Source organism: Lachnospira rogosae (ex Hitch et al. 2025) (assembly GCF_040096455.1).
Taxonomy (GTDB): domain Bacteria; phylum Bacillota; class Clostridia; order Lachnospirales; family Lachnospiraceae; genus Lachnospira; species Lachnospira rogosae.
In genome coordinates this window covers 461372-519042 of the sequence record NZ_JBBMER010000001.1, presented here as the reverse complement: position 1 = coordinate 519042, position 57671 = coordinate 461372, and the positions used below count along the sequence as shown (strand labels likewise).

At 34.8% G+C, this 57671-nt stretch carries 49 protein-coding genes and 1 pseudogene (2 of these 50 running past the window's edge); 45 read left to right on the top strand and 5 right to left on the bottom strand.

Annotation, left to right across the window (positions count from 1 at the left end; translation table 11 throughout):
- From pyk to WMO14_RS02370, 4 genes are all read left to right on the top strand, one after another.
- Positions 1-832 carry the 3' portion of a pyruvate kinase gene (pyk, locus tag WMO14_RS02385; RefSeq protein ID WP_022501169.1) on the top strand. 599 nt of this gene lie to the left of the window's left edge, so 832 of the gene's 1431 nt are visible here — the last part of the coding sequence; its start codon lies beyond the left edge, outside the window; the stop codon is at positions 830-832.
- A 294-nt stretch (positions 833-1126) separates the two neighbouring features.
- Positions 1127-1621, top strand: a complete 495-nt coding sequence (locus WMO14_RS02380) for a VanZ family protein (RefSeq protein WP_022501170.1) — start codon at positions 1127-1129, stop codon at positions 1619-1621.
- A 681-nt stretch (positions 1622-2302) separates the two neighbouring features.
- Positions 2303-3523 (top strand): tyrosine--tRNA ligase, encoded by a 1221-nt coding sequence (gene tyrS / locus WMO14_RS02375; protein WP_055175095.1) that lies wholly within the window; start codon positions 2303-2305, stop codon positions 3521-3523.
- A 68-nt stretch (positions 3524-3591) separates the two neighbouring features.
- Entirely contained in the window at positions 3592-4764 is a 1173-nt protein-coding gene (locus WMO14_RS02370; RefSeq protein ID WP_349153201.1) for a hypothetical protein, read from the top strand.
- Positions 4765-4840: 76 nt separating this feature from the next.
- Here the strand turns inward: WMO14_RS02370 and WMO14_RS02365 are convergent, their stop codons facing one another.
- Positions 4841-6577 (bottom strand): Rqc2 family fibronectin-binding protein, encoded by a 1737-nt coding sequence (locus WMO14_RS02365; RefSeq protein ID WP_090140564.1) that lies wholly within the window; start codon positions 6575-6577, stop codon positions 4841-4843.
- Positions 6578-6805: 228 nt separating this feature from the next.
- On the opposite strand from WMO14_RS02365, the gene WMO14_RS02360 reads away from it, so the two are divergent.
- The 12 genes and pseudogenes from WMO14_RS02360 to hcp all read left to right on the top strand — a co-directional run bounded on the left by WMO14_RS02360 (position 6806) and on the right by hcp (position 18505).
- Positions 6806-7684, top strand: coding sequence for a YicC/YloC family endoribonuclease (locus tag WMO14_RS02360; RefSeq protein ID WP_055174975.1), 879 nt, complete (start codon positions 6806-6808; stop codon positions 7682-7684).
- A gap of 93 nt (positions 7685-7777) precedes the next feature.
- Entirely contained in the window at positions 7778-8410 is a 633-nt protein-coding gene (gene gmk, locus WMO14_RS02355) for a guanylate kinase (protein ID WP_022501419.1), read from the top strand.
- A 2-nt stretch (positions 8411-8412) separates the two neighbouring features.
- Positions 8413-8547, top strand: a pseudogene (locus WMO14_RS02350) (DNA-directed RNA polymerase subunit omega); the annotation flags it as partial.
- A gap of 401 nt (positions 8548-8948) precedes the next feature.
- Complete coding sequence (gene rlmD, locus WMO14_RS02345) at positions 8949-10157, top strand: 23S rRNA (uracil(1939)-C(5))-methyltransferase RlmD (RefSeq protein WP_349153200.1); 1209 nt, start codon at positions 8949-8951, stop codon at positions 10155-10157.
- 5 nt (positions 10158-10162) lie between these two features.
- Positions 10163-10333, top strand: a complete 171-nt coding sequence (locus tag WMO14_RS02340; RefSeq protein ID WP_438940715.1) for a ClbS/DfsB family four-helix bundle protein — start codon at positions 10163-10165, stop codon at positions 10331-10333.
- Positions 10334-10662: 329 nt separating this feature from the next.
- On the top strand, positions 10663-11940 hold the full coding sequence (locus WMO14_RS02335; protein ID WP_055174969.1) for an ABC transporter permease: 1278 nt from the start codon (positions 10663-10665) through the stop codon (positions 11938-11940).
- A gap of 9 nt (positions 11941-11949) precedes the next feature.
- Positions 11950-12606, top strand: coding sequence for an ABC transporter ATP-binding protein (locus WMO14_RS02330; protein WP_055174967.1), 657 nt, complete (start codon positions 11950-11952; stop codon positions 12604-12606).
- Positions 12606-13982 carry an ABC transporter permease gene (locus tag WMO14_RS02325; RefSeq protein WP_055306645.1) on the top strand — a complete coding sequence of 459 codons (1377 nt, stop codon included), beginning with the start codon at positions 12606-12608 and terminating at the stop codon, positions 13980-13982. Before WMO14_RS02330 ends, WMO14_RS02325 begins: the two co-directional genes overlap by 1 nt.
- A gap of 96 nt (positions 13983-14078) precedes the next feature.
- Positions 14079-14732, top strand: coding sequence for a response regulator transcription factor (locus WMO14_RS02320; protein WP_055174961.1), 654 nt, complete (start codon positions 14079-14081; stop codon positions 14730-14732).
- Complete coding sequence (locus WMO14_RS02315; RefSeq protein WP_055174958.1) at positions 14729-16048, top strand: sensor histidine kinase; 1320 nt, start codon at positions 14729-14731, stop codon at positions 16046-16048. The genes WMO14_RS02320 and WMO14_RS02315 overlap by 4 nt, the downstream gene beginning before the upstream one ends.
- Positions 16049-16132: 84 nt before the next feature.
- Positions 16133-16759: an HNH endonuclease gene (locus tag WMO14_RS02310; RefSeq protein ID WP_349153199.1), complete on the top strand. Its 627-nt coding sequence runs from the start codon at positions 16133-16135 to the stop codon at positions 16757-16759.
- Between the two features lie 150 nt (positions 16760-16909).
- The gene (gene hcp / locus WMO14_RS02305) at positions 16910-18505 is read left to right on the top strand and encodes a hydroxylamine reductase (RefSeq protein ID WP_022503135.1); all 1596 of its coding nucleotides are present in this window, start codon (positions 16910-16912) and stop codon (positions 18503-18505) included.
- Here hcp and WMO14_RS02300 read toward each other — a convergent pair.
- Positions 18502-19908 (bottom strand): MATE family efflux transporter, encoded by a 1407-nt coding sequence (locus WMO14_RS02300; protein WP_349153198.1) that lies wholly within the window; start codon positions 19906-19908, stop codon positions 18502-18504. The two genes, hcp and WMO14_RS02300, sit on opposite strands and share 4 nt — an antisense overlap.
- 260 nt (positions 19909-20168) lie before the next feature.
- On the opposite strand from WMO14_RS02300, the gene WMO14_RS02295 reads away from it, so the two are divergent.
- The 22 genes from WMO14_RS02295 to WMO14_RS02190 all read left to right on the top strand — a co-directional run bounded on the left by WMO14_RS02295 (position 20169) and on the right by WMO14_RS02190 (position 44612).
- Entirely contained in the window at positions 20169-21524 is a 1356-nt protein-coding gene (locus WMO14_RS02295; RefSeq protein ID WP_022503137.1) for an MATE family efflux transporter, read from the top strand.
- A 62-nt stretch (positions 21525-21586) separates the two neighbouring features.
- Positions 21587-22030, top strand: a complete 444-nt coding sequence (locus WMO14_RS02290) for an RrF2 family transcriptional regulator (protein WP_090140579.1) — start codon at positions 21587-21589, stop codon at positions 22028-22030.
- Positions 22031-22110: 80 nt separating this feature from the next.
- Complete coding sequence (gene sufC / locus WMO14_RS02285; protein WP_090140583.1) at positions 22111-22860, top strand: Fe-S cluster assembly ATPase SufC; 750 nt, start codon at positions 22111-22113, stop codon at positions 22858-22860.
- A 47-nt stretch (positions 22861-22907) separates the two neighbouring features.
- Positions 22908-24314, top strand: coding sequence for a Fe-S cluster assembly protein SufB (sufB, locus tag WMO14_RS02280; protein ID WP_022503140.1), 1407 nt, complete (start codon positions 22908-22910; stop codon positions 24312-24314).
- A gap of 35 nt (positions 24315-24349) precedes the next feature.
- The gene (locus tag WMO14_RS02275) at positions 24350-25417 is read left to right on the top strand and encodes a SufB/SufD family protein (protein WP_055306641.1); all 1068 of its coding nucleotides are present in this window, start codon (positions 24350-24352) and stop codon (positions 25415-25417) included.
- 11 nt (positions 25418-25428) lie between these two features.
- Positions 25429-26655, top strand: a complete 1227-nt coding sequence (locus WMO14_RS02270; protein WP_055306675.1) for an aminotransferase class V-fold PLP-dependent enzyme — start codon at positions 25429-25431, stop codon at positions 26653-26655.
- Positions 26645-27070, top strand: coding sequence for a Fe-S cluster assembly sulfur transfer protein SufU (gene sufU, locus WMO14_RS02265; RefSeq protein ID WP_022503143.1), 426 nt, complete (start codon positions 26645-26647; stop codon positions 27068-27070). The genes WMO14_RS02270 and sufU overlap by 11 nt, the downstream gene beginning before the upstream one ends.
- Position 27071: 1 nt before the next feature.
- The gene (gene glpK, locus WMO14_RS02260; RefSeq protein ID WP_349153197.1) at positions 27072-28565 is read left to right on the top strand and encodes a glycerol kinase GlpK; all 1494 of its coding nucleotides are present in this window, start codon (positions 27072-27074) and stop codon (positions 28563-28565) included.
- Positions 28566-28649: 84 nt separating this feature from the next.
- Positions 28650-29600 (top strand): AAA family ATPase, encoded by a 951-nt coding sequence (locus WMO14_RS02255; protein ID WP_022503145.1) that lies wholly within the window; start codon positions 28650-28652, stop codon positions 29598-29600.
- Positions 29600-30670, top strand: coding sequence for a DUF58 domain-containing protein (locus WMO14_RS02250; protein ID WP_055306639.1), 1071 nt, complete (start codon positions 29600-29602; stop codon positions 30668-30670). Before WMO14_RS02255 ends, WMO14_RS02250 begins: the two co-directional genes overlap by 1 nt.
- Complete coding sequence (locus tag WMO14_RS02245) at positions 30651-32978, top strand: transglutaminase-like domain-containing protein (protein WP_022503147.1); 2328 nt, start codon at positions 30651-30653, stop codon at positions 32976-32978. Before WMO14_RS02250 ends, WMO14_RS02245 begins: the two co-directional genes overlap by 20 nt.
- Positions 32979-33045: 67 nt before the next feature.
- On the top strand, positions 33046-33972 hold the full coding sequence (locus WMO14_RS02240; RefSeq protein ID WP_055174934.1) for an AEC family transporter: 927 nt from the start codon (positions 33046-33048) through the stop codon (positions 33970-33972).
- Positions 33973-34170: 198 nt separating this feature from the next.
- Complete coding sequence (rimO, locus tag WMO14_RS02235) at positions 34171-35499, top strand: 30S ribosomal protein S12 methylthiotransferase RimO (protein ID WP_349153196.1); 1329 nt, start codon at positions 34171-34173, stop codon at positions 35497-35499.
- Between the two features lie 70 nt (positions 35500-35569).
- The gene (gene pgsA / locus WMO14_RS02230) at positions 35570-36118 is read left to right on the top strand and encodes a CDP-diacylglycerol--glycerol-3-phosphate 3-phosphatidyltransferase (protein WP_349153195.1); all 549 of its coding nucleotides are present in this window, start codon (positions 35570-35572) and stop codon (positions 36116-36118) included.
- Between the two features lie 216 nt (positions 36119-36334).
- Positions 36335-36805, top strand: coding sequence for a CinA family protein (locus tag WMO14_RS02225; RefSeq protein ID WP_022503151.1), 471 nt, complete (start codon positions 36335-36337; stop codon positions 36803-36805).
- Positions 36806-37373: 568 nt separating this feature from the next.
- Entirely contained in the window at positions 37374-38438 is a 1065-nt protein-coding gene (gene recA / locus WMO14_RS02220; protein WP_055175080.1) for a recombinase RecA, read from the top strand.
- Entirely contained in the window at positions 38431-39093 is a 663-nt protein-coding gene (locus WMO14_RS02215; protein ID WP_055306638.1) for a regulatory protein RecX, read from the top strand. Before recA ends, WMO14_RS02215 begins: the two co-directional genes overlap by 8 nt.
- 170 nt (positions 39094-39263) lie before the next feature.
- Positions 39264-40775 (top strand): ribonuclease Y, encoded by a 1512-nt coding sequence (gene rny / locus WMO14_RS02210; RefSeq protein ID WP_438940714.1) that lies wholly within the window; start codon positions 39264-39266, stop codon positions 40773-40775.
- A 436-nt stretch (positions 40776-41211) separates the two neighbouring features.
- Complete coding sequence (locus tag WMO14_RS02205; RefSeq protein WP_055174895.1) at positions 41212-42495, top strand: aspartate aminotransferase type Ic; 1284 nt, start codon at positions 41212-41214, stop codon at positions 42493-42495.
- Positions 42496-42562: 67 nt separating this feature from the next.
- Entirely contained in the window at positions 42563-43360 is a 798-nt protein-coding gene (proC, locus tag WMO14_RS02200; RefSeq protein WP_022503155.1) for a pyrroline-5-carboxylate reductase, read from the top strand.
- Positions 43361-43378: 18 nt separating this feature from the next.
- Positions 43379-43912, top strand: coding sequence for an NUDIX hydrolase (locus WMO14_RS02195; protein WP_349153194.1), 534 nt, complete (start codon positions 43379-43381; stop codon positions 43910-43912).
- 127 nt (positions 43913-44039) lie between these two features.
- Positions 44040-44612 (top strand): stage II sporulation protein M, encoded by a 573-nt coding sequence (locus WMO14_RS02190; protein ID WP_022503157.1) that lies wholly within the window; start codon positions 44040-44042, stop codon positions 44610-44612.
- On the opposite strand, the gene WMO14_RS02185 is transcribed toward WMO14_RS02190, so the two are convergent.
- Complete coding sequence (locus WMO14_RS02185) at positions 44583-45614, bottom strand: 3-deoxy-7-phosphoheptulonate synthase (RefSeq protein ID WP_055174886.1); 1032 nt, start codon at positions 45612-45614, stop codon at positions 44583-44585. The genes WMO14_RS02190 and WMO14_RS02185 overlap by 30 nt on opposite strands.
- Positions 45615-45823: 209 nt before the next feature.
- Between WMO14_RS02185 and WMO14_RS02180 the strand changes: the two genes are divergently transcribed.
- The 5 genes from WMO14_RS02180 (at position 45824) to WMO14_RS02160 (ending at position 51692) form a co-directional block, all read left to right on the top strand.
- Complete coding sequence (locus WMO14_RS02180) at positions 45824-47140, top strand: pyrimidine-nucleoside phosphorylase (RefSeq protein WP_055306637.1); 1317 nt, start codon at positions 45824-45826, stop codon at positions 47138-47140.
- An 89-nt stretch (positions 47141-47229) separates the two neighbouring features.
- On the top strand, positions 47230-48072 hold the full coding sequence (gene kduI, locus WMO14_RS02175; protein WP_022205276.1) for a 5-dehydro-4-deoxy-D-glucuronate isomerase: 843 nt from the start codon (positions 47230-47232) through the stop codon (positions 48070-48072).
- A gap of 225 nt (positions 48073-48297) precedes the next feature.
- On the top strand, positions 48298-49095 hold the full coding sequence (locus tag WMO14_RS02170) for a gluconate 5-dehydrogenase (RefSeq protein ID WP_055174880.1): 798 nt from the start codon (positions 48298-48300) through the stop codon (positions 49093-49095).
- Positions 49096-49335: 240 nt separating this feature from the next.
- The gene (locus WMO14_RS02165) at positions 49336-50382 is read left to right on the top strand and encodes an ABC transporter ATP-binding protein (RefSeq protein ID WP_349153193.1); all 1047 of its coding nucleotides are present in this window, start codon (positions 49336-49338) and stop codon (positions 50380-50382) included.
- Positions 50382-51692: an ABC transporter permease gene (locus tag WMO14_RS02160; protein WP_022503162.1), complete on the top strand. Its 1311-nt coding sequence runs from the start codon at positions 50382-50384 to the stop codon at positions 51690-51692. The genes WMO14_RS02165 and WMO14_RS02160 overlap by 1 nt, the downstream gene beginning before the upstream one ends.
- A 144-nt stretch (positions 51693-51836) precedes the next feature.
- On the opposite strand, the gene WMO14_RS02155 is transcribed toward WMO14_RS02160, so the two are convergent.
- Together WMO14_RS02155 and WMO14_RS02150 are read right to left on the bottom strand one after the other, a co-directional pair.
- On the bottom strand, positions 51837-52706 hold the full coding sequence (locus WMO14_RS02155) for a polysaccharide deacetylase family protein (RefSeq protein WP_055174874.1): 870 nt from the start codon (positions 52704-52706) through the stop codon (positions 51837-51839).
- 124 nt (positions 52707-52830) lie between these two features.
- Entirely contained in the window at positions 52831-54150 is a 1320-nt protein-coding gene (locus WMO14_RS02150; RefSeq protein WP_349153192.1) for a D-alanyl-D-alanine carboxypeptidase family protein, read from the bottom strand.
- Positions 54151-54269: 119 nt separating this feature from the next.
- On the opposite strand from WMO14_RS02150, the gene WMO14_RS02145 reads away from it, so the two are divergent.
- Positions 54270-54971, top strand: coding sequence for an ABC transporter ATP-binding protein (locus WMO14_RS02145; protein WP_349153191.1), 702 nt, complete (start codon positions 54270-54272; stop codon positions 54969-54971).
- A gap of 27 nt (positions 54972-54998) precedes the next feature.
- A protein-coding gene (locus WMO14_RS02140; RefSeq protein WP_349153190.1) for an ABC transporter permease crosses the window boundary here: on the top strand, positions 54999-57671 show its 5' portion. Its footprint extends 36 nt past the window's final position; only the first 2673 of its 2709 coding nucleotides appear in the window; its start codon is at positions 54999-55001; the stop codon falls past the right edge of the window.

Below are 57671 nucleotides of genomic sequence, written 5' to 3'. Positions count from 1 at the left end.
TCAGGAAATCAAGCAGCTCTTATGGGAGCATGGTGCTGATATTCCGGTTATCGCTAAGATTGAGAATGCAGAGGGTATTGAAAATCTTGATGAAATTATCAAAGTTGCTGATGGAATTATGGTTGCCAGAGGTGATATGGGTGTAGAGATTCCAGCAGAAGATGTTCCTCATTACCAGAAGGAAATTATCAAGAAGTGTAACGCAACATATAAGCCGGTTATTACAGCTACACAGATGTTAGATTCTATGATTAGAAATCCACGTCCTACAAGAGCCGAGGTTACTGACGTTGCTAACGCTATCTATGATGGTACAGACGTGGTTATGCTCTCAGGTGAAACAGCTAATGGTAAGTATCCACTTGAAGCATTAAAGATGATGGTTAAGATTGCTGAAAGAACAGAGCAGGATATCAAGGGAAGATCTGCAGATATCGCTAAGGTTCACAGCAAGAGAAGCATTTCAAGTGCTGTATGTAACGCAACAGTTCAGACTGCTGATAACCTTAATGCAAAGGCTATTGTATGCCCAACAATTTCAGGATTCACAGCAAGACTTACATCTAAATTAAAGCCAAATGCAGAAATTATCGGCTGCTCACCATATGATAATGTTCTTAGAAAGATGCAGATTTATTGGGGAGTAAGACCATTAAAGACAGCTACAGAGACTTCAACAGATAAGATTATTGAGCACGCTTTAGTTGTATCTGAGCAGGCTGGATATGTAGAAGAAGGAGATACAGTTATCGTATCTGCCGGTATCGCTACAACATCTGATCCATCAGCTAAGAGAGGTCTTACTAATACAATGAGAGTTGTTACACTCTAATATTATAGCTGGTATAAGATATTTCAGATAGTTATATAAGCCCACAAAACCTTGTGAAATTGGTTTTGTGGGCTTGTTTTAAGTTGGTTAGAACACTACATAATTGAAAATATAAAAATTGAATGATATAATAATCGAAAAATAAATATACGTAATTATATATATGCAATGGGAGTGATGTAGATGAGTTTTTGAAACCAATTAAGGAGGTTAGAATAGAATATGCAGCTTGATATTAAAAAAAATAGCAGAATAGTTTGATAATAACATAGGTGTATATTAAAGGATTTGAATATGAGCATAAAAAAGATATTGATATGGCTCCCAGCCATTGTTATGGCAATGATTATATTTGGCTTTTCAAAGCAGGATGGGGAAGAGTCATCAGGGCTAAGCTATAAGGCGGCGGATATTATACTTACAGTGTGTGATAAGGCTGGAATTATAGATTGTAATGAGAATAACAGGGAAAGTATGATAGAGGCGGTGCAGTTTCCAATAAGAAAAGCTGCACATATGACAGAATATGCAATTTTTTCAATATTTGTAATGATTGCACTTATAGTTGATGGGATTAAGGGTGTAAGGATTCCTGTCATATCAGCAGTTATAGCAATAGCATTTGCAGCAACAGATGAGTTTCATCAGACATTCGTGCCAGGTCGGTATGGTTGTGTGTTAGATGTGTTGATAGATGCGGCAGGGAGCATAATAGGACTTATTATAGTATATATTATATATAAAAATATGTGTAAACATAAAGGTGAAAAATGCAATAATATTAATTGATAAAGATATAATGAGTGCAAAAGCACTCATCTTAAAAGTTCCTAATGGAACTTTGTATGTGCTGAAAAGCAGCACAAGAATAAAGATATAATGAGTGCGAAAGCACTCATCTTAAAAGTTCCTAACGGAACTTTGTATGTGCTGAAAAGCAGCACAGGAATAAAGATATAATGAGTGCAAAAATATGATATAACGCTTGCAAAATTAGCAACTATATGGTATAAGCTTTAGTAGACATATGATAATCAGGTGTCGAATATCAGAATATAATATTTTATTATGCAATTTTCATAATAAGTTGTATGAGGTTGACAGTAAGATTATCATCTATATTAATATAATGCGATGATGGAAACAAGTAGGCATAACAGTAAGCAACAGAAAGTAGCCGGCTGATGAGAGGCACAGTGGATAGTTATTCTGAATACATTCCGTAGCAGCAAACTGAAAGGCATATAGTGCTTAGTAGGGGCGACGTGTGGTACACGTTACAGTATCAAGGATCATAAGACCCGTTAAGGTGAACAGTGTGAGCTGTTTATGAATAAAGGTGGTAACACGGAGCATATGCTTTCGTCCTTTAACAAGGATGAAAGATATGCTCTTTTTTGTTATTAACAGGGTTATGTATCATTTATCAAATAATAACGTAATAGGAACAGGAGAACAGAAATGGCAGAAATGACAGTTTATGACGAGTTAGTTGCAAGAGGATTAATTGCACAGGTAACAGATGAAGAATTAATTAAGAATTTAATTAATAATGGAAAGGCTACATTCTATATTGGTTTTGATCCAACAGCGGATAGTCTTCATGTAGGACATTTTATGGCACTCTGCTTTATGAAAAGACTTCAGATGGCAGGCAATAAGCCAATCGCATTAGTCGGTGGCGGAACAGGTATGATTGGTGACCCATCAGGCAAGACAGATATGAGAAAAATGCTTACACCAGAGCAGATTGAGCATAACTGTGAGTGCTTTAAGAAGCAGATGAGCAAGTTCATCGATTTTTCAGATGATAAGGCTTTATTTGTAAATAATGCAGACTGGCTTTTGAAGCTTAACTATGTTGACCTTTTAAGAGAAGTCGGTGCGTGCTTCTCAGTTAATAATATGTTAAGAGCTGAGTGCTACAAGCAGAGAATGGAGAGAGGTCTTACATTCCTTGAATTTAACTATATGATTATGCAGAGTTACGATTTCTATATGTTATACCAGAAATACGGTTGTAATCTTCAGTTTGGTGGAGATGACCAGTGGAGCAATATGCTTGGTGGTACAGAACTTATCAGAAGGAAGCTTGGTAAGGATGCTTCAGCTATGACGATCACACTTCTTCTTAATTCAGAGGGTAAGAAGATGGGTAAGACAGTAAGCGGTGCTGTATGGCTTGATCCAGAAAAGACTTCTCCATATGAGTTCTACCAGTATTGGAGAAATGTAGCTGATGCAGATGTATTAAAGTGCATCCGTATGCTTACATTTTTACCACTTGAGCAGATTGATGAAATGGATAAGTGGGAAGGTGCACAGCTTAATAGAGCTAAGGAAATACTTGCATTTGAACTTACTAAGATGGTTCATGGTGAGGAAGAAGCTAAGAAGGCAGAGGAAACAGCTAAGGCTATATTTACATCAGGTGATGCGGCTAATATGGCAGCAGTTAAGCTTGAAGATGATGTCTTTACAGATGGAAGCATTGATATTGTATCGTTAATTCACGCAGCAGGTCTTGCAGCTACTAAGTCAGAAGCAAGAAGAGTTGTCTCACAGGGCGGTGCTTCTGTTGCAGGTGAAAAGGTATCTGATATAGCAGCAAAGTTTGATAAAGAATTCTTTGCTGGTGATGGAGTAGTTGTTAAGAAGGGTAAGAAGTCATTTATAAAGGTACAGGCATAATATTGTAAAATGTTTCAGAGCCGGCAGTAATACTGCTGGTTCTGGAGAGTTAAAGAGTGAGGATAAGTATGAAAAAGAGTGAAATTACCTTTATAAGGCTTATGAGCCTTGCGTTAATTATGGTTATAAATGCGGCTGTATTATTATTTTTTGTAGGGGAGCATACATTTCAGAATATACTTAACAGAATGAATAGTAATGTATATGATGGCGATACGCTTGATACATCAATTTATAATTATTATTTTTATGCTGGTTTTGGGAGCATATATAAGATTATATTTCCAATAACGATATTACTACTTGTGACTGCGGCGGTATGTGTATACAAAAAGGTGAGTATGGCATCAAGGTTGTCAATAGCTGCTAATATAAGTGCATTTATAACAGGTGCGTTATTGTTATTTGCAAGAATAACAGAAAGTTCAAAAGGTGTTCATATACTTATAAATAGCTTTTATATGAATAAATCGGACATTGGTAATATACAGACAGTACAATTAATGTCCAGAATACCAATAGCTTATATTCTTGTTATGGTGTTATCAGTATTAGGACTTTTAATGGTTAAGAGCAGTACAATAACAAAGCTAAAAATATATAATGATAAGATGGCATATAATAATGCTGTTATATATATATTCCCTGCATTATCAGGTTTTCTTATACTTGAAGTTATTAGAAATCTTGTTATTTCAAGAGTGGTGATGTTATCATCAGATGAGTATATACAGACTGTAGCAGGATATATTCAGGACTATTATATTGGAAGTAAATTCTATTTTAACTGGTCGTGGCTTATTATATTTACTATTGTAACCTGCGTTGCAATAGTATTAAATAATAATAATAAACTTATGATTATTGAGATAGCTGTATTTAGTATTATTGTTATTATTCCATCCGTTATATATGCGTTTAATCCGCCATCATTATTTGGATACCTTACAACAGATAATACGCTGTGTGATTTAACAGAAGCTGCATTTGTATGGTATCTTGTAAGAATGAGCGTATCATTAATCACAGGCATAATATTTATTGTATTGGTCGTTAATGAAAGAATTAATATAAAGTGTATGTATATAATAGCAGGCACATTGCTTGTGTTAAGTCTTGTTATGCTTATTGTGGCAGGACTAAACAGGGCTTCGCTTTCAGTTATGTATATGCTGTGTGCTGTGGCTGATGTTATAGGAGTTATAGTGTTAGCTGTTACAGGGTTAAGAACTTTAAGTTAATTAAATAAAAAGCTGGCTGTCCAGAAAACATTTATATGATAAAGTCATATAAAGCTTTCGGACAACCAGTTTTTTATCAGCCAGTAACTTCTTTAATGCCTTTAATATCAGCTATGGCGATAAGAGAGTAGTTAGTGTAATATACAACAAAGCCTGGTTTGGCAGCGGCAGGCTTTTTGACTTCTTTCTTTAATACATAATCGACTTCAACTTTATCAAGGTTGCGGCCTTTAGAGTAGTAGGCTGCAAGTGCGGCAGCTTCCTCAAAGGTTCTGTCGGGCAGTTCCTTGCCGTTAGTCTTAACTATAACGTGAGAGCCAGGTATCTGCTTGGCATGAAACCACCAGTCACTATTAGAAGCAAATTTAAATGTGAGTTCATCATTCTGAAGATTATTCTTGCCGACATACATATCAAAACCGTCTGATGATATATAGTGCAGAGGTTTGTTGTTCTTGTTATCCTTGCTTTTGGATTTGCTGTTCTTCTTGATATAGCCGGTTATGATAAGTTCTTCTTTGATATTATTAAGGTCATTCTCAGTAGTTGCAATATCGAGGGCATTTATTATTGATTCAAGATACATAATCTCATCTTTAATCTCTTCGATAAGTCTTACACCAGCTTCGTAAGTACGTTTTAATTTGTTGTATCGTGCAAAATATTTATTCGCATTCTCAATTGGTGTCAATGTATCGTCCAAAGGAATAGAGATTTCTTCGTTAGTGTAATAATTAAGAGCTGTGAAGCTTTTTGCACCAGACTCGATATTGTAGCCGTATGTGTTGATTAGCTCTCCATACACTCTGTATTTGTCACGTTTTTCAGTATCCTTTAACTGTTTTTCCTGAATATCAAGCTTTTTATAAGAACGCTCAAGATGAGTTGTAATTATTCTTCTTATATCAGTCGATTTCTGGTGAATTCGTGTTCTTACTTCTTTTTCGTGATAATAACCGATAAGACATTCACTTATTGAGGTGTAGCTTTCGGATTTATCATACATAGTAAGAGAAATAGCGGCAAAATCTGCTGGTGCACCGTTATAATATACGATGTTAGGGCTGAAACTTCCATTTGCCACGCCATCAATAATAGCCTTGAATGCCTCAAATAGAGCTATGCTTTCAGCACTGGACAGACAGTTGGCTGGTTTGGCACTGTCAATATGTGCCCTGTGGCAGACTTCCTCTGATATGCAGGTGCTTATTCCGGTGTAAGCACTGCTTAAGGCTTTGGCAGTAGTCTTAGGCTGTGATAATATATTTTCATTAAAGGTATTAAAATCCATATTCATCGGATTGTGCTTGTTAGATGTATTAGGAATAAAATATTCCCTTCCTGGAAGAACTTCTCTGACAGAGCTTATCTGTGCTGACACATGCTTAATACTGTCTAATATTGTGTTATTGTCATCGCATAATATGATATTGCTGTGTTTGCCCATAAATTCTGTGATTAAATGCTTACGGCAGAGGTCACCTAATTCATCTAAATGTTCAATTTCAATATCAATTATTCGCTCAAAAGCGGGTTGTGTTATTGATATAATTCGTCCGTTATTGATGTGCTTCCTAAGAAACATAACAAAGTTAGGTGCAAGCTGGGGGCTTGGCTTATTATCTTTAGTCATATATGCAAGCGGAAGTGAAGCATTTGCAGATAATACAAGCCTGTATTGTCCAGAATTAGCTTTTATGGTAAGTAAAAGCTCATCATTTTCTGGCTCTGCAATCTTATATAATCTTCCACCAAGAATTGTGTTGTTTAAATCGTGTACAATATTCGCTATTGTAATTCCATCAAATGCCATAATACTCCATTCTGGCGTATTGGTACGCCATTAATACTTTAGAATAAATGATAGCACATTTTATAGATGTTGTCTTGTATGGTTAAAGTAAAATTGATATAATTAGCAGTTGTAATTAAAAGTTTGATATGTAAGTTGATGTTTAATAAGCGATGTATTAAACTACATTTAGTATTAAAATATTTTTTAATGTTATCAACAATGAATAAATGAAATGAGGACACTTTGATGATAAAAAGTATGACTGGCTTTGGAAGAAGCGAGATAGAGAGAGGCAACCGTAAAATAACAGTAGAGATTAAGTCGGTGAACCACAGATTTCTTGAGAACAGTATAAAGATGCCTAAAAAGCTTAATATATTTGAGGCAAGAATAAGGGATACAATTAAGAAATATGCATCAAGGGGAAAGATTGATGTATTTATTACATACGAGGATAATTCAGAGAGCAATGTAAGCCTTAAGTTTAATGAAAGCATAGCACGGGAATATATGAATATATTCAGACAGATGGAGGAGCGTTTTAATATAAGAAATGATATTACTGTTGGAGCTTTGTCAAGATACCCAGAGGTTATCACAATGGAAGAATCGCAGGAAGATGAAGAAGAATTGTGGAACTTTATTAATGAGGCAATAGAAGAAGCCTGCAAGGGGCTTGCTGATACAAGAATTATTGAGGGTGAGAACTTAAAGAATGATCTTTTGTTAAAGTTAGACCATATGGAGGAGCTTGTTTCTTATATTGAAACAAAAAATCCACAGATAATAGAAGATTATAAGAAGAAGTTAGAAGCCAAGATGGAAGAAATCCTTTCAGATGCTGATATAGATAAGAACAGGATAGCTTCTGAGGTGATTATATATGCTGATAAAGTATGCGTAGATGAGGAGACAGTAAGATTAAGAAGTCATATTGAACACGCAAGAAAATGCCTTAACGAAGACGGAGGGATTGGAAGAAAGATGGATTTCATAGCACAGGAGATGAACAGGGAAGCCAATACAACTTTATCTAAGGCGAATAATATAGAAATATCAAATGCAGCTATAGATTTAAAGACAGAAATAGAAAAAATAAGGGAACAGATACAGAATATAGAATAAAAAAGCTTGCACGAATCGGTGTATTTCTGTATAATAACTTGTACACTTATGTTGTGTGCGTGCCAACAGGTATTTACAGATTGGAGAATAGAGATGAAAGAGAAAGGTTTATTACTTGTAATTTCAGGTTTCTCAGGAGCTGGAAAGGGAACTGTAGTTAAGAGATTATTAGAGCTTCATAATGATTATGCTCTATCTATCTCAGCGACAACCCGCTCACCAAGAGAAGGTGAACAGAATGGAAGAGAGTATTTCTTTAAATCAACAGAAGAATTTGAGAGTATGATTGATAATTCTGAATTGATTGAGTATGCAAAGTATGTCAGCAACTATTATGGAACACCTAAGGCATATGTCGAGGAACAGCTTGAAGCAGGTAAGAATGTGATACTTGAAATCGAGATTCAGGGTGCACTTAATATTAAGAAGATGTATCCAGATGCAGTTCTTTTATTCATTATGCCACCAAGTGCAGAAGAATTAGAGAGAAGACTTGTAGGACGTGGAACAGAAGATGAAGCCACAATAAAGGCAAGACTGCAAAGAGCCAGTGATGAGGCTAAGGGCGTAGAGAATTATAACTATATAGTTATCAATGATAAAGTGGATGATTGTGTTGAGGCAATTCATTCTATAGTTAACAGTGAGAAGAGAAAAGCAGTTAACAATATGAGTTTAATTAATAATATTAAAGAAGAGCTTAAAGCTTATGAGAAAGGAGAATAATAATGTTACATCCATCATATTCAGAATTAATGGCAGTTGTTAATAGTGAGGTAGAGGACGGCGAACAGCCAATCGTACAGAGCCGTTATTCAATTGTTAAGGCTACTGCCGCAAGAGCTAAAGAGATTATTGATGCAAGAACAATAGAGGAGAAGGTTAGAAAGGCTCGTATTGAGGCTGAGAACGCTCCAAAGGAAAAGGAAAAGGATAATAAGGATAAGAAGAATGAGCCAAAGCCGCTTACAACACCAGATGAGGCGAGAAAGCTTCAGATAGGAACACCTCTTATCGATAATGCAGAGAATATGAAGCCACTTTCAATAGCTGTAGAAGAGTTATATGAAGGCAAGGTTAAGATTGTCAGCAATGGCGATGACAGTGAAATTATGTAATTTCAGATTTTGATTTTATGCATGGATATTTGCTGATATAATGATTACTGCATAATATTGTCATTTGTAATATTAATAATAGAATTTACAGGCTGTTGCATTTTATATGTGACAGCCTTTTGATGTTGGGAGGTAACATAAAAGTTATGGGAAGTAATATATATGATGAGAAGAAGCGTGTAATTAACTGTGAAAGTGCAGAAAAATGTGGGAGCTGTGCCTATGCAGGAATGAAATACGATAATGAATTAAAGATAAAGCAGGGATATGTAGACAAACTTTTTAAAGACATCTGTCCAGTAGATAAGATAACAGGAATGTACAGACCAGTGCATTACCGTAACAAGGTTCACGCTGTTGTTGGTGAAGATAAGAATGGCAATATTATAACGGGAACATATGAAGAGAACAGCCACAATATAGTACCTGTATCTGACTGCCTGCTTGAAGATTCACACTGCAGCAGCATTATAGCTACATTAAGAGATTTATTTAAGTCGTTTAAATACAAGCCATATAATGAAGATAAGGGAACTGGTTTTATAAGGCATATTCTTTTAAGAAAAGGCTTTTCAACTAAGGAGATTATGCTTGTTATTGTGACGGCTGATGTTGCATTTCCGTCTAAGACACATTTTCTTAAAGCATTAAAAGAGAAGCACCCAGAGATTAATACAATCGTACAGAATGTTAATAAATACAATACAAGTATGGTGTTAGGACCAAGAAATATAGTGCTTACAGGCAATGGATATATTGAAGATGTGTTATGTGGCTACAGATTTAGAATAAGCCCATCATCTTTCTATCAGATTAACCACCAGCAGACAGAAAAGTTATACAAGGCGGCGATAAATATGGCTGGAATAACTAAGAAGGATACAGTTATTGACGCTTATTGTGGAATAGGAACAATAGGAATAGCAGCTTCTGCAAAGGCAGGACAGGTTATAGGGGTTGAGTTAAATGCAGATGCGGTAAAAGATGCAGAGGTCAACGCTAAGATTAACAATATAAAGAATATTAGATTTGTGAATGATGATGCTGGAAAGTTTCTTGTTGAATATGCCACACATAAGAGGGCTGATGTTGTTATAATGGATCCTCCAAGAAGTGGCAGCAGTCAGGAATTTCTTGAGTCGGTACTTAAGATTAAGCCAGAAAGAGTTGTGTATGTATCGTGCAATCCAGATACTCAGAAAAGGGATGTTGATATGCTTATGAAAGGTGGATATAAGGTTTTGGAGTGCAGACCATTTGATATGTTCCCTTTTTGTGACCATGTAGAGACGGTAGTGTTATTGTCCAAACTTGATGTCGATAAGCATATAGATGTTGAAATTAAGCTGGATTAGCTTGGATTGATTCATTAAGTGATGAAGAATTATTTAAACCACATATAAGAAAATGGGCTGATGATGCGACTAAAACAGCAGTGTGGGAAGTTTATAAGTTTATTCATGTGAATACTGTAGCTCCTTTTAAAACTTTCAGGAACAAAATTAGAAAATGGAAGAAAATAGTATTATAAATTACAGACAGTAAAGTTAAAAATTTCATAAATAGGTTATCAAAGGCGATAGAAAAACTATCGTCTTTTTATTTGAAAAAAGAAGCATATCCCAGAGGACTGCTTCATCAATTTTTTCGTAAGTGTCCGTACACTTACTGTGCTTACTCATATACTAATAGATCATATACTAATCGTGTAAGAACAATTTTAAACATAATGCTTATATTATTATACAATAGTTTGGAAAAATAAAAAATTATATTTCATAAACGTTTCATAAAAGCTATGTAGAATGTTATTGAAAGCAGTTATGAAATACTAAAAAATAGAAAGGAGTAGTTAGTAAAGTGATAAAAAATGCTATAGCATATATTACAAGAAAGAGAAATCGAACTTTAATAATTTTTATCATATTGACTATAGTTCTATCTTGTTTGTATTCTTGTTTAACAATAATGAAATCAAGCAATGAAATAGAAAAGACTTTATATGAAAGTTCTAATTCTTCAATTTCAATAACAAAAAAAGATGGTAAATATTTTAACGTTAATCAATTTAAAGATATTGAAAAAATAAAAGAAGTTGAAAAAATAATAATTCAATATGATGGATTAGCAAAACTAAAAGATGCTAAAGTAGTTAGCGGAGAACAAAGAATAAATAGAGAAGATTTATCTGACGAATTTAAGAATGTTGTTTCATTCGAAGCTACAAATAATACTAAAAGAAATATTTTGTTTAGCAGTAGAGTGTTTACAATTAAAGAAGGAAAAAATATAGAAGAAAATGATAAGAATTCAATTATTGTTCATGAAGAATTTGCTAAACAAAATAATCTAAAATTAGGTGATGAAGTTAATCTTGAATTACTTGACATTGAAGAAAGTGAAAAAATAAAAAGTCATAAATTTAAAATTATAGGAATCTTTTCTGGTAAAAAACAAGAAACATATACAGGATTATCTTCTGATTTTAGTGAAAATATGGTGTTTGTAGATTATTCAACAAGCCAAGAGATATTAAATAAATCAGAAAATAACAAAATTGCAAATAAAATTTTAATGTATTCTAGTAGCGCAGAATCTACAGACTTAGCCTTAAACAAATTGAAAGAGCTTAAGATTGATGAGTCAAAGTATTTTGTTCAAAAAGATTCTAATGCATTTGAAGAGTCTTTAGAGTCAGTGAGTGGAATAAAACATATGATAAAAATAATGACTTATTCTATTATGTTAGGCGGGATTATTGTTCTTTCATTGATTTTGATTCTATGGTTAAGAGAAAGAATTTATGAAATAGGTATATTTTTATCTATTGGAACATCTAAGATACAAATTATAATGCAATTTATATTCGAGTTATTATTCATATCGATACCAAGTATAATATCTTCCTTATTTTTAGGAAATGTATTGATAAAAGTAATTGCAGGTGGATTAATTAACTCAGAGAACTCAATGATTTCTGGTGGAAATTTAATAAATGATAGTAGTTTTATGTTAAATATTACAACACTTGGACAAAGTTATTTAATATTAATAAGTATTATTGTTTTATCAGTTGTATTTGCTTCTTCATTAATATTAATCAAGAAGCCTAAAGAAATATTATCAAAAATAAGTTAGGAGAAAATTATGGAAATATTAGAAATAAAGAATGTATCATATAGTTATGCCAATTCTAAAGAAAAAGTTTTGTCAGGAGTAAATCAAAAATTTGAACTTGGGAAGTTTTATGCGATAGTAGGAAAGTCAGGAGCAGGAAAATCTACACTTCTTTCCTTACTTGCTGGACTTGATAAACCTCAAACAGGACAAATATTGTTTAAGAATGAAGATATACAAAAGAAAGGATATAGTAATCATAGAAAAAATAATATATCTTTAGTGTTTCAAAACTATAATTTAATAGATTATTTATCGCCGATTGAAAATATTAGATTGGTGAATAAATCAGCAGATGAAGGTATCTTGTTTGAACTGGGCTTAGATAAAAAACAAATAAAAAGAAATGTTATGAAATTATCTGGTGGACAGCAGCAAAGAGTAGCTATTGCCAGAGCATTGGTATCAGATGCTCCAATAATACTAGCTGATGAGCCTACTGGTAATCTGGATAGTGTTACTGCTAGAGAAATAATTAATATATTAAAGACATTAGCTAAAGATAGAGATAAATGTGTAATAGTTGTAACACATAGTAAGGAAGTAGCAGATTCTGCAGATATCATTTTAGAACTAAGTGGTAAAAAGTTGAAAAAAGTAAATAAAATGAATTTGGAGGTTGAATAATGATAAAAAATGCATTTGCTTATGTAACTAGAAAAAGCTTAAAATCAATAATTATTATGTTAGTCATTTTGGCTATGTCAACTTTAAGTCTTATAAGTTTATCTATTAAAGATGCTACGGACAGAGCTTCAAAGGAAACATTTGCTAATATAACAAATAGTTTTTCTATGGAGATAAATAGACAGGTAAATCCAGGAACACCTAGAGGTGGAGGAAATGTAAAGGGTGAAGATATTAAAAAGATATCTCAAACAGATAGTATAGACTCTTATGTAAAAAGAATAAACAGTGTTGCAGATTTAGTTGATTATGATATTATTGAAACTAAAGAGACTCTTGCGAATCAATCGCCTAAAAGAGCGAAGAATTTTAAAAGAACAGTGATGTTAACCGGAGTTAACGACTCATCAAAAGAAACAAAATTTGTATCAGGAGCATATAAATTAGTAGAAGGAAAGCATTTAGAAAATGAAGATAAAAATAAAATCTTAATGCATAAAGATTTGGCTGAAAAAAATAATCTTAAAGTTGGAGATAAGATAAAAATAAAATCTAATTTATTTGATGCTGATAATGAGAAAGGTGCAGACGAAACAGTAGAAGTAGAAATTAAAGGTCTATTCGATGGGCATAATAGCGGTGGAGTAAGTGCAGCACAAGAACTATACGAAAATACATTAATCACTGATGTTCATACAGCTGCTAAAGTTTATGGTAATACAGAAGATACAGCTGTATACCAAGATGCAACATTCTTTGTAAAAGGTGATAAGAATCTTGATAGTGTAATAAAAGATCTTGGGAAATTAGATATAAATTGGAGAGCATATAATTTGATTAAAAGTTCATCAAATTACCCTGCATTACAACAATCTATATCAGGTATCTACTCAATTTCAAATAAATTATTTGTTGGCTCATTAATATTTGCAGGAGTTGTAGTTTCATTATTATTATTCTTATGGATGAATGCCAGAAAGAAAGAAATAGCAGTATTACTATCATTAGGTATATCAAAATTAGAAATTTTTGGTCAATTCCTAATTGAGATGGTATTTATATCAATCCCCGCATTCGTTGGTTCTTATTTCTTAGCTGGGTATACAGCTGATAAGCTTGGGAATAATATATTGAATAAGGTTACTGGCGATATAGCAAAACAAATAGCTAGACAATCTGCATCTAGCCAATTAGGTGGTGGTGCAGAAGCTGAAGGATTTAACAAGACATTATCAAGTTTAGATATAAATGTATTACCTAAATTCATAATTTATGTAGTTATATTTATGAGTTTAGTACTGCTTGTATCTTTGATTATATCTTCTTTCAATATATTAAGAAAGAATCCAAAAGAATTATTAATTGACAATAAATAAAATTTTTGGTGCTGAAAAGCACCAAAAATTTTTTGCTTTTCAATACCCAATAATATGCTGTACAATATAAGCGAATATGCTTAAGTGGAGGTATACATGAAAATATTAACCGTTGAAGATGATAATATAATAAGAGAGGGGATAAGTGAATATCTTTCAGAATTTGGATATACAGTTATTCAAGCTAAAGATGGAAGAGAAGCATTGTCAAAATTTAATAGCGATATAAATCTGGTTATCTTAGACATTCAGATACCTTTTATTAATGGTTTAGAAGTGTTGAAAGAAATTAGAAAGAAAAGCAATTTGCCAATTCTAATCCTGACTGCATTTAGTGATGAAGAATATAAAATCGATGCATTTACTAATTTGGCAGATGGATATATAGAAAAGCCATTTTCATTGCCGGTCTTAAAGGCCAGAATAGATTCTTTAATTAAGAAGAATTATGGACATTTAGAGAAGTTTGAATATAAGAATCTATCAGTTAATTTTAATAGCTATACAGCTAAAATAAATGGAGAAGAGATAGATGTAAATGCAAAAGAACTAGAAGTATTAAAATGTTTATTGGATAATAATGGACAGGTGTTAACAAGAATGCAAATTATTGATTATGTATGGAAAGATAGCGAAGAAATTCCTTATGATCGGGTAATAGATGTATATATAAAAGAACTTAGAAAAAAATTACAATTAGACTGTATAACTACTATAAGAAATGTAGGATATAAATTGGAGAGAAAATGAAAAAAATAAAGATATTTCCCAAAATGTTCATACAAATATTTTCTGTTCTTGCAATAATAATTATATTAGTTCATTCATTAGTTTATTTTATCTTTCCTAAAACATATTTGGAGACAAGAAAAGAAAAGATCCATAATATTGCAAATGAAATTTCTAGTAATATGAATGGAAAAGAAATAAAATACATAGAACAAACTTTGGAGCTTTATTCGAAGAGTAGTGAAATAAAAGCATTTATAAAAGAAAAAAATAATAAAAATGAAATACAAATCAAAGATGATATAAATGTTAATTTAGAAAGTGATAGTAATTCTTTGATAATTGAAGAAAGAGAAATAACGCTTAATGATGGTGAAAAAATAAATCTACAATTTGTTTCTACAGCTGATATGCAAAAAGATGCGAAAGATTTAAGTATTAAATTTTTACCATATTCTTTATTTATATCAATTTTATTTTCTGCTATTATTTCTTTAATTTATGCAAAAATAATAAAAAATAATATACAGGAAATAAAAATTGTTACTGATAAAATGATGGAACTTGATAAAGAAACGCGGTTAAAAGTTAATTCTAATGATGAAGTTGGAGAATTAAAACAACAAATTAATGATTTGTATTCTACTTTATTAAGAACAATTGATAATTTGGAATTTAAAAATAAAGAAATTTTAAAATTAGAAAAGTTAAAATATGACTTTTTTAAAGGTGCATCCCATGAACTTAAAACTCCTCTTGCTAGTCTTAAAATAATACTGGAAAATATGAAATACAATATTGGAAAATATAAAGAAAGAGATATTTATATTAATGAATGTATTGACATCGTTGATAGTTTAACAAAAAATATTTCTCAAATATTATCAGTTCATTCTATAGAAAATTTGAATAATGATGAAGAATATTTGAAAATAAATGATACACTAGAAGATATATTAAAAAAATACGAAATATTAGCAAATCAAAAGAAAATAACCGTCAATAATTATATATCAGATGAGAATATTTATATAGGAAAAACAGCGTTAAAGATTATTTTATCTAATTTGATTAGTAATGCGATAAAATATACCGATGTAAATGGGGTAATTAATATTGGGATAGTTGATGATTGGTTATATATAGAGAATTCATATGGTAACAATAGAATTTCGAATATGGATGAAATATTTGATGTTAAATTTGATTTAAATAAGGAAAATAGTAATGGATTAGGCTTGTATATTGTAAGTAATATTCTGAATAATTACAATATAGAATATAAAGCATTGCAGGATGAAGAATTTTTTATCTTTAAAATTAAAATATTTTCTTAAACAAGATATAATTTTGCAATAGTTATTGAAAAAATAGAGACTTATTATGTAGCGCTTACTGAAAAACAAGCAGATAAAAAAGAGATGGAGGAAACTTTATGGCAAGAAAGAGATAAAACTTATAATATATATAATATATATGCAGAGAAGGTGGTGCTGCTGGACGTAAATGATAGAAAATATGTTGTTAAAGGTTTGGGGCAATCTAGTATATGGTACGGAAACGAAGAAGAAGATAGGAAAGTAGAGACGATTATAGAAAACTATGAAAAAGATAAAATTAATAAAGTTACTGAAATAGAAAAATACACAGAGGAATTGGAAGGAAAAGAAAAAGAAGCGGTTGTCAAGGTAAGAATTAATCAGGACAAGTTCAGAGAAAAATTAATAAATAAATATAAAAAATGTTGTTTGTGCAATGTTAATATGAACGAATTATTGGTGGCAAGTCATATTAAACCATGGAGTATAAGTGATGCAAATGAGAAGCTTGATATACATAATGGTCTGTTAATGTGTCCTAATCACGATAAGTTATTTGATAGAGGATATATTTCATTTGATGATACCGGCAGGATTTTAATTTCTGAAAGGTTAGATGATAATAACAGAATGTATATGAATATAACAGCTAAGATGAAAATAGACATTACAGAAGAGAATATAAAGTATATAAAATATCATAGGAAAAATGTATTTATTGAAAAATAGCTATTAGCAGTATGCTAGATAATATTTTCCGTTTATAAATTTGAAAAAATGTTGTATAAACAACAGAAAATCACTTCTTCATTAAATATAATAAGCGTGTCGGGTGCAGAAGCACCAGGATAAATAGATTAAATAATGGAGAGTAAATATATGGATAATAAAATGTTTTGTTTTCAGTGTGAGCAGACAGCGGGCTGTTCAGGTTGTACAGGTAATGCAGGTGTATGTGGAAAGGACGCTTCTACAGCAAAGCTTCAGGACGAGCTTACAGGTGCACTTATAGGACTTGTTAAGACCTGCGGAAGCAATCCTAAGACAGAGAATACAGACAGAATAATAATCGAAGGTCTGTTTACAACAATAACTAATGTGAATTTTAATAATCAGACATTACAGGATATGATTGATAAGGTTCATAGTGAAAAGAATATTATATCACCAGGCTGTAGTGCCTGTGAGGCAAGATGTGGCAATACAGATGATTATGATATGAATGAGATATGGAATGCAGACGCTGATATACGTTCATTAAAATCACTTATCCTTTTTGGAGTAAGAGGAATGGCAGCTTATGCTTACCACGCAATGGTGTTAGGCTATACAGATGATACAGTTAATGAGTTCTTCTACAAGGCTCTTTCATATATAAGCTTTGATTTGGACGAGAGCCAGCTTCTTCCTGTAGTTATGGAAGTTGGTGAAGTTAATTTGAAATGTATGGAACTTTTAGATAAGGCTAATACAACAAGTTATGGAAATCCTTCACCGGTAAAGGTTACTTTGAATGTAGAAAAAGGACCATTTATTGTTGTAACAGGACACGATTTAAAAGATCTGGAACTGCTTCTTGAACAGACTAAGGATAAAGGAATAAATATATATACACACGGCGAAATGCTTCCAGCACACGCATATCCTAAGCTTAATAAATATCCTCATTTAAAGGGTAACTTTGGTACAGCGTGGCAGAATCAGCAGAAGGAGTTCGATGCAATTCCGGGAGCTGTATTATTTACAACTAACTGCCTTATGCCAGTTAAGAAAAGCTATGAAGACAGGGTATTTACAACAGAGGTAGTGTCATATCCACAGATGGTGCATATCGGGGAAGATAAAGATTTTACACCTGTAATCAATAAGGCACTTGAGCTTGGCGGATATAAAGAAGACCAGCATAGAACAGGCATTAATGGCGGAGAGTATGTGATGACAGGTTTCGGACATTCAGCAGTGCTTTCCGTTGCTGATAAGGTAATAGAAGGTGTTAAGAATGGGTCAATCAGCCATTTCTTCTTAGTAGGAGGTTGTGATGGTGCAAGACCGGGACGTAATTATTATACAGAATTTGTTAAAAAGACACCAGCAGAGTCTATAATTCTTACACTTGCCTGTGGTAAGTACAGATTTAATGACCTTGAGCTTGGAGATATTGACGGTCTTCCAAGAATTATGGATATGGGACAGTGTAATGATGCCTATAGTGCGATAAAGGTAGCAATTGCTTTAGCAGAAGCATTTGAATGTGAAGTAAATGAGCTTCCACTCTCAATGGTTTTATCGTGGTATGAGCAGAAAGCTGTATGTATACTTCTTACACTCCTTCATCTTGGAATTAAGAATATACTTTTAGGACCTACACTTCCAGCATTCATCTCACCTAATGTACTGAAGATACTTGTTGAGAATTACGCTATAGCACCTATCAGTACACCAGAGGAAGATTTAAAGAAAATATTAGGCAACTAATTATATGTGATTTTTTTGGTTGGATAATTACTTGCTTTATCTTTAGCTGTAAGCTCTTTTAATTCTCTTATCGTGAAATATCCGCACACAATTGCGGCTGCGGCATCGGCAATCGGGCCGGCATACATAACACCATCAATTCCCATAAATATTGGGAATATTACTATGAGCGGAAGTAAGAATAATATCTGTCGTGTAAGGCTTAATAATACGCCAAGGCTCGATTTGCCGATAGAGTTAAAGAAGTTGGATGTAACCGGCTGTATTCCATTAATTAAAGTAAGGAACATATATATTCTGAAATACCGCTCAGAGAATTGGAAATAAAGCTCACTTCCGTTACCGAATACGCTGATAATCTGTCTTGGAAATACCTGAAAACAGAAAAATGCAATCAGTGATAAGAAAGAAGCTGCTTCAAGTGCTAAAAGGTATGTCTTTTTTACACGTTTGTACATACGTGCGCCATAGTTAAATCCGATAACCGGCTGTGTGCCTTGTGATATACCAATTACAAAGGACATAAATATCATATTAACCTTTGTTATTATTCCTGCACACGCAAGTGGAATATCACCGCCGTAGATTGACTGTGCACCATAGCGGGACAGTGTATTATTCATAACAATCTGGACAATTGTCATAGCAATCTGGTTAAAGCAGGCACTTGCACCAAGTATTAAAATGTTCTTGCAGTAACACCATTTTATATTAAAGCTGTCCCCGCTAAGTTTAATATTCTTAAAATGGAACATATATCTTAAGCTTATGCAGAAAGATATAATCTGGCCTGTAATAGTTGCTAAAGCTGCACCTGTCATTCCCATATTAAATATAAAGATAAATATAGGATCTAATATTGTATTCACAATAGCACCAACAAGCATAGAAGTCATAGAGTAGCGTGGATTTCCGTCAGCAAGTATCAACTTACTCATACCTGTGTTGGCGATAAGAAATGGAAATCCAAACGCTGTTATTCTTGTATAAGCCTTAGCATATGGCAGAACGTCAGTAGTTGCACCAAAGAATTTAAGCATAGGCGTAAGGAATATTGTTGTAATTAAGAACAATGCAGTTCCGCATACAGCCATAAGAAATATTCCGTTGCCAGCATATTTTTCTGATAAATGCTTCTCGCCAGCCCCAAGATGAAGTGAGAAGTTCGTAGCACTTCCTATTCCTAACAGAAGTGAGATAGCAGTGCAGGTAGTTGATAGTGGGAATGCAATATTAGTTGCAGCATTGCCAAGCATACCAATACCCTGTCCGATAAATATCTGGTCTACTATATTATAAAGAGCAGTTACCAGCATTGAGATTATGCAGGGAATTGCAAAATTAATTAAAAGAGTGGACTCTTTTTTATAACCCAGAGGGTTGTCAGTTGTAGATGAATTCATAAAAAGTTCCTTTCATTATATTTAATATTTATATCTTGTTGACTACGCACAGTATAACATATTAAAAATAAAATTGTAATTGATGTAATTGATAAGTATGTCAGTAATTAACACATACAAGAGATAAATTGAAGTTAAATAATTATATTTTATTAAAGTACTTTTGATAAGTATTGTTGACACACTTGTATTTGGGTGTAGAATATATAAGCTATTAAGTATTCAGATGATTAAATATATTAAACACACAGGAGGTATATATGAGTGTATCTAATAAAAAATCGATAGATATGACAAGTGGAGCTTTATGGAACAAAATACTTCTGTTTGCTCTTCCACTTGCGGCAAGCAGTATATTACAGCAGTTGTTTAACTCTGTTGATACGGCGGTAGTCGGAAGATTTGCAAGCAGTCAGGCACTGGCGGCTGTTGGAAGCAACAGTTCTTTAATATCACTTATGATTAATCTTTTTATAGGAATATCATTAGGTTCAAATGTTGTTATTGCTCGTTATATAGGAGAGAAATCAGAAAAAAACATACACGCCGCAATACATACAGCAATACTTGTTGCCATTATAAGCGGATTTTTTGTTATGATTGCAGGTCAGTTCATAGCAAAACCTGTGCTTCTTCTTATGGGAACACCGGAGGATGTTATTGACCTTGCCGTGTTGTATCTTAGAATTTATCTTCTAGGTATGCCATTTATTATGCTGTATGACTTTGGCTCATCAATTCTTAGAAGTACGGGCGACAGCAGAAGACCTCTTTATTGTCTTATTGTTGCAGGAGTTATTAATACACTTCTTAATCTTGTGCTTGTTATAGTGTTCAGATTAGGTGTGTCAGGAGTTGCGATTGCAACAGTTATTTCTAATATAGTAAGTTCTTCAATGGTTATATATATTCTTACACACGAATCAGAGCCTATAAAGCTGGAATTAAGACAGCTTAAGATATCTGTTAAGGAATTAAAGAAAATATTGGTTATAGGTATTCCGGCAGGACTTCAGGGAATGATGTTCTCAATAGCCAATGTGTGTATACAGAGCACAATTAACAGCTTTGGTTCAAGTGCAGTTGCAGGTTCAGCGGCGGCACTTAATTATGAATTCTTTGCATATTTCCTTGTAAATGCGTTCGCTCAGGCGGCAGTAACATTTACAAGCCAGAATTATGGCGCAGGGGAATATAACAGATGTAAGAAAATATTCCGCATATCTTTAGTGTTTGCGCTTGTATCGTGTGGTATTCTTTCGGGTATATTTGTTATGGGAAGGGAATTCTTTCTTCGTATATATACGACCGATGCAGATGTTCTTGTATTTGCGAGGCAGAGAATTATCATTGCAACAACGCTGGAATTATTAACAGCAGTATATGAGATAAGCGCAGGAGCTATGCGAGGTCTGGGATATTCACTGCTTCCAGCGGTAATTACCTGTGTTGGTTCGTGTGTTATAAGACTTATATGGATATCAACAGTATGTAAGGTTGTACACGTATTCTGGGTGCTTATGATTATATATCCAATATCGTGGGTAATCACAGGAATTGCTATGATGACAGCTTATTATATTGTCAGAAGAAAATGTTTCACATTCACCCATTGACACGGTAGGCGAATGGGTATAATATCATACAAAAAGATGATAATAAGAAAGGAAGCAAGGAAATGATAATATCATCGAAAGGGCGGTATGCCTTAAGAGTAATGGTATATCTTGCGGTTCATCACAGTGATGATTATATACCATTAAAGGAGATATCAGATAAAGAAGAATTGTCAAAGAAATATCTCGAGACAATTACAAGAATGTTATCAAAAGCAAATCTTATAGAAGCAGCAAGCGGACACGGCGGTGGCTACAGATTAACAAGAAAGCCAGAGGATTACAGCGTTGGTGAGATATTGAAGCTTACCGAAGGAACACTTGCTCCTGTAACCTGCCTTAATGAGGAGACTTTAATGTGTGAACATTCGTCTTCCTGCTATACGCTTCCTATATGGCAGGGACTTGCAGATGTAATTAATAACTATCTTGATAATATGACACTCGCAGATGTTGCGGCAACAGCAATTGATAAGGCGGGTAATAAGACGGCATATAATGCCTGATAATATATGCGGCATTGTGCTGGCACACTTGGCACAAAGCAGTCCTGCGTTTAAATGAGTGTGCAGAAATGAGGAGTATTATGTCAGATAAGAATTTATTAAATGTTAAAGATTTATATGTGGATGTAGAAGATAAGGAAATTCTTCACGGTGTTAATCTTTCAATAGGCAAGGGTGAAACACATGTACTTATGGGACCTAATGGAACAGGTAAGTCAACACTTGGCTATGCTTTAATGGGCAACCCAAGATATACAGTAAAGAGTGGTGAGATATGGTTTGACGGTAAGAATATTACTGATGAACAAGTTAATGAGAGAGCTAAAGCAGGAATGTTCTTATCATTCCAGAACCCACTTGAAGTTCCGGGTGTTACACTCAGTTCATTTATAAGAAATGCCCTTGAATTAAAGACCGGCAAGAGAACAAGATATATGGAATTCAAGAAAGAACTTGAAAAGACTATGGAGCTTTTATCTATGGACAAGTCTTATGCAGAGAGAGATCTTAATGTAGGCTTTTCAGGTGGTGAGAAGAAGAAGGCAGAGATATTACAGCTTCTTATGTTAAAGCCATCATTTGCAATTCTTGATGAAACAGATTCAGGACTTGATGTTGATGCTGTAAAGACTGTATCAGCAGGTATAGAAGAATACCAGAAGACCTGCAAGGGAAGCCTTCTTATAATTACACACAGCACAAGAATACTTGAATCTTTATCAGTTGATTATACACACGTTATGATTGAGGGGAAGATTATAAGCACAGGTGATGCTTCACTTGTTGATAAGATTAATGAGAATGGTTTCGCAGAATACGAAGCAGAATAGTCAGCCATAATCATACGTTGATATATGAAAGGAGTTTACATCGAATTATGAAAGAAAAGACATATGTAGATGATATAGATAGAAACATATATGATTTCAAGAATGATGATAAGGACACATATAAGTTAAATGCTGGTCTTACTCCTGAGATAGTTGAGAAGCTCTCAAAGGAGAAGAATGACCCTGCTTGGATGCAGAATTTCAGGCTTGAGTCATTACAGATATATAATAATATGAAAGTACCTGACTGGGGACCATCTATAGAAGGTCTTAATATGGACAATATAGTAACTTATGTAAGACCTAATACTAATATGAAAGCTAAATGGTCAGAAGTACCAGAAGACATTAAGGATACATTTGAAAAGCTTGGTATTCCACAGGCAGAAAGAAAGTCACTTGCTGGTGTTGGAGCACAGTATGATTCAGAGCTTGTGTATCACAATGTAAGACAGGAAGTTGCTGAGATGGGTGTTGTGTATACAGATATGGAGAGTGCGTTAAAGGGTGAATATGCAGATATGGTGCGTACACATTTTATGAAGCTTGTTAAGCCTACTGACCATAAGTTTGCGGCACTTCATGGTGCAGTATGGTCTGGTGGTTCTTTCGTATATGTTCCAAAGGGAGTATCAGTTGAGATACCATTACAGTCATATTTCAGACTTAATGCACCGGGAGCAGGACAGTTCGAGCATACACTTATTATTGTAGATGAGGGAGCTGATTTGCATTTCATAGAGGGGTGTTCAGCACCTAAGTATAATGTAGCTAATCTACACGCCGGCTGTGTTGAGCTATTTGTAGGAAAGAATGCCAAGCTTAGATATTCAACTATAGAGAACTGGTCTAAGAATATGTATAACCTTAATACTAAGAGAGCTATTGTTGAGGAAGGTGGTACAATTGAGTGGGTATCAGGCTCATTTGGCTCACACGTATCATATCTTTATCCTATGAGTATTCTTAAGGGTGATAATTCTAAAATGGAATTTACAGGAATTACATTTGCAGGAAAAGGACAAAATCTTGATACAGGTGCAAAGGTTGTCCATACAGGAAAGAACACAAGCTCATATATTAATACTAAGTCAATATCAAAGGATGGTGGAATTAGTACATTCAGGTCATCAGTTATAGTTAATTCCAAGGCAGAGAATTCCAAGGCTTCTGTATCGTGTCAGTCACTTATGCTTGACAGCATATCACGTTCAGATACAATCCCGGCAATGGATATTAAGACAAGCAAGGCGGATGTCGGACACGAAGCACAGATTGGAAGCATAAGCGATGAAGCAGTATTCTATCTTATGTCAAGAGGAATGACAGAGGAAGATGCAAGAGCCTGTATCGTAAGTGGATTTGCAGATAACGTATCTAAGGAGCTTCCACTTGAATATGCAATTGAAATGAATAATCTCATAAGACTTGAAATGAAAGGCAGTATAGGTTAATTGTGCTGATAAGATGAGCAGGAATGGAGAAATTTATGAATAATAATGAATATAGAATAAATGCACTTCCAGCAAAGACATGGTACCAGCTTAATATGAATGATACACGTCTTTTATGGGATGATAATTTAGTACCTTGTGATATGGATACAAAAGGCTGTGATAAGGTATGTTTAGATGTTAATGCTAAAGATTACAGTGATATAGAAAATGCAGTTCTTACAGGTGCAGGCAAAGAAGCAGATGTGTTATTTGAAGCAGGCGTAACTAATACATTACTTGTAAATGCAGATAAAGAAACTAACGGCCAGACATTATATATTAATGTCAATGGCAATGATAAGAGCCAGTCAGGAAAGATTATAGTTAATGTAGAGGATAATGTTACATTTACAATAATTGAGAACTTTAAAGGTGAGAGCAGTACAGAAGGCAGGGTAGCATTAAGAACACTTATAGATACAGGTCTTAACAGCAAGGTACGCCTTATTCAGGTATATATGCAGCCAGAAAGCATTGATGTATTAAGCGATACAGGATGCAGGCTTTCAGATAATGCCTCATTTGAGATTGTTCAGGTATTCGTAGGCAGGGGCAGTCTTTACGATGGAATAAGGACGGAGCTTATAGGCAATAATTCTGCATTTACAGCAGATATTGGATATCTTGGTGCTAAGAAGCAGAATATAGATATTAACCTTATATCTAATCATATTGGAAAGAAGACTAACAGCGGGATAAGAGTTGATGGTGCATTAAAGGACGAAGCTTCTAAGCTTTTCAGAGGTTCTATTGATTTTAAAAATGGTTCTTCTGGTTCAGTTGGTGCAGAGACAGAAAATGTACTTTTACTTGGCGAAGATGTCAGAAATAAGACAATACCTCTTATACTCTGTGCAGAGGAAGATGTTAATGGTTCACACGGAGCTACAATCGGTGAGCTTGATGAGGAAACATTATTCTATTATGCTTCAAGAGGCATTGATAAGAAGAACGCAGAGGATATAATGACTAAAGGAAGAATTGAAGTTATTATAAGAAAGATTAAAGATGAGGACACAGAAAAGCTTGCAGAGGAGCAGCTTGAAGAAGTGTTGCAGTAATGGAGGCAGTAATGGAGATTAAAGAGCAGAAAGATTATAGAAAAGATTTTCCACTTCTTAATAATAATTCTTCTATATATATTGATAATGCGGCAACAGCACAGAAGCCACAGTGCGTAATTGATGCTGAAAGCAGATTTTATGAGGTTAATAATGCCAATCCTCTCCGTGGCTTCTATCCATTAAGCCTTGCCGCTACCAAGGAATATGAGGATGCAAGGGAGGTTGTAAGACAGTTCCTTAATGCGGACTCTGATAAAGAGATAATCTTTACAAGAAATACAACAGAAAGCCTTAACCTTGTTGCATACAGCTATGGTATTAATAATCTTAAGGCTGGAGATGAAATAGCAGTTTCAATAATGGAACACCACAGCAATCTTCTGCCTTGGCAGATGGTTGCAAGAGTGACAGGTGCAACTTTAAGATATCTGGAATGTGAGAAGGACGGAACATTAAAAGATGATACTCTTAAAGAGGGAATTAATGCTAATACTAAGATCGTTGCAGTTGCACAGGTTTCCAATGTATTAGGCTGTGTCAATCCAATTAAAAAGATAGCCAAAATAGCACACGATAATGGTGCTGTTATGGTTGTTGATGCGGCACAGAGTGCACCACATATGAAGATTGATGTAAAAGACTTAGATGCTGATTTTCTTGCGTTTTCAGGACATAAGCTTATGGGACCTATGGGAATTGGTGTACTTTATGGTAAGGAAAGCATACTTAAGAATATGCAGCCATTTCTTACAGGTGGTGAGATGATTAATTCAGTTACTAGAGATGGTGCAACTTATGCAGAACTTCCACACAAGTTCGAGGCAGGAACGGTAAATGCGGCAGGAGCTGTTGGTCTTGCAGCAGCAATTAAATACATTAGTGAGATAGGCTTTGATTATATACAGCAGAAAGAAGAAAGACTTGTAAAGATTGCAATTAATGGACTTAAAGGCCATAAGCACATTCATATATTAGGCTCTGATGATTATAAGAACCATACAGGAATAGCAGCATTTACAATAGATGGGGTTCACCCACACGATGTAAGCGAGATATTATCTTCTGACGGAATAGATGTAAGGGCTGGACATCACTGTGCACAGCCACTGCTTACATTTCTTGGAGTTAATAATGCGACAAGAGCAAGCTTTATGTTCTATAATACAGAGAAGGAAGCAGAAGCATTTGTTGAGAGTGTGCTTAACATAAGAAGGAGAATGGGTTATGATGAATAGAGGCTTTTATAATGAAATACTTACAGAACATAATATAAGACCAGAATTTAAACACGACTTAGAAGATGCCAATATCGTCCTTGAGGGTGTAAATCCTAACTGTGGTGATGATATATGGCTTAAGCTTAAGGTTGAAGACGGTATTATTAAGGACGGAGCTTTTGTTGGAGATGGCTGTGCTATATCCCAGGCATCGGCTGATATTATGCTTGGGATGATAATTGGAAAGACTAAAGAAGAAGCTTTAAAGCTTGGAGATTTATTCTTTAAGATGATTAAGGGTGAAGCAACCGATGAGGAGATTGAAGAATTAGACGAGGCATCAGCACTTAAAGATATATCACATATGCCTGCAAGAGTAAAATGTGCTGTACTTGGCTGGCATACATTAGATGAGGCATTAAATAAGGAGTAATATGGCAAAGTATATTATGGCACTTGATCAGGGAACGACAAGCTCAAGATGTATATTATTTGATAAGGCTGGCAATATCTGTTCAATGGCACAGAGGGAATTTGAACAGATATATCCTAAGCCGGGCTGGGTGGAACACAATCCAATGGAGATATGGTCAACACAGTATGCGGTTATGTCTGAGGCTATGGCACTTGTGGGTGCTAAGCCTAAGGATATAGCTGGCATTGGAATAACCAACCAGCGTGAAACTACAATTGTGTGGGATAAAGAAACAGGTGAGCCTGTATATAATGCTATTGTATGGCAGTGCAGACGTACAGCCAAGGATATTAATCTGCTTGTAAAAGATGGTTATGCAGATGTAATCAAGGCAAAGACAGGACTTGTGCCAGATGCGTATTTTAGTGCAACTAAGATTGCGTGGATACTTAGTAATGTAGCAGGAGCAAGGAAAAAGGCAGAAGAAGGCAGATTGTTATTCGGCACGGTTGATACCTGGCTTATATGGAAACTTACAGGCGGGGCAGTGCACGTCACAGATTATACTAATGCTTCAAGAACTATGCTTTTTGATATTCATAACAGGTGCTGGGATAAAGAACTTCTTGAAAAGTTCAACATACCAGAGGTTATGCTTCCTATTGTAAAACCTTCAAGTTGTATATATGGTTATACAGACCCTTCTGTTCTTGCTGGAAATATCGCAATAGCAGGTGCGGCAGGTGACCAGCAGGCGGCACTTTTTGGACAGTGCTGTTTTGAGCCGGGAGAAGTAAAGAATACATATGGAACAGGCTGTTTTCTTCTTATGAATACAGGGGATAAGCCTGTGGAGTCTAAGCATGGTCTTATAACTACGATTGCGGCAGGAAGTGATGACCAGCTTCATTATGCACTTGAGGGAAGTGTATTTACAGGCGGTGCAATTGTACAATGGCTTCGTGATGAGATGAGGCTTATAAGAAGCTCTTCACAATCAGAAGATTATGCAAGAATGGTAAATGACACCAATGGAGTATATATTGTTCCTGCATTTTCAGGAATGGGTGCACCTTACTGGAATCCTTATGCAAGAGGCTGCGTTGTAGGCTTATCAAGAGGTGCTAACAAGGAACATTTTATAAGGGCATCGCTTGAGTCAATAGCATATCAGACATATGATGTGTTAAAGGCAATGGAAAGTGACACAGGACATATAGTTAAAGAGTTAAAAGTAGATGGCGGGGCAAGTGCCAATGATTTCCTAATGGAATTTCAGGCAGACATTCTTGGAGCTAAGATAAGACGTCCTAAGTGTATAGAAACTACTGCACTTGGTGCAGCATATCTTGCTGGTCTGGCAGTTGGTTTCTTTAAGGATCTGAATGAGATAAGAGATAACTGGCAGTTGGTTTCCACATTTGAGAGCAGTATGGCACCATCAGACAGGGATAACCTTCTCGCAGGCTGGAGAAGAGCCGTAAAATGTGCCATCTCTTATACAGATGAATAAAACTGAATAAAAAATATATTGTTTTTGCTTTGTTATTGTATATAGTGTATAATTTTAAGCATATATATCAGGGAGGAAGAGGTTTTGGATAATAATGTACTAAAGGCACTTAATGTAATAGAGCAGGTTAACAATGTTATATTAGGAAAAGATAAACAAATAAGAGAGATTATGGCGGCATTTCTGGCTGGAGGCCATATACTTTTGGAGGATATTCCGGGTGTTGGTAAGACAACACTTGCGACAGCATTTTCTAAGGCAATGGCACTTGACTGCAAGAGGGTGCAGTTTACTCCGGACGTAATGCCGTCTGATCTTACAGGATATTCTGTATACAGAAATGACTTAGGTCAATTCATATATCAGCCGGGAAGCGTGTTCTGTAATCTGCTGCTTGCTGATGAGATTAACAGAACATCACCTAAGACACAGTCAGCACTTTTAGAGGTTATGGAAGAAAGAAAGGTAAGCGTTGAGGGCGTTACCAGAGAAGTTCCAGAACCTTTTATTGTTATTGCAACACAAAATCCGCTTGGTAATGCAGGAACACAGAGCCTTCCAGAAGCACAGATGGATAGATTTATGATTACTTTATCAATCGGTTACCCTGATTATGAAAGTGAGCTTGATATGGCTATGTCTGTAGGAAAGCAGAGCAGGACAAGTGATATGACACCAGTGGTGAGCATAGATGATTTTATAAGTATGCAGAATGAAATATATGATGTATATATGAACGAGAGCATATACAAATATATAGTTAATCTTGTTACAGCTACAAGAAAGTCACGTTATATAGAAAGAGGTGCAAGTCCAAGAGCGACTATAGCACTTGTAAAGATGTGTAAGGCGTGGAGCTGGCTTAACGGAAGGGATTATGTTGTTCCTGCGGACGTTATTGCACAGTTTGAGTATGTTATAACACACAGAATAATTCTTAATATGGCGGCGAGAATGGACGGTAAAGACAAGGCAGAAGTGATTAATGATATTTTGAAATCAGTTGCTAAGCCAGCAGTAGGAAAGAAGGCATAATGACAGGTGTATTTTTGATTATTATACTTGCTGTTGTGTGGTATGTAGCAGGCATATTTCATTCATTTGCACTTATGCTTTATGTAGCTGTTAATCTTCTGCTAATAGCAGGTATGTATATATTAACTCGTATATATAAAAGAAATGTTGCATTTGATTTTGATGTTAATCTGGCAGAGGAGTTAAAGAATTCTGGCTGCCAGTTAAGAATTAATGTAAGCAATAAAACAGGAATACCAATCACGAAAATCAGATTAGATGTAGTCGTGTCATATTGTGATAAGAAAGGTAAAGAATACAAGAAATACCGAAAGAACGTAAAGCTGTACGGAGGCTGTAAGGGCAGGAAGGATAATATGGATTTATCTGTCAGCCTGCCATATTGTGGAATGGCGGATGTAAAGATAGTTAAAGCGAAAGTGTATGATTACACAGGCTTGTTTTATTGTACAATAAAGCCTTTAAGCATAATGAATATTTTGATATTTCCAGAAGTTGAAAGCAGTATATATGAAGGCGCTTTTTCACAATATGAAAGCAATAATAATATAGAGTTGTATATCAACAGAAAAGGCAGTTCACACGATGATATAAGACAGATAAGGGAATATCAGACAGGAGATTCTTATAGGCACATACACTGGAATTTAAGTTCAAGAACAGGAGATCTGCTTATTAAGGAATTCTGTGGACAAGTTGACAGGGAGATACTTGTGCTTCTTGATACACTGCCTGATGATATTAATAATATTGAGCGTATGAGCAGCTTTTATGATAAGACAGCTATGCTTGTTATGGGTTTTATTCAGGACGACACGAAGGTATCAGTGCTGTGGAATGATCTTAATTCTGGAGCTTTATGTAAACAGACAGTATCAGATTATGATGATTTAAAGAATGTATATTATATATTATATAGGCTTCATTATAATTGTCGTAATAATGATACGGATATTAGCAGGGAATACAGCCTTGGAGAGTATATTGATAAGAATATCATAAAGATAGATACATCATCTGATGTTACTGAGTTATTGGGAGAAAATGTATATGGAGAACATGCGTATTAATGTAAGGCAGGCACATTCTGACACATATAATGGTAATCCTTATATAGCCTTTGCAGGGATAATGACAGGGCTGTTATCGGTTATATTATTTGTTGATGAATTAGATGCTGTCAGCTTTACAGTTGTGGGAGTATTATTATTCTCAGGAATATATGCGTATATTTTAAGTTATGCACATTATAATAAGAGGAAGTTTCTGCCATTTGTGATAGTGGGAGAAGTGGCTGTAACAGCTATATTGTCTGTATTTAATATACAGCGTATATCAGAGCAGTCTGTATCAATAATGCAGGCACTGGTTGACGGACGGGCAAATACACAGAATGTTACATATGTGGTGTTTGTAAGCAGTGTCGTGCTTATTTATATTATATATCTGTTAGAGGTTATATTTAAAAACCGTGTTATATTGACACTGGTTACAGTTGTAATGCTTGCAGCTTCACCTATATTAAGATTAGAGGTAAGCTTGTTTCATATATTTGTAATAGTTATGCATCAGGTTATAGTGGGCGTGTCTTACGCTGTGCTTGGAAGACGTAAGAAAATGCTGTATACAACAAGAAGCGGAAAGTTGATACATAAGAAAAGTATAATATATTGTATTGCAGCGACAGTGATTATTTTCTTTGCAGCTGATATTATTACCAATATATTTTCTGAATATATGTATGGTTCTATTTCGGGCATAGAGCAGACTATCTATAAGACATCAAAGAGAATATCAGGCAAGGGTTCTGATGTTAAGATTAATGGGGAGATAAGTTCAGGCAATAATTACCAGTCTGGAATTACCCAGATGACAGTTACGGTAAGTAAAATGCCAACAGAGGATTTATATCTTTACGGTTTCAGAGGTGGCGAATATAAGGGCGGAAGCTGGGATTCAACTGATGATGATACTATATGTAAGAATATAGACAGAACTGAATTTAAGAAAGAAACGATATCACAGCCTGTTTACGCATCAACATATTTTAAAAAGATGTATTATTATATTAATATATATATGAGGAACAGCGGAATTGTTGCGACCTCTAACAATAATAAAATAAACAGAAAATTAGATGTTAAATATGTTAATGATAATTATAAACAGACAATAGAGCCTTATTACAATAGTGGTTCTAAGAATTTCAGCAAAGGTGATGACGGAAAGAAAACATACAATATTGAATATATTGAACAGGCAGATATGCAGTCTGAATGGAGAGAGAAGAGTAATGAAAAATATAATACAACAGTTCGGGATTATAAAAATGTACAGCAGTTGTATAAGGCAGCTATGACTCCAATCTATTCTGCTGTATCCAAAAGTTTGGTTCCAAGGCTGACTTCATATGTTCAGGCTAATCCATTAACATCACTAAGTGATAAGACTACATTTATTATGTATACACTGCTAAGCAATACAAGATATACAAGAACTCCGGGGGTAATGTTGGGATCATCAGATATTGCGGAGGATTTTCTGTTTAATGCACAGAGGGGTTACTGCGTTCATTATGCAACGGTGGCTACAATTATGTACAGGCTGTACGGAGTTCCAGCAAGATATGTATGTGGTTACAGATTAAGTGCCGAGGACTTCAAGGAAACTGATCAGTCAACTTATGTTGCAGAGGTTTCTGATAAAAAAATGCACGCGTGGACGGAAATATTTATTGATAATTATGGATGGGTTCCTGTAGATGTTACGCCAGCAAGTGATGGAAGCTGTGCAGTTTCATATCCGGGTTATGATATTAATACATTTAACAATGTTATGAGTGAACACGGCTGGACACTCGATAAAGCGAGCATTAGCGGTGATAGCAGTGAAGATGTAACTTATGTAAGTACAAGAAGCGGAGCTGTTAAGGTGGCATTAAAAAAAGGCTTTAAAGTGGCTGTAGTGGTTGTTAAATATATAGCAATACTGACTCTTGTTATATTAATTGTCTTGCTGCCATTATGGATTAAGTTATACAGGGTAAGCAGGCTCAGGAAAATTCAGTCTTTAAGTTCGTGTGATATATATGAAAGATTAATGGAAATGCTGCATTTTGCGGGAGATTTCACCGGATATAACGGGACAGAGGAAGATTTTGCTTATAAGCTTTCGGCACGTTATGGCAATATTACATACGAAGAAGCAAAAAATGTATACGATAGTATTATGTATATACGTTTTGCTGATACAGATAAAGGCAGGTCATATTATAAGAAGAATGTATTGGTCTTATACAGAAAAGCGGCGGAAGAAATTTATAAGGAATTAAAGAAGAAAAAAAGAATAGTATTCAAATATATACATTGTTATATCTGACTTTAATATTGACGAATAATTTCTTTCGCATTATTATATGTTATATATAACAATGGAGGAAAAATATATGATGTTAGCTCTTATAACAGCAAAACAGGTTATTGTATTATTTATATTAATATTTTCTGGATTTATATGTGTTAAGACAGGTGCAGTAAAGATAGAGGGAAGGAAAGCATTTTCTGATCTTCTGGTATATTTTGTTGTGCCTTGTATGATAATTAATTCTTATCTGACAGAATTTGATGACAATATTTTTAAGAATATATTGTACGCATTGGGATTAAGCATACTGCTTTTAGTTGTTGGATTTGCCATAACATTTTTATTATCTTTTAAGTTAAAGGGAGATAATGTGCCTATCGTAAGATTTGGCTGTATGTTTTCTAATGCAGCATATATGGGATTTCCTCTGATACAGGCTCTATTTGGAAGTGAGGGACTTATATATGCAAGTGCCTTTGTGACAGCATTCAATATTTTTTTATGGACACTTGGATATTCAATTGTAAGCAGAACCTTTGATTTAAAAGCAATTGTTAAAAAGATATTCACAACACCAGCTATAATATCAGTGTTTATTGGACTTTTAATATTTATTGCAGGAATTCCGCTTCCAGATATTATAAGTCAGCCAATAAGTTATGCGGCGGCTATTAACACGCCGTTATCTATGTTTATTACAGGTATGATAATTGCGGCAAGCCCAATAAAGAATATGTTTAATAATAAGCTTGTATATTTTGCAATTATTGTCAGAATGTTCATTATACCTGTAGTGTGCATAGCTATTTTTAAAATATTTAATATCAGCGGAATGGTTGCTGATGTTGTAATTATTCTTGAGGCGTGTCCTTGTGCATCAATATCTTCTGTATTTGCGGTGCAATTCGGATATGATGAGGATGTTGCGGCGGCTATGGTGGTGCTTACTACATTTATAAGCATAATAACACTGCCGGCGGTGGCACTTATTATAACTACATTAATATAATGATACCAGGGGCAAAAGGATTAAAACTATGTGAGTTTGCTCATATTTTGGGGCTTTTGCCACAACATCATATAATTAATATGTGTTAAATTTTAATTAAACATTGTATTAACTTGGGGATAGCCATTTATTTTTTGTTAAATGTATGCTATTATACACAAGTATTTTATGATTATGAGAGTATAATAGAGGTTATTTATGAAGATACTATTTGTTTCGCTTGGCTGCGATAAGAATCTTGTTGATACTGAGAATATGCTTGGCATCTTAAAGAATAAGGGATTTGAGTTCACTGATGATGAATGGGAAGCTGATATTATAGCAATTAATACCTGCTGTTTTATAGGCGATGCCAAGCAGGAAAGTATTAATACAATACTTGAGATGGCAGAACATAAGAAAGATGCCAGATGTAAGGTGCTTGTAGTTGCAGGCTGTCTTGCACACAGATATCAGGATGAGATTATTAAGGAAATTCCGGAAGTAGATGCATTTGTTGGAACATCTTCTTATGATAAGATTGCTGATATGATTAATTCTGTACTTGAAGAAAAGGGCATATCTAATTTTGTTGAAGATGCGAACAGAATGCCAATGGTTGAAGCTGATAGAATTGTGACAACCCCGGGTTATTATGAGTATTTAAAGATTGCAGAGGGTTGTGATAAGCACTGTACTTACTGTGTAATACCTAAGGTAAGGGGAAGCTTTAGAAGCTTTCCTATTGAGTATCTTGTTAACCAGACTAAGAAGCTCGTTGAGGGCGGTGTTAAAGAGATTATACTTGTTGCACAGGAAACAACTCTTTATGGAGTTGATTTATATGGAAAGAAGTCGCTTCCTAAGCTTTTACATAATCTTGGCTTAATAGAAGGACTTGAATGGATAAGAATTCTTTACTGTTATCCGGAAGAGATTAATGATGAGCTTATAGAAGCTATTAAAAATGAGCCAAAGGTCTGTCATTATCTTGATATGCCTATACAGCACGCAAGCGACAATATTCTTAAGCGTATGGGTAGAAGAACTTCAAAGCAGGAGCTTACAGATATTGTTGCAAAGCTTAGAAGGGAGATTCCTGATATTGCCTTAAGAACTACACTTATTACAGGCTTTCCTGGTGAGACAGATGTGGATCACGAGGAAGTTATGCAGTTCATAGATGAGTGTGAGTTTGACAGATTAGGTGTATTTACATATTCAAGAGAAGAGGATACTGTAGCCGCACAGATGCCTGACCAGATTGATGAAGAGATTAAGGAAAAATACAGAGATGAGTTAATGCAGTTACAGCAGGAAATATCAGCAGACAGGTCAGCCGCTATGATTGGACGAATTGTGAGAGTTATGATTGAAGGCTTTATACCAGAAGATAATACATATGTTGGACGTTCATACAAAGATGCACCTAATGTTGATGGTCTTGTATTTATTGAATGTGACAGAGAGCTTATGTCAGGTGATTTCATTGATGTTAAGATTACAGGCTCAACCGAATATGATCTTATTGGAACTATTGTTGAATAATTAACATCACAGATATTAATATGCACAATGCAGTAAGATTATATGCAGAAGTGTAGGAATGGAGAGTATTATGAATTTACCTAACAAATTAACAATTTTAAGAATGATTATGATTCCTGTATTTCTTGTTGTATTATATATACCGGGATTGGGAATGGTTGGAAATATAGCAGCTGCGGCAATATTTATACTTGCAAGCATTACAGATTTTCTTGATGGAAAGATTGCAAGAAAGTACAATCTTGTAACTAACTTTGGAAAGTTTATGGATCCACTTGCTGATAAGCTTTTAGTGTGTTCAGCACTTATTGCACTTGTTGATTTTGATAAAGTTGCTGCCTGGATTGTAATAATTATTATTGCAAGAGAATTTATAATAAGTGGTTTCAGGCTTATCGCGGCTGATAATGGTGTTGTTATTGCAGCAAGCTACTGGGGCAAGTTTAAGACAACTTTCCAGATGATAATGATAATTCTTCTTATATTAGACCTGAATTATCCATTTAGCGGGGTTGTTAATATGGTAGTCACATATATTGCCCTTATACTTACGGTTGTTTCACTAATTGATTATATTGTAAAGAATTATAAAATCTTTATAGAGGGTTCTAATAATTAGTTGATATTGATAAGCTGTTTTATTAAAAATTGATAAAGACAGATTAATTAATAAACAGAGGTGATTGTTAATTGCTGATTGATATGGAATAGCTATTCGATGTTTTTATGTGTTAAATGTTTATGGTTAATATTTGCAGATGATGGTTCGGGTGTATTGTGCATCCGAACCATTGTTGAATTATGAAGGGATTAATAAAAGGAGTCGAAACGAAATATGAAATTAGAGGAAGAAGTTGTTAAGAAATTAAAAGAGTGCAACTGCCTGCTGACAACTGCTGAGTCCTGCACAGGCGGTATGGTTGCATCTTCAATTGTAAATGTAAGCGGTGCATCAGAAATATTTCACGAAGGCTATATTACTTATTGCGATGAAGCTAAGCACAAAATACTTGGTGTCAGCAATGATACACTGCAACGATATAAAGCGGTGAGCAGTAATACAGCCTGTGAAATGGCAGACGGAGCATTAAAAGCCGCCAATGCGGATATAGCTGTATCAGTGACAGGTGTTGCAGGTCCGTCTATGGAAGACGATAAACCTGTAGGTCTTGTATATATTGGAATAGCACATAATTGCAGGAGCTATGCTAAAGAATTCAACTTTACAGGTGACAGGGAGACTGTACGTAAAAAAGCCTGTGAGGAAGCTCTGAATATGATACTGGAAGAATTGTCGCAGGTATAGGCTTGCAGGATATGATTGAAGTATAATTTGATATTATATTTAATATGATTTGAAGTACGATTTAAGATTATATTTAATATGATTTGAAGTGCGATTTAAAATAATATTTAATCTGTAATTTGAAATGATATAAATGTTATTATATCAATGAAAATATATTGATAAAATACTATTTATATCTTTACATAAAGGACGATATATGATAGGATATATGTATCCAATATGTTACATAGTAATAATAATTAAGACTTGGTCTAAGACTGCAATTATAATTTGAATTAGGTTGAATTGATTTGGATTAAGCTGAATTAGGTTGTAATTAGATTTTAAGTTAAGTTGACATTATATAATTGGCCTGGATTATGATTAACGTTTTGCAACGCTGTAATGTACTGGCTGGTATAGATTTCAGGTGAATATATACAGTGTTTAATTAAATTTACTATTTTTACAGAATGAATGTTCGAAAATCTATTGACAAATGACACAGTATATAATATTATCATTAAAGACGAACGAATGTTCATTGATATGGAGGTATTTATAATTGGTTAATAATGAAGATAAGATGAAAGCACTTGATGCTGCGATTTCTAATATTGAGAAACAGTTTGGTAAGGGTTCTGTAATGAAGCTTGGTGATTCAGCTACTAATATGAATGTTGAATGTATTCCGACAGGTTCATTAAGCCTTGATATAGCACTTGGTTTAGGTGGAGTGCCTAAGGGAAGAGTTGTTGAGATATATGGTCCTGAATCATCAGGTAAGACAACAGTAGCACTTCATATGGTTGCAGAAGTTCAGAAGCGTGGCGGTATAGCTGGATTTATAGATGCAGAGCACGCACTTGACCCTGTATATGCTAAGAATATAGGTGTAGATATTGATAATTTATATATATCACAGCCCGACAGTGGTGAGCAGGCACTTGAGATATGTGAGACAATGGTAAGATCTGGTGCTATTGATATCGTTATTGTCGATTCAGTAGCTGCACTTGTACCTAAGGCTGAGATTGATGGTGATATGGGTGATTCACATGTAGGTTTACAGGCAAGACTTATGTCACAGGCTTTAAGAAAGCTTACTCCTGTTGTAAGTAAGAATAATTGTGTTGTTATATTTATCAACCAGTTAAGAGAGAAAGTTGGAGTTATGTTCGGTAACCCAGAGACAACCACAGGTGGACGTGCACTTAAGTTCTATGCGTCTGTAAGACTAGATGTCCGTAAGATAGAGACATTAAAGTCTGGTGGAGAAGTTATTGGTAACCGTACAAGGGTTAAGATAGTTAAGAACAAGGTTGCACCTCCATTCAGGGAAGCGGAATTTGACATAATGTTTGGTAAAGGAATATCAACAGAGGGCGATTTAATTGATTTAGCTTCTAATGTGGGAATTGTACAGAAGAGTGGAGCTTGGTTTTCATATAATGGAGAGAAGATTGGACAGGGTAGAGAGAATGCTAAGCAGTTTCTTCTTAACAATCCGGAATTAAAGGATGAGATAGATAAGAAAGTTCGTGCCCATTATGGAATAGGTGAAGAAGCTGATACGGCAGAAGCAGAAGATACTAAAGCTAAGTCTAAGAAAAAGACTGGCGAGAAAGAGGCGGAAGAAGTAAATGTATAATGATGAAGTTTCTTCAGATATACAATATTTAGTCACTTCGATTGTCGATGTTAATAAACAACGCAGGAGAGTATTTGTTAATTACGAACCTGCGTTCGTTTTATATAACTCAGAGATAAGAAAGTATCAGATTAAAGTGGACAGTGTTATTATGTCCGATATTTACAATGAGATAATAACTATACTTACTAAAAGAGCTAAGATAAGGGCGATGGCTCTGCTTAAGAGCCACGATTATACAGAAGGCAGGCTAAGGGAGAAGCTACAGGCTAATGGTTATCCTAAGTGCTGTATTGATGAGACTGTAGCATATATATATTCATATGGTTATATTGATGACAGAAGATTTGCTGATAATTATATAATATCGAGGTCATCTTCTAAATCAAGGCGTGTGATTGAGACATCTTTGTTAAAGCTTGGTGTTTCTGCTGATATTATTAAAGAAGCCTGTGATGAATTTTATTGTGAGGAAGATGATTATGCAAAGGAGATTAATGTAATAATCGGACATATCAATAAAAAGATTAATTCAATTGATATTAAAGATTATAATCAATTACAGAAATTAAAAGCTTCACTTTACAGAAAGGGCTTTAGGCTTGATGATATCAATAAAGCACTTGATATGGTATGTGATACTAATGAGTATTAATAGGCCGGATAATATATGCAAGATAATGACAAGTTAGGTTGATGTAACCTTGACATAATGCCGTTTAGAGTATAATATTAGTATGTTGTATTTTTTGTACAATGAAAACTTAATAAGGAGGTGCTCCTGTGTCATTTATTCCGGCAGTTGTCACATTTTTTGTTACACTTGTGATAGTCGCACCTATTACCTGGGTTGTATCTAGTAAAGCCATCAATAAAAGCAATGATGAAAAGATTGGCAATGCGAACGAAAGAGCCAGAGAAATAATAGATGAAGCGTTGAAAGCGGCTGAGACTAAGAAGAAAGAGGCACTCTTAGAAGTTAAAGAAGAATCTTTAAAGACTAAGAATGAGCTTGAGAAAGAGACTAAGGAAAGACGTGCAGAAATTCAGAAGTACGAGAAGAGAGTCCTTTCTAAAGAAGAAACTCTTGACAGAAAGATTGAAGCAGTAGAGAAGCGTGACTTAGGTATTACCAGAAAAGAAGAAGAACTTGGTAAACAAAGACAGAAGGTTGACGAACTTGAAAAGAAAAGACAGCAGGAACTTGAAAGAATCTCTGGATTAACCTCCGAACAGGCAAAAGAATATCTATTAAAAACTGTTGAAGATGAAGTTAAACATGATACTGCTGTAATGGTTAAGACATTAGAAAGCAGGGCAAAAGAGGAAGCAGATAAAAAGGCAAAGGAATTAGTGGTTAATGCAATTCAAAGATGTGCCGCTGACCACGTTGCCGAGACAACTATATCAGTTGTACAGCTTCCTAATGATGAAATGAAAGGCCGCATTATTGGTAGAGAGGGTCGTAATATAAGAACTCTTGAAACACTTACTGGTGTAGAACTTATAATTGATGATACACCTGAGGCTGTAGTTTTATCAGGCTTTGATCCAATTAGAAGGGAGATTGCAAGAATCGCTCTTGAGAAGCTTATTCTTGATGGAAGGATTCATCCAGCAAGAATTGAGGAGATGGTTGAAAAAGCCCAGAAAGAAGTTGAAACATTAATTAAAGAAGAAGGTGAAGCTGCAACCCTTGAGGTTGGTGTCCATGGAATTCATCCTGAATTGGTTCGCTTACTTGGTAAGTTAAGATACAGAACCAGTTATGGTCAGAATGTATTAAAACATTCAATTGAAGTAGCTCAGATTACAGGATTGTTAGCCAGCGAATTAGGTCTTGATGTAAAGATGGCAAAGAGAGCTGGTTTATTACATGATATAGGTAAAGCTGTCGACCATGAAATGGAAGGCTCACATATTCAGTTGGGTGTTGACCTCTGTAGAAGATACAAGGAATCAGCACTTGTTATTAATGCGGTAGAAGCTCATCATGGTGACGTTGAACCAGAAAGTTTAATAGCCTGTCTTGTACAAGCTGCTGATACAATCTCAGCCGCAAGACCTGGTGCTAGAAGAGAGACGTTAGAAACTTACACAAACAGATTAAAACAATTAGAAGATATTACCAACTCATATAAGGGAGTTGAGAAGTCTTTTGCTATTCAGGCAGGTAGAGAGGTTCGAGTAATGGTTGTTCCTGAAGTGATTAGTGATTCAGATATGGTATTACTTGCAAGGGATATTTCTAAACAGATTGAAAATCAGATGGAATATCCAGGACAGATTAAAGTTAGTATTGTAAGAGAATCAAGAGCTGTTGATTACGCTAAGTAATTACGAACATATTTAAAGAACCAGAGAAGCTACCAAGAATTCAAAATTCTTGGCAGCTTCTTTTTTTATGTTTTGTATTAGTATTTACTATAATATTTCGTCTTATACTATTGTGTAGCCTTTTATTGATGTCAAATTGGTGAATAGACTAAATTACCTTTTGATTTTAAGTGTTAATATGCCAAAATTAAACATATGGCAGTTATATACAATAATTATTACAATGCTTATTGAAATGTAATTCTTAGTATAAAATTCAAAGGCTGACTTAATAATATTAAGCTAACACTTAATTTTATTAATAAAATTCTTAAAAATGTCTAATTAATTAATATTTTTAATCAAAATTCATAAATATAATGTGAAAACTATTGCTAAAAAATCATCTTCATAGTATAGTATTTAAGACCTTTTAATTACGAAATGGAGGATTAATATGCAGTACAACGAAATGAGCAAAGAACAGTTATTACAGTTAAAGGCTGAACTTGATGAAAGATACAAGGAAGCAAAGGCTAAGGGACTTAACCTTAATATGTCAAGAGGTAAGCCATCAGCAACTCAGCTTAATGTAACAATGGATATGCTTGATGTAATCAATAGTTCATCTGACTTAAAGTCAGAGGACGGAACAGATTGTAGAAATTATGGTGTTCTTGATGGAATTCCTGAAGCTAAGAAGCTTATGGCAGATATGATGGGAACAACACCTGAACACGTTATTATATATGGTAATGCAAGTCTTAATATTATGTATGATCAGGTATCAAGAGCGTATACACACGGTATTCTTGGAAATACACCTTGGTGCAAGCTTGATAAAGTAAAGTGGCTCTGTCCAGTTCCAGGCTATGACAGACATTTTGCTATAACAGAAAGATTTGGAATTGAAATGATTAATATTCCAATGTCTGTTGATGGACCTGATATGGATATGATAGAGAAGCTTGTAAGCGAAGATGAGTCTATTAAGGGTATCTGGTGTGTACCTAAGTATTCAAATCCTCAAGGCTACACATACTCAGATGAGACAGTAAAGAGAATGGCAGCATTAAAGCCAGCAGCTAAGGACTTTAGAATATTCTGGGATAATGCATATGTTATTCATCATCTTTATGATGACAAGCAGGATGAAATCCTTGATATTATTTCTGAATGTGAGAAAGCTGGAAATCCAGACATGGTATTTGAATTTGCCTCTACATCTAAGGTTACATTCCCAGGTTCAGGTGTGGCAGCACTTGCAACATCAAAGGATAATGTAGCTGATATTAAGAAGCAGATGACAATTCAGACAATTGGTCACGATAAGATTAACCAGTTAAGACACGTAAGATATTTCAAGAATGTTGCAGGTCTTAAGGAACATATGAAGAAGCACGCTGAATTTATGCGTCCAAAGTTTGAAGCTACTTTAAAGGTGCTTGAAGATGAACTTACAGGTCTTGGAATTGGTACTTGGTCAGAGCCAAGAGGAGGATACTTCATATCATTTGATGCTATGGAAGGCTGTGCTAAGGCAATAGTTGCAAAGTGTAAAGAAGCAGGTGTTATCCTTACAAACGCAGGTGCTACATTCCCTTATGGAAAAGATCCTAAGGACAGCAATATAAGAATTGCACCATCTTTCCCTACACCAGAGGAAATGTCTGAAGCAGCAGAATTATTTGTATTATGTACAAAATTAGTAAGTGTAGAAAAGCTTCTTGAGCAGAAGTAATTTAATAGAAGAACATTAATAAAATGTTGATAAAAATTAAAACTAAATCCTGAAAGGAGCAGGCAGTATGGCAAAGATAGGCTTTATTGGAATGGGTAATATGGGATATGCTATGCTTAAAGGTGTCCTTAATGTATTTGAACCATCAGATATTATATTTACCTGTCCAGACCTTGATAAATGTAAAAGAATAAGTGATGAAACAGGTGTCAAATATGCTGAGAGCAATGCAGAGTGTGCTAACAATGCACAGTATATAGTATTAGCAGTTAAGCCACAGGTATATAGTGCTGTAATGAAGAATATAGTTAATGTCATAAGAGAAGACAGCGTTGTTATATCTATAGCACCTGGAATTACAATAGACTCTATTAAGGATAATCTTGGAATTAATACTAAGGTTGTAAGAGCAATGCCTAATACACCCGCTCTTGTCGGAGAAGGGATGACTGGCGTATCATACAATAAAGATGAATTTTCATTTGAACAGAGAGATGTTGTAGACAGATTTTTTAATTCATTTGGAAAGGTTGTCTATGTTGATGAGAAGCTTATGGATGTTATTGTATGTGCAAGTGGAAGTTCGCCAGCATATGTATATATGTTTATTGAGGCACTTGCTGATAGTGCTGTCAAATATGGAATTAAGAGAGATGATGCTTATAAATTAGTTGCACAGACAGTTCTTGGCTCAGCTAAGATGGTTCTTGAAACTAACGAGCATCCGGGAGTGTTAAAGGATAAAGTATGCTCACCGGGTGGTACAACAATAGCTGGTGTAGCAGCACTTGAAGAACACAATTTCCGTAATGCTGTCATAAAAGCCACAGATGCATGTTATGATAAGTGTCATAATATTAAATAATAAAAATGAGGATTCAATATGGAACATATAAAAAGAGTTAGCAGAGAGTTGATGTATAAAGGTTCAATGCTTGAAATTTATAAAGATACGATTGTTACACCAGACGGCAAGACAGTGTATTGGGATCATATTGAGCATAAAGGAGCTGCGGCTGTTGTTGCTGTTCGTGATGATGGCAGAATTATTATGGTAAGGCAGTTCCGTAATTCACCAGATAAAGAAACACTTGAAATACCAGCAGGAGGAATTAATAAGGGTGAACCTGTCAAGACTGCGGCAATAAGAGAGTTGGAAGAAGAAACAGGGTATAAAGCTGACCCTGATAATGTAAGAAAGCTTATATCTATAATTACGGCAGTTGCTTTCTGCAATGAAAAGGTTGATATATATATGGCTGATAAGCTTACAAAGTCAGTACAGCAGCTTGACGAAGAAGAATATATTAATGTTGAGTATTATACATTGCAGGAATTAAAAGATATGATTATGAGCGGAATAATAGAAGATTCCAAGACAATATCTGCTATACTTGCATATGAGCAGACATTATAAATGAAGTAAATAAAGTAATTAAAACAATCAAATGATTAAATTCAATAATTAAATTCAATAATCAAAACATATTAAAAGAAATCCCGGCATATAAATAGCCTGACCTGATAAATAAGGAGGCGTTTATATGGCTGGGATTTTTTTAAAACGATACAGATATATGTTGGCAGTTATGGTGGGAGTTATTGCTGGGACACTGATAGCTAATTATGCAATAATAAATATAACGGATAAGGTTGGAGTACTGAATAATGATTTCAGATTATCTATTATTGATATGAAGGTAAATAATGTGGCGTTGTGGCAATATATTTTCAAAACGAGAATAAAAGAATTTGCACTTCTCATATTACTGCTTATTACACCTGTTGCAGTTCCGGCAGTATATATAATTTTCGGAATTATTGGAATGAGCGTTGGAATGGTTGTGAGCGTAAGTGTAATGAATATGGGGATAAAAGGAATGTTTGTATACATAGTGATGACATTTCCACATTATATAATATATGCCATTACTATATTCATACTAATATCCATATGGGAAACCAGCAGAGGGTCATATGTGAATATTAATATAAGGAAAATAGCAATGGCATTATTAGTCAGTTTTATATTATTGTTGGCAGGCACGTTGTGCGAAGCCTACGTAAATCCGGGGTGTCTGAAAATGTTACTTGAGCATATCAGCTATTGTGTATAATAACTTTTCAGATTCTTCCCAGCCAAGGCAAGGGTCTGTTATTGATTTGCCATATACACCTTCGCCGACTTTCTGGCAGCCAGGTTCAATATAACTTTCAATCATAACACCTTTAACAAGCTGTTTAACATCATTTGAATGATTGCGGCTGTGAATTACTTCTTTAGTAATTCTTATCTGTTCAGCATACATTTTGCCAGAGTTGCTGTGGTTAGCATCAACGATACAAGCTGGATTGAGTAAATCCTTAGTCTTATACATATTGGCAAGTCTTATTAAATCTTCATAATGGTAGTTAGGAATGTTCTGTCCGTGTTTGTTGACAGCACCTCTTAATATAGTGTGAGCCAGAGGATTACCAGGTGTTTCAACTTCCCAGTTTCTGTATATGAAAGACTGCTTTGCCTGAGCAGCGATTACAGAGTTAAGCATAACTGAGAAATCACCGCTTGTAGGGTTCTTCATACCAGCAGGAACGTCCATACCACTTACAGTAAGTCTGTGCTGCTGGTCTTCAACAGATCTTGCACCAACGGCAACATATGAGAGTACATCAGCAAGGAACCAGTAATTCTCAGGGTATAACATTTCATCGGCTGGCATAAGTTCTGTTTCTTCCATAACTCTTATGTGCATTTTTCTGATAGCAACAAGTCCAGCAAGAAGGTCAGGCTTTTTCTCTGGGTCAGGCTGGTGGAGCATACCTTTATAGCCAGTGCCTGTGGTTCTTGGCTTGTTAGTATATACTCTTGGAATGATTAGTACTTTGTCAGCAATCTTTTCCTGAACTTTTTTAAGTCTTAATGTATAGTCTAATACAGCGTCCTCGTTATCGGCAGAACAAGGTCCGATTATAGCAAGAAATTTATCTGACCTGCCAGTAATTACATCGGCAATTTCTTTATCTCGTTCTTTCTTTAATTCAGCAACCCTTTCAGGAACTGGAAAATCACGCTTGATATCCGTTGGTGTAGGAAGCTTTCGTATAAATTCAAAACTCATTATTATATCTCCTTGTATTATATTAATAACCGCAGGCAATAACTGCTGCCTGCTTTCTTATTTTAAGAATTCTGCTAATAATAATAGCATAAATTACAGAAAAATGTTAGTATATAATCAAATACAATGTTACGAAACAGAAATTCACAAAAATGTAAAATAAAGCAGAGTGTTACAATTAAAAATCAATTGTTTGAGGAGTGATAGCTATGAGAATGTTTGATATAATATCCAAGAAAAAATATAATGAATCATTGTCAAAAGAAGAAATTGATTATGTTATTAATGAATATACCAATGGCACAATTCCGGATTATCAGATGTCGGCACTTCTTATGGCGATATATTTTAATGGAATGAATTATGAGGAAACAACCAATCTTACGCTTGCGATGGCACATAGCGGTGATATGATGGATTTGTCAGAGATAGGCGGCATTAATGTAGACAAACACAGCACAGGCGGTGTTGGTGATAAGACAACACTTATACTTGCACCAATGGTAGCTGCCTGTGGAGGCAAGGTTGCCAAGATGAGCGGACGTGGACTTGGCAATACTGGCGGAACAATTGATAAGCTAGAGAGTATTAAAGGCTTCAGGACTAAGTTAAGTGAAGAAGAATTTATTGATAATATTAAAGAGATAGGACTTGCACTTACAGGACAGACAGGCAATCTTGCTCCGGCAGATAAGAAGATATATGCTTTAAGGGACGTTACTGCCATTGTTGACAGCATACCGCTTATAGCAAGCAGTATAATGAGCAAAAAGATTGCCGCAGGTGCAGGGGCGATTGTGCTTGATGTTAAAGTCGGAAGCGGTGCATTTATGAAAAATATGCAGGATGCCGAGAAACTTGCAGAAGAGATGGTTAAGATAGGAAGTCTTGCTGGTAGAAACACAATAGCAGTAATATCAGATATGGATGAACCGCTGGGCCTTGCTGTAGGTAATGCACTGGAGGTTGCGGAAGCGGTAAAGACTTTAAAGAAAGAAGGTCCAGAAGACCTTATTAATCTCTGCCTTGAATTAGGCACACAGATGCTTATTGCTTCTAAAGTAGAAGAAAATGCAGACAAGGCACGAGGTATGTTACAGAATTCCATAGATGATGGAAGTGCATATAATAAATTCTTGGAATTCATTAAACGTCAGGGTGGGGATATAACTGTATTTGACGATTTAGATGAATTTACAGAATGTAATTATAAAATAGAGGTTAAAGCAGATAAAGAAGGCTATGTTCAAAGAATTGAGTCAGAACTTATAGGAGAAGCCTCGATGATATTAGGTGGCGGAAGAATGACAAAAGAAGATGTTATAGATTATTCTGTCGGCGTAAAGCTGTCAGCCAAGCGCGGAGATTATGTAAAATGTGGTGACTGCCTTGCCACAATCTATGCCGCCAATAAAGATAAAATATTAGAGGCAGAGGGCTTAATTATCAAAGCATTTGAAATATCAGAGGATATTGTAAAGACAAGTCCGCTTATTAAACGAATTATTAGTTGTAAAAATATATAAATAATGGTATTATATTATATAAAATGAGCTGGATGATATTATTGTAAGTTATCCATAATCATATTTGAACAAGAAAAGGAGACATAAAAATGGAAGTAAGACCAGGAGCAAATCCTGCTGATGTCAAGAACTATGACACAGACAGATTAAGACATGACTTTTTAATTCAGAATTTATTTGTAGCTGATGAGATTAAGACAATCTACAGTCAGATTGACAGAATTATAGTAGGAGCTGCTACACCAGTTAATAAGGAACTTGTTCTTGAAGCAGGTGCTGAACTTAGAGCTAAGTATTTCCTTGAAAGAAGAGAGATGGGTATCATTAACATTGGTGGTAACGGAACAGTTACAGTAGATGGCAAGGAATATAACTTCAAATATAAAGACGGTATGTACATAGGTATGGGTGCTAAGGATATCTCGTTCAAGAGTGAAGACCCTAAGAACCCGGCTAAGTTCTATCTTAACAGTGCACCAGCACATAAGACATACCCAACAGTATTTATTGATCCAGCTAAGGACATTTTACCTGAGAATAAAAAGGAACTTGGATGTCTTGAGAGTGCTAACCATAGAACAATCAATAAGTATATCCTTCCAGGACAGGTTGAAAGCTGCCAGTTAGAGATGGGTATGACTTGCCTTGAACCAGGAAGCGTATGGAACACAATGCCATGTCATACACATGACAGAAGAATGGAAGTATATCTTTACTTTGAAGTTCCGGAAGATGCTGTTGTATTCCACTATATGGGTGAGCCAACAGAGACAAGACACATTGTTATGAGAAATGAAGAAGCTGTTATATCACCAAGTTGGTCAATTCACTCAGCTTCAGCTACTCACGCTTATACATTCATCTGGGGTATGGTTGGTGAGAACCAGGACTTCGATGATATGGATGATGTAGATATGAAGGATCTTAGATAATCAGAATGTCTTTATGATTGCTTAACAAGATTATTTTATTGTTATTGATTGATATATAAAGAGTAGCTGTATTATTATAGGTTACATACACATTATGCTGTTTAATATTATTAATGGCATAATCCATTATGATGGATGATTCTCATAGAGGTATGGAGTATATTGTGATATTCCATATGCTCTGGAGTTCATTGATATAATATTAAGAGAAAAGGAGATTTTAAAATGTCAGTAAATTTTTCACTTGAAGGAAAAGTTGCTTTAGTTACAGGTGCTTCTTATGGTATCGGTTTTGCTATCGCTAGCGGAATGGCTAAGGCAGGTGCTACAATCGTATTTAACGATATTAAGCAGGAATTAGTAGATAAGGGATTAGCAGCTTACAAGGAAGCTGGTATCGATGCTCACGGTTATGTATGTGACGTAACTAATGAAGAGCAGGTTAACGCTATGGTTGCTCAGATTGCTAAGGATGTAGCTCCTATCGATATCCTTGTTAACAATGCTGGTATCATTAAGAGAATTCCAATGTGCGATATGACAGCTGCTGAATTCAGACAGGTTATCGACGTTGACCTTAATGCACCATTTATCGTATCTAAGGCAGTTATTCCATCAATGATCGAAAGAGGTCACGGTAAGATTATTAACATCTGCTCTATGATGTCAGAGTTAGGCCGTGAAACAGTATCAGCTTATGCTGCTGCTAAGGGTGGTCTTAAGATGCTTACAAGAAATATTTGTTCTGAGTATGGTCAGTACAATATCCAGTGTAATGGTATTGGACCTGGTTACATCGAGACACCTCAGACAGCTCCATTAAGAGAAAGACAGGCTGATGGTTCTAGACATCCATTCGATCAGTTCATCTGTGCTAAGACACCTGCTAACAGATGGTTAAAGCCAGAAGAATTAGCTGGTCCAGCTGTATTCCTTGCTTCAGAAGCTTCAGATGCCGTTAACGGACATATTCTTTATGTTGATGGTGGTATCCTTGCTTACATCGGAAAGCAGCCACAGTAATAAATAATATTACATATTACAAGCACGATGTGCGTGTATAGATAATGACAGAAGAGTCTGAAACAAGTTTGCTTGTTTCAGGCTCTTTTTGGTTTTAAACTTCAACAGGAATATACAGAAAGAATATTTCTTGAAATTCCTGAAATTCTTAAAATTCAACAAAAATTTGACTGTCAAAATGTTCTTTCATATGATACAATTACTATAAAAGTTTTACAAATATGAGAGGAGAACATTTTAATGAAACTTGAAGTAAGAGACTTGACAAAGTCTTTTGAAGGTAATCAGGTTCTACACGGCATTTCTTTTGAAGTTGAAAGTGGCAGTGCACTTGGACTTCTTGGAAGAAATGGAGCAGGTAAGACAACTACGATAAGAATTATTATGGATGTCTTTAAAGCAGATGAGGGTGAGGTATATCTTGACGATGAGCCGTTTAACCCTAAGAAGCATCTTATAGGGTATCTGCCAGAAGAGAGAGGGTTATATCCTAAGAAGACAGTGCTTGAACAGATAGTATATCTTACAAGACTTAGAGGACTTTCCAAGAAAGAGGCAGTCAATAATGCAAAGAAGTGGCTAAAGCGTCTTGAGATAGATGAGTATGCCAACAGAAAGTTAGAGACATTATCCAAGGGTAATCAGCAGAAAGTACAGCTTGCTTCAACACTTGCGTGTGAACCAGAGATAGTTATACTCGATGAGCCATTTAGTGGGCTTGATCCGGTGAATTCAAAGATACTTCAGGATGTTGTGACAGAAGTCATAAACGAAGGAAGAATAGTTATATTTTCAAGCCACCAGATGAGTTATGTAGAGGAGTTCTGTCGTGACATAGCGATAATAGATAAGGGAAATATAGCACTTGCAGGCAATCTTAAAGACATTAAGAGACAGTATGGCGAGAATCAGCTGGTTATATCAGATGTTAATATGGGGCTTGATGAGTTGTCACAGATTATAAAAGACAATGTGTCTGACATAATAACAGAGACTGGAAGAACAAGAGAGGAGATTATTGTAAGGAATATAAATGGCGTGTCAAGGGCGGATATTCTTAAAAGAATGATTGCGTGTGGTATAGAAATTGAGCATTTTGAAACTTATAAGCCATCTCTTAATGATATATTTGTATCTCTTGTAGGTGATGATATGGAAGACGACAAAGTGGTAGATTATAAGAATAATAGTAATGACGATAATAGTTATAATAGAGATATTGTTGATGAGTTACCGCAAGGCGAAAGCAGTGAACATAAAAAGTCTGTTGAGGGAGGTGTACGCTGATGAAAAAGTTAGGTGTAGTTCTTCAATATGAGCTTATGACTTATATTAAGAATAAGTCGTATGTAATCAGTACGGTTGTTATAGCTGTTATAGCTGCTGCTATTATGTTTGTGCCAAGATTTATAGATATAAGTGCCATCACAGGAATTACTAATAGTACAGAACAGAATTCTGGTGATTCTGACAGCGATAAAGATAATGTTGATGGTAAGAGTGATTCTGATAAAGATAATAAAGCAGACAATAATAAAGATGTAATTCTTATATATGATGAGTCTGGAACATTTTCAGATATTCAGATAATTCAGGCAGCTTTTGATGATATGAAGGTTGAAAAAGTGTCATCAGAAAGTGAATTAAAGGATAAAGTGTCAGATGAAGAAGTCAAGGCAGGCTTTGTGGTTCACAGTCTTACAGATTATGAGTATATTGTATACAATAAGAGTATGACTGACAGCATTGATATGCAGTTTAATCAGGTACTTACAGCACTTAACCAGATGGTGTACTGCAGTATCCATAATCTTGATTATGAGCAGATAATAACGGCATTTAATCCAGAGATTAACAGTCAGACAGTTGTTCTTGGCAAGGATATGGGAAATAATTATTTTTATTGTTATGCACTCATTATCATTATATTTATGATAATAATATTCTATGGTGTTATGGTTGCGACATCAGTTACTCAGGAGAAGTCCAACAGGACTATAGAGGTGCTTGTAACAAGTGCTGATACTAAGATTTTATTTTTTGGAAAGGTGCTTGCTGGTACAATAGCTTCGTTATGTCAGGCTGGAATACTTATGCTTGCGATTGTCGGTGCATATAAGTTTAATCAGAGTGCGTGGGGCGGAATGTTAGATATGTTACTTGATATTCCTGCAAATGTACTTGTTACCTATGCGTTATTCGGACTTGGCGGTGTGCTTTTCTATACATTTATATATGGAGCATTTGGTGCACTTGTTTCTAAGACAGAGGATATTAATAAGAGTGCCGGAAGCATACAGATGGTTATTATGATTGTATACTTTATTACTCTTTTTCAGCTTATGAATATAGATGGTATTGCTATGAAGGTATTGTCATATCTGCCAATCAGTTCATACAGTGCGATGTTTGCCCGTGTTGCAATGGGAAATGTAGCTGTTTGGGAAGTTGTTGTTTCATTTATAATACTTGTAGCAAGCATTATAGGTGTTGGTATGATAGGTTCATCAATATACAGAATGGGAACGCTTAGATATGGCAATCCAATTAAGATAACTACAGCAATAAAGAGCCTTCGCAAGCAGAAGAATAAATAATCTGATTATTTTATACAAGAAATAATTAATACCTCCAGATATTCATGTCATATCTGGAGGTATTATTATACATAAAACAATATGTGAGATAATCAGGGCTGCATACAGGTATTGATATAATGGCTTAACATATTGTAAATATAACTATAACTTTATAGTTTCTCCACCTGGTATCTCAACGACACGGACATTATTAACAGCAACCCAGACAGAACAGGCACTTGGGTTATAGATATATTCATTATCAGCGAATATCTGAAGCCTGTCAAAGGCTTCGTTGTAATCTACGATTTCGATATTAGTAGCATACCATATATCATCACGGTGACCAATCATTTCACAGAATTCTTCCATAACTTCCCAATTGTTATTACGTTCAAATTCAAAGCTGTGTCCCCATACATACATCATATATAGGTACTGCTTTTTAGTAAGCTTCATAAAACGCTTGCCAAACTCAACAAGATTATGATTGTGGTGGCAGGTTGGTATCCAGTTCATATAATCTGTTGGCATAGAAAAGCCATTTTCATCACCAAGAAGAATAGGACCTTCACAATCGTTGGCATATTCGAGTGCTGATTTGACAACAGCGTACTGGTCAGTGGCTGGTCGTATATATTTAATGCCAAGGTCAGCAGCAATAGAAGTAATAAGCTTGTTGCCGGCTCCATTAGGAAGAGCCATTCCTCTTACGGGTTTATGTATTATTTTCTCAATATTAGTCTTATCTTCAAGAATTTCCCTTGCTATCTCATAGCTACCACATCTGTTCATAGTAGGGTGTGTGCATGTATGAAGGGCTATTTCATGATTGTCATATAAATCATTCCATTCGCTTGCAGGCAGTCTGATTGGCATATCTGTTAACCCTGAATTGACATTGAAGGTAGCACGTATGCCGTTCTTGTTAAATATATCAACTAGTCTTTTATCTTCAAGCTTGCCGTCATCGTAGCTTAATGTTAATACCTTGAATTTACCTCCTGGAAAGCATTTGTATATTCTGTTCATAATAATCCTCCATTCTTGTATATATTAACATAATGTATACAATCTCATATTTTATAATTATACTATATTAACATTAGTGTGTCATTATTTTGTTAATCAAATACACAAAAAATACAATAATAAATTATAATTTCTTGACTTTTTGTGTTATTTTACTAATAAATGAAACTTTTTTTATGTTTTCATTACAATATATATTGTATCTTTGAATTTCCTTATCATTAATGTTAACACATACATTTCCAATAATACACTCGTTATTAACCGGTGCAGTAATGCTTGATGGAATGTTGTACACGACTTCTACATTATCATTATCGCTTATGCAGGCAGACAGTTTTTTATCAAATAGTATATCAATGGAACTTTTAGAGCCATTTTTAATCTTTATATTAAAGACTTTAGGGCAGATAAGTATGTCCTGCTTTGTATAGCTGGCTCTGGCGTAGTCAAGAAGATGTTTTGCGTCAGACCATTTATAAGTCTTGTTGTCAGGCCAGCCACAGGCAAGCAGGGCAACAATAAATGTCCTGTCGTTATCCTTATAGGCACACACATAGCAGTAGCCGGCATCGCCAGTAAAGCCCGTCTTGCCGGATATAATGTTATCATACATATTAAGAAAAGCATTGGCATTGCTTACAGAATATTTTCTGCCGGAAAGACTTGTAAAACTGTAATCGTGAGTCTGTGTTATAGAAAGGAAATGTTCGTTTTTAATGCAGTAGGACATAACAACTGCTAATTCATAGGCTGTTGTCGAGTGAATGCCTGCATCATCAGAAGCATCAAGACCATTAGGCGTTATATAATGCGTGCTATTACAGCCAAGACTGGTGGCTTTTCTATTCATTAAATTAGTAAATACCAGCACAAGTGCTTTGCTTTGTTCTTTGGATATATTCTCAATAAAATGTGAGTTATAAGAGTAGTCATTTATAAAAGAAATGTCAAAGGTAAGTTCGTTGCGTTCTTTATCGGTTAAAGAACAGATATAATAGTAGGCGGTATTTTCTGCAATTATAACGGCGGTATCATTATGGGAACGAAGCATAAGGGAATAGTACAGGTCTTTTATTGAAAACTGTTCGCCTTTTACAGCATTAAGTTGTACATCTGGCATAGAAGCCGCATATGCAGAAGTGGTGGCAATATAATCATCAGGACATATCTCAAGGGCGGTTATTAATGTCATAATCTTGGTGGTGCTTGCCATAGGTGCTTTGGTGTCAGCATTTTTACCATATAGAAGCCTGTTAGTATCGGCATCTATTACTGCTGCAAATCTGGCGTGTATTTCATTATCTTTCAGAGATGAGTCGTTTTCTTTAGCATTTACCCTATTAAATGGAGTTAAGACGATTGAAATAATCAGACATATTAAAATTATGAATTTTAATGGCTGTATAAGCTTTTGAAAAAAATAAGCAACTGCTGATAGCATAAAGAAGAAACCTGGTTATTATAATTAATAAATTATACACTTTTATTTTGCTATTATACCTAAAATGAGTTATTATATATTTACGACATAAATAATCATATTAATTTACAGAGGTGCGTATGAGCTACATAGAATTTGATGATGTAAAGAAGATTTATAAAATGGGTGATGTAAAGATAAAGGCACTTAATGGTGCAAGCTTTACGATAGATAAGGGAGAGTTTGCAGTTATAGCAGGTGCGAGTGGTGCAGGTAAGAGTACAATACTTAATCTTATGGGCGGTATGGATACAGCTACGACAGGAAAGATTATCGTAGATAAAGAGAATGTGTCAAAGTTCACAGCTAAGAGGCTTACAACATACAGAAGATATGATATAGGCTTTGTATTCCAGTTCTATAATCTTGTACAAAATCTTACTGTAAGGGAAAATGTTGAGCTTGCAACACAGATATGTAAGAATCCGCTTGATGTTGATGAGGTTATAGAAGCAGTGGGACTTAAGGAAAGAAGTTATAACTTTCCGGCACAGTTATCAGGTGGTGAACAGCAGAGAGTTGCAATAGCAAGAGCGTTGGCCAAAAATCCAAAGCTTCTGTTATGCGATGAACCTACGGGAGCACTTGATTATAATACAGGCAAGCAGATATTAAAGCTGTTGCAGGATACATGCCGTGAAAGAGGTGTTACAGTTGTAGTTATAACACATAATCTTGCACTGACAGCTATGGGCGATAAGGTTATCAAAGTGAAAAATGGAGTAGTTGACAGTGTGACTGTCAATGAAAATCCGCTTCCAATAGAGCAGATAGAATGGTAGTTAATATGGAAAGGCGGAATTAACATAATGGGAAAGTCGGTATTTAAAGATTTAATAAGAGAGATAAAAGGTTCGCTTGGAAGATTTATTTCAATAATGGCAATCACAGCCATAGGAGCTGCATTTTTTGCCGGAGTCACAGCATCTTCGGGCGATATGAAGCGTTCGTCAGATAACTATTATGATGAATATAATATGAATGATATAAGAATAATATCATCTATAGGGCTTACAGATGATGATTTGCAGGTAATTGCAAAAGCGCAGGGAGTAAAGGCAGTATATGGTGCCAACAGCAAAGATGTGCTCATCAATTATGATGATAAAGAGTCAGTTGCGCATGTTTTAAGTATTCCTCTTAATGCAGATGATAATGATGACAGCTATATTAACAGACTTCGCATTAAAGAGGGAAGACTGCCACAGAATGATAAAGAATGTGTTGTGAAGTACGAGTCTACAAGGGAAGCTGTCAAAGTGGGCGATGTATTAAAATTTAAGTCTGGAACTTCTGATGATATTAACGATACATTTAAGGATACTGAATATACAGTTGTTGGAGTAGTATATTCGCCTTGCTTCGTTTCTTATGATTTAGGTTCGTCTGATATTGGTAACGGCAATATCAGCTATTGTGTATATGTTGGAGATGATGAATTTAAGAATGATTATTATACTGAGGCTTACGCTGTAGTAGACGGAGCAAAAGAGCTTGATACATATTCTGATGAATATGATAAAAAAGTTGAAAATGTACAGAACAGAATTAAGAATATAGCAGCAGGACAGCTTGATAACAGGAAGAAGGATATAAAAGAAGAATTTGCCAAAGCCAAGGAAGATAAGAAACAGGAACTGCTTGATACAATAAGACAGAAGGTAACAGAGTCTATTACGAAGCAGTATCAGGAATATTATCCGGGATATGATGTGTCTTCAATGATAGCACCTTATATTGAACCAGCGTATATTAAAGCAGTTCAAGAGTTTGACTTTGATGCGGTATATGCAAAGTATGATGAGCAGATGAATGAAACTTTGAATAACTCTGACGACTGGGAATGGTATGTGCTTACAAGACAGTCGCAATATTCGTATAGGGATTATGAGTCGAGTGCTGACAGAATGAAAGCTATAGCTACAGTATTCCCATTGTTCTTTATAATTGTTGCAGGTCTTGTGTGTCTTACAACAATGACAAGAATGGTAGAAGAACAGAGAAGTTTAATCGGAACATACAAGGCTTTAGGTTATGGAAAAGGTACTATAGTATTCAAGTTCGTTGCCTATGCTTTTATAGCTTCCTTTGCTGGAAGTGTAATAGGCTGTATTGTTGGTTTAAAGCTGTTTCCGTATATAATATATAATTCGTGGAACATAATATACCAGATGCCGCATATAACTTATGCAAGCCATACATTATTATCTGTGGCAGTTATTATCTGTCTTGTAGCGGTAACATTTCTTGCGGCATTCTATTCGTGTTACAATGATCTTTCAGAAGTGCCGGCTATACTTATGAGACCTAAAGCTCCTAAGAGTGGAAGAAAGATATTGTTAGAGCATACATTTATATGGAAGCATCTTTCATTTACAAGGAAGGTTACTATGCGTAATATATTCCTGTATAAGAAAAGATTTTTTATGACAGTAATCGGAATCGCAGGATGTACAGCGTTGACAACGGCAGGTTTTGGAATTAAGGACAGTATACAGTGTGTTATTGATAACCAGTATGAACAGATACTGCATTATGATAATGTAATTACATTTAAGAGTGATGTTGAAAGTGAAGAAATTAACAATATAATATCATCTATAAAGAAAGATGAATATTATAAAGAATACACTACAGATTATGGATATACTGCTGATGTGAAAGCATTAGGTGGTGGTGACAGTTATTCAACTGAGATAACTGTTGTTGATAATACAGATAAGTATAGTGATTTTGTTACATTCAGGACAAGAAAGAAGCATAACCAGTTAGAACTTAATGATGATGGTGTTATTATATCTGAAAAGCTTGCAAAGGATCTGAATGTTTCTGTTGGTGATAATATTACTATATGTGATATTAATGATAGGCAGGCAGCAGTTAAGGTGACTGGAATTATGGAAATATATATTAATAATTATATTTTTATGACATCAGGTTATTTCAATGATACATTTGGCTATACACCAGATAATAACAGAGTGTTAGGTATACTTGATGATGACAGTGATAATGTTCAGGCTGTTATCGGAGAACGATATTTGTCTAATTCAGCAGTTAAGTCGCTTACATTCTTAAAGGTTAATATGTCAAGATTTGAGAATATGATACAGTCCCTGGATCTTGTTACATGGGTGCTTATAATATCTGCAGGTATGCTGGCGTTTGTTGTATTGTATAATCTTACTAATGTTAATATATCTGAGCGAATAAGGGAGATTGCGACAATAAAAGTTCTTGGCTTTTATGATAATGAAGTTGGAGAGTATATATACAGGGAGAATATCATACTTACACTTATAGGCGGTCTTGCAGGACTTTTATTAGGAAGAGCACTTCATACATACATAATGACAACAATAGAATTAGACGGAGTAATGTTTGGAACAAGAATTAATTTAAGTTCATTCCTGTTATCATATGGAATTACATTAATTTTTTCATTGATTATTAATGCAATTATGTATCCGTCACTTAAGAAA

What these genes read in the sequence shown, in the direction of transcription:
- WMO14_RS02380 (WP_022501170.1), top strand. Translation starts at nt 1,127, where the DNA reads ATGAGCATAAAAAAGATATTGATATGGCTCCCAGCCATTGTTATGGCA.
- tyrS (WP_055175095.1), top strand. Translation starts at nt 2,303, where the DNA reads ATGACAGTTTATGACGAGTTAGTTGCAAGAGGATTAATTGCACAGGTA.
- WMO14_RS02370 (WP_349153201.1), top strand. Translation starts at nt 3,592, where the DNA reads ATGAAAAAGAGTGAAATTACCTTTATAAGGCTTATGAGCCTTGCGTTA.
- WMO14_RS02365 (WP_090140564.1), bottom strand. Translation starts at nt 6,577, where the DNA reads ATGGCATTTGATGGAATTACAATAGCGAATATTGTACACGATTTAAAC.
- WMO14_RS02360 (WP_055174975.1), top strand. Translation starts at nt 6,806, where the DNA reads ATGATAAAAAGTATGACTGGCTTTGGAAGAAGCGAGATAGAGAGAGGC.
- gmk (WP_022501419.1), top strand. Translation starts at nt 7,778, where the DNA reads ATGAAAGAGAAAGGTTTATTACTTGTAATTTCAGGTTTCTCAGGAGCT.
- rlmD (WP_349153200.1), top strand. Translation starts at nt 8,949, where the DNA reads ATGGGAAGTAATATATATGATGAGAAGAAGCGTGTAATTAACTGTGAA.
- WMO14_RS02330 (WP_055174967.1), top strand. Translation starts at nt 11,950, where the DNA reads ATGGAAATATTAGAAATAAAGAATGTATCATATAGTTATGCCAATTCT.
- WMO14_RS02325 (WP_055306645.1), top strand. Translation starts at nt 12,606, where the DNA reads ATGATAAAAAATGCATTTGCTTATGTAACTAGAAAAAGCTTAAAATCA.
- WMO14_RS02320 (WP_055174961.1), top strand. Translation starts at nt 14,079, where the DNA reads ATGAAAATATTAACCGTTGAAGATGATAATATAATAAGAGAGGGGATA.
- WMO14_RS02315 (WP_055174958.1), top strand. Translation starts at nt 14,729, where the DNA reads ATGAAAAAAATAAAGATATTTCCCAAAATGTTCATACAAATATTTTCT.
- WMO14_RS02310 (WP_349153199.1), top strand. Translation starts at nt 16,133, where the DNA reads ATGGAGGAAACTTTATGGCAAGAAAGAGATAAAACTTATAATATATAT.
- hcp (WP_022503135.1), top strand. Translation starts at nt 16,910, where the DNA reads ATGGATAATAAAATGTTTTGTTTTCAGTGTGAGCAGACAGCGGGCTGT.
- WMO14_RS02300 (WP_349153198.1), bottom strand. Translation starts at nt 19,908, where the DNA reads ATGAATTCATCTACAACTGACAACCCTCTGGGTTATAAAAAAGAGTCC.
- WMO14_RS02295 (WP_022503137.1), top strand. Translation starts at nt 20,169, where the DNA reads ATGAGTGTATCTAATAAAAAATCGATAGATATGACAAGTGGAGCTTTA.
- WMO14_RS02290 (WP_090140579.1), top strand. Translation starts at nt 21,587, where the DNA reads ATGATAATATCATCGAAAGGGCGGTATGCCTTAAGAGTAATGGTATAT.
- sufC (WP_090140583.1), top strand. Translation starts at nt 22,111, where the DNA reads ATGTCAGATAAGAATTTATTAAATGTTAAAGATTTATATGTGGATGTA.
- sufB (WP_022503140.1), top strand. Translation starts at nt 22,908, where the DNA reads ATGAAAGAAAAGACATATGTAGATGATATAGATAGAAACATATATGAT.
- WMO14_RS02275 (WP_055306641.1), top strand. Translation starts at nt 24,350, where the DNA reads ATGAATAATAATGAATATAGAATAAATGCACTTCCAGCAAAGACATGG.
- WMO14_RS02270 (WP_055306675.1), top strand. Translation starts at nt 25,429, where the DNA reads ATGGAGATTAAAGAGCAGAAAGATTATAGAAAAGATTTTCCACTTCTT.
- sufU (WP_022503143.1), top strand. Translation starts at nt 26,645, where the DNA reads ATGATGAATAGAGGCTTTTATAATGAAATACTTACAGAACATAATATA.
- glpK (WP_349153197.1), top strand. Translation starts at nt 27,072, where the DNA reads ATGGCAAAGTATATTATGGCACTTGATCAGGGAACGACAAGCTCAAGA.
- WMO14_RS02250 (WP_055306639.1), top strand. Translation starts at nt 29,600, where the DNA reads ATGACAGGTGTATTTTTGATTATTATACTTGCTGTTGTGTGGTATGTA.
- WMO14_RS02245 (WP_022503147.1), top strand. Translation starts at nt 30,651, where the DNA reads ATGGAGAACATGCGTATTAATGTAAGGCAGGCACATTCTGACACATAT.
- WMO14_RS02240 (WP_055174934.1), top strand. Translation starts at nt 33,046, where the DNA reads ATGATGTTAGCTCTTATAACAGCAAAACAGGTTATTGTATTATTTATA.
- rimO (WP_349153196.1), top strand. Translation starts at nt 34,171, where the DNA reads ATGAAGATACTATTTGTTTCGCTTGGCTGCGATAAGAATCTTGTTGAT.
- pgsA (WP_349153195.1), top strand. Translation starts at nt 35,570, where the DNA reads ATGAATTTACCTAACAAATTAACAATTTTAAGAATGATTATGATTCCT.
- WMO14_RS02225 (WP_022503151.1), top strand. Translation starts at nt 36,335, where the DNA reads ATGAAATTAGAGGAAGAAGTTGTTAAGAAATTAAAAGAGTGCAACTGC.
- recA (WP_055175080.1), top strand. Translation starts at nt 37,374, where the DNA reads ATGAAAGCACTTGATGCTGCGATTTCTAATATTGAGAAACAGTTTGGT.
- WMO14_RS02215 (WP_055306638.1), top strand. Translation starts at nt 38,431, where the DNA reads ATGTATAATGATGAAGTTTCTTCAGATATACAATATTTAGTCACTTCG.
- WMO14_RS02205 (WP_055174895.1), top strand. Translation starts at nt 41,212, where the DNA reads ATGCAGTACAACGAAATGAGCAAAGAACAGTTATTACAGTTAAAGGCT.
- proC (WP_022503155.1), top strand. Translation starts at nt 42,563, where the DNA reads ATGGCAAAGATAGGCTTTATTGGAATGGGTAATATGGGATATGCTATG.
- WMO14_RS02195 (WP_349153194.1), top strand. Translation starts at nt 43,379, where the DNA reads ATGGAACATATAAAAAGAGTTAGCAGAGAGTTGATGTATAAAGGTTCA.
- WMO14_RS02190 (WP_022503157.1), top strand. Translation starts at nt 44,040, where the DNA reads ATGGCTGGGATTTTTTTAAAACGATACAGATATATGTTGGCAGTTATG.
- WMO14_RS02185 (WP_055174886.1), bottom strand. Translation starts at nt 45,614, where the DNA reads ATGAGTTTTGAATTTATACGAAAGCTTCCTACACCAACGGATATCAAG.
- WMO14_RS02180 (WP_055306637.1), top strand. Translation starts at nt 45,824, where the DNA reads ATGAGAATGTTTGATATAATATCCAAGAAAAAATATAATGAATCATTG.
- kduI (WP_022205276.1), top strand. Translation starts at nt 47,230, where the DNA reads ATGGAAGTAAGACCAGGAGCAAATCCTGCTGATGTCAAGAACTATGAC.
- WMO14_RS02170 (WP_055174880.1), top strand. Translation starts at nt 48,298, where the DNA reads ATGTCAGTAAATTTTTCACTTGAAGGAAAAGTTGCTTTAGTTACAGGT.
- WMO14_RS02165 (WP_349153193.1), top strand. Translation starts at nt 49,336, where the DNA reads ATGAAACTTGAAGTAAGAGACTTGACAAAGTCTTTTGAAGGTAATCAG.
- WMO14_RS02160 (WP_022503162.1), top strand. Translation starts at nt 50,382, where the DNA reads ATGAAAAAGTTAGGTGTAGTTCTTCAATATGAGCTTATGACTTATATT.
- WMO14_RS02155 (WP_055174874.1), bottom strand. Translation starts at nt 52,706, where the DNA reads ATGAACAGAATATACAAATGCTTTCCAGGAGGTAAATTCAAGGTATTA.
- WMO14_RS02150 (WP_349153192.1), bottom strand. Translation starts at nt 54,150, where the DNA reads ATGCTATCAGCAGTTGCTTATTTTTTTCAAAAGCTTATACAGCCATTA.
- WMO14_RS02145 (WP_349153191.1), top strand. Translation starts at nt 54,270, where the DNA reads ATGAGCTACATAGAATTTGATGATGTAAAGAAGATTTATAAAATGGGT.